The organism is Paraburkholderia sp. GW821-FHT02A12, assembly GCF_059422005.1.
The window spans coordinates 1,949,694-2,007,364 of record NZ_JBWKWA010000002.1 but is presented as its reverse complement, the minus strand read 5'-3'; the positions used below and the strand labels follow the sequence as shown (position 1 = coordinate 2,007,364).

The window sequence follows — 57,671 nt, the reverse complement described above, 5'->3', positions numbered from 1 at the left end:
TGGTTCACGGCTCGTGCGCTGGCTGCAGCGGCAAATACCGACGGTCGATGACGCGCTTCCGCCGACAATGATGGTGATTGTATTGGCCGCGATCTTCGCCTGCGGTATTGTTACTGATTGGCTGGGGATCTTTACGATTTTTGGTGGATTCGTCTTCGGCTTGCTGTTTCATCGATATCCGACCTTTGTCACTGCCTGGCAAGCACAGGTTGGGCGGTTTGTACTGGTGTTTTTCCTGCCAATATTTTTTACGTATACGGGATTGCGTACCGATATCCTGGGGCTGTCCTCGCCCACCGACTGGATATGGAGCGTGGTGATCTTTGCCGGCGCAACGATAGCGAAAATAGTGCCCGTATATTTCTCAGCAAGAATGGCTGGGTTCTCCAATTCGAAATCGGGCATCCTGGGAATTCTGATGAACACACGAGCGCTGATGGAGCTCATCGTTCTGAACGTTGGCTATTCCCTTGGGTTTATTCCACAGAACGTCTTTACGATGTTAGTGTTGATGGCGATAGGAACAACGATTCTGACCGGTCCCGTATTGCGAGTCCTGCTGAAGATCGGCGGAGTTCGCGTCGATCGCCTTCGCGAGGCGTAATGCTGCTTTTGCGCGAGGCGTTTCGCTCGTTGCACATAATCGGTGGTGAAATTCCCGTAAAGCCTGATCGCGCGGATGCCCAACCCAAGGCTCACGAACGAAGCCGTGCACGCGCGGCGCCGGCAACACGCGCGAGCGCATCCGCGCTCAAATGAGCAGCGATCTTTTCAACGTATTCGTGATGCCGCGCCTGCAACGGTGCGCCGAGTTGCTGCGCGAGCAGATAACGGATCAGCGCGATGCGCCGGTGCCGCAACACGATGCTCTGATCGAGCAACACAAGCGCGGCGTGCGCATCGCCTTGATGGCATGCGCGCTCAGTAAGACGCGCGGTGGCTAGACGGGTCGACGTCATGTCGGTCAGCGTCCGAAGAGCGCCGCGAGCGGTGCAGGAGCACACCGCTCACCGCGTGTCACGACATCAGCGGATCGGCCGCATCGAGCATGATCTTGACGAAGTAGTCCGCGAAACTGCGGCGCACGATAATGTCGAAGCTATCCGCGCCGGTGGGCAGCAGCGTCATCGACGCCTTGAAATAGTGGCTCTGCGCGCACTGTCCGTCGCCGAACTGTTTCGGATGCAGATCCAGCGGGCAGCCACGCGCCAGCACCTCGCGCGTACGCGTGCCGCTGATTTCGAGCACCGTATAGCCGCTGCCGATATCCACCGCAGACGCGAACACGCCCGCGAACATCGCCCCCAGCTTTGCCTGCAACGGCGCGGTACGGGCCGCGTCATGCGCGGTTGCCGAGCGCGCCAGCCATTCGTCGGGCCCAAGCCACAGCATGTCGTAGCCATTGCCGCGCGCGACGGTGTTCGCTTTCTCCGGCGGCCGGCAACCGATCACACCTTCCACCGCCTGCATGAACGCGGCGTCGCGCGTATCGCCGCGTACGTTCACGAGTTCGAGAAACGGCCGCTCGCTCAACCGGAACGCCGCCGACGCCACCGCCTGATGTTTCTTCAGCAGCGCATCCGCGCCCACCAGCGGCGACTCCTGCCACACCCCCGTTTGCTTGCCGACAGCGCGGCTCACGGCCGGTTGCGTACCTCTTGTTTCATTCCACATGTTGACGTGCTCCTTCGCTGTCGTAGAACACCGAACTGGTGACCTTGGCCGCAATCTGCTTGCCGCTCGCGAGCGGAATCGTGACCGTCTCGCCAATCTTGTCGAGACCGCCCTTCACCACCGCCATCGCAATCGAGCGCTTCAGGATCGGGCTGTAATAGCTCGACGTGACGTGACCGAGCATCGGCGCGGTATCGCCGTGGAACGGACCGGCGACGATCTGCGAGCCTTCGGGAATCACGAACGACGGATCGTCCGCGAGCAGCCCCACCAGTTGCTTGCGCCCCGCCTTCGCGGTGTCCGAGCGCGTGAGCGAGCGCTTGCCGAGACAATCTTTCGACTTCGCCACGAGCCCGCCCATGCCGAGGTCGTACGGCGTCATCGAGCCGTCCGTGTCCTGGCCGACGATGATGTAACCCTTCTCCGCGCGCAGCACGTGCATCGTTTCCGTGCCGTACGGCGTGATGTCGAATTCCGCGCCCGCCGCCATCAGCGCTTCCCACACCGCGCGTCCGACGTTCGCCGGCACGTTCACTTCATACGCGAGTTCGCCGGAGAAGCTGATGCGCATCACGCGCGACGCCGCACCCGCCACCGTGCCTTCGCGATAGCTCATGAACGGGAACGCCGCGTTCGCGAAGTCGATATCGCGGCAAACCTTCTGCAAGACCTTGCGGCTGTTCGGACCGACCACCGCGAAGGTCGCCCAATGGTCCGTCACCGAAGCGAGCCGCACGCGCATGTCGGGCCACTCGGTTTGCAGCCAGCGTTCGAGCCAGGTCAGCACGCGCGCCGCGCCGCCGGTGGTGGTCGTCATCATGTAGTGCTGGTCGGCGAGGCGCACCGTCACGCCGTCGTCGAAGATCATGCCGTTTTCGTCGAGCATCAGGCCATAGCGGCACTTGCCGACTTCCAGCTTGCTCCACGGATTCGTATAGACCCAGTTCAGCAGCCTGGCCGAGTCGGGACCCTGAATGTCGATCTTGCCGAGCGTCGAGGCGTCGAGAATGCCGACGCTCGTACGCACCGCGAGCGATTCGCGCGCCACTGCCGCGTGCATGTCCTCGCCCGGTTTCGGGTAATACCACGGACGCTTCCAGTTGCCGACGTCCTCGAACGCGGCGCCGTTTTCCACATGCCATTCGTGCACGGCCGTCTTGCGCACCGGATCGAGAAACTCGCCGAGCTCGCGGCCGGCGAACGTGCCGAACGTCACGGGCGTGTAGTTCGGCCGGAACGTCGTCGTGCCGGTTTCGGGAATCGTCTTGCCGAGCGCCTGGGCGAGAATCGCCATGCCGTTGATGTTGCCGAGCTTGCCTTGATCCGTGCCGAAGCCCATCGCGGTATAACGCTTCACGTGTTCGACCGATTCGAAGCCTTCACGCGCGGCGAGGAAAATATCGGCCGCCGACACGTCGTTCTGGAAGTCGACGAATTGCTTCGGACCACGCGCCGCGAGCTCGCGGCCACCGACCAGCCACAGCGGCTGCATGCGCGCCTCGGTGATTTCGGCGACGTGCACCGGATTCGGCCGCGCGACGATATAACCGGCCGCACGCGCCGCCTCGACCCCGGCGTCGACCGCAAAACGAATGCCCTGGCCGAGCGTGAAGTCGCCCGCGCACGCGCCGACGCTCGTCTCCGCCTGCATCGCCTTGCCCGGCACGAAGCACACTTTTTCGTCGTGCCAATGCGCCTTGCCGCCGGACTGCGCGAACAGGTGCAGCACCGGACTCCAGCCGCCGGACATCGCGAGCAGATCGCAGGGCAGCTCGCCCTGCTTCGCGCCGACCTGTCCGTTCGAATACGACGCCACGTCCACCGACGCAACCCGCAGCTTGCCGTGCGCCGCCGTCACGGCCACGCCGTTCATCACCTTGACGCCGTAGCGCCGCGCCAGCGCGGGCAGCGTGCCCTTCGACTCGCCCGTGCGCGGATCGACCACCGTCACCTGCGCACCGGCCGCTTTCAGGTCGAGTGCGCATTGGTAACCGTCGTCATTGTTCGTGAACACAACCGCATTGCGCCCCGGCAACACCGCGTAGCGATGCAGATACGTCGACACGGCCGAGGCCAGCATCACGCCCGGCAGATCGTTGTTGCCGAACACGATCGGCCGCTCATGCGCGCCGGTTGCGAGAATCACGCGCCTGGCGCGGATCTTCCACATCAGTTCGCGCGTGCCCTTTCTCTGCGAGACCGGCAGATGTTCCGTGAGACGCTGCGTGACCGTGACGAGGTTGTGATCCTGATAGCCGAACGCGGTGCTGCGGCACAGGATCTTCACATCGGGCATCTGCCGCAGTTCGTCTTCGATCTTGTGCACCCATTGCAGCGCCGGCTTGCCGTCGATATCCGTGCGGCACGACAGCAGCGAACCGCCGAGTTCCGGCTGATCGTCGACCAGCGTGACGCGCGCGCCCGACAACGCTGCCGCGTGCGCCGCCGCCAGCCCCGTCGGGCCGCCGCCGACCACCAGTACGTCGCAGTGCGCGAAGCATTTGTCGTAGCGGTCCGCGTCGGTCTGCTCGGGCGCTTTGCCGAGACCTGCCGCGTCGCGGATCACTTCCTCGTACTTCGGCCAGAACTTGCGCGGCCACATGAAAGTCTTGTAGTAGAAGCCCGCCGGAATGAAGCGCGCGAACTTCTGGTTGATCGCCATGCGGTCTTTCTCGATGCTCGGCTTCGCGTTCACACTGTTGGCGACGAGCCCCTGATACAGCTCCACTTCGGTGGCGCGCGCGTTCGGCACCGTGTACGCGCCGGTTTCGAGCTGCACGATCGCGTTCGGCTCTTCCACGCCCGCCGTTACGATGCCGCGCGGCCGGTGATACTTCCAGCTGCGCGCGACGAAATGCTCGCCGTTGGCGAGCAATGCGGAAGCCAGCGTGTCGCCCTGATAACCTTGATACTTGCGGCCGTTGAAGGTGAACGTCAGCGAAATCGCGCGGTTGATGCGCCCGCCGGTCGGGAGTCGGTCTTTCTGGCTCATTATGATTTCACCTCGTGTGACTTGCCCTCGTGGTTATCCAAAGCGAGCAGCGGACGATCGAAGGTCTCGTAGCCTTGGATCTCGTAGCTCACCGTGTCGCGCTGCGCCTTGAACCAGCGGCGGCAACCCTGCGTGTGCATCCATTGCTCGCGATGCACGCCGCGCGGGTTCTTGCGCATGAACAGGTAGTCGCCCCACTCCTTGTCGGTCAGCTTTTCGGTGTCGAGCGGACGGGCGATGTCCGCTTCGCCGCCGCAGGAAAATTCGGTTTCGGCGCGTGGCCCGCACCACGGGCATTCGATCAGCAACATCTGTTTCTCCTTTGTCGACCAGAGTTGGCGCTTTAGCGCTTACTCTGGTCCCATGCAATTCGTTGCGGTCGACCAGAGTTGGCGCTTTAGCTGTCGGCCGGAGTTAGCGCTTTAGCGCTTACTCCGGGCCCATGCAGAGCACTTACTCTGGTCCCATGCAATTCATTGCGGTGCATGAACGTTAGTGGGCCACAGCGGCGGCGCCGTGCTCGTCGATCAGGTGGCCGGTATAGAACCGCTCGAGCGAGAACGGCGCGTTCAGCGGATGCGGCTCGTCTTTCGCGATCGTGTGGGCGTAGGCCCAACCCGAGCCGGGCGTCGCCTTGAAGCCGCCGGTGCCCCAGCCGCAGTTGAAATACAGCCCCTTCACGTCGGTCTTGCTGATGATCGGGCAGGCATCCGGCGACACGTCGACGATTCCGCCCCACTGGCGGTTCATCCGCACCCGCGAGAACACCGGGAACATTTCGACGATCGCCTCGAGCGTGCCTTCGATGATCTGGAAGCTGCCCCGCTGCCCAAAGCCCGTGTACTGATCGACGCCCGCGCCGATCACCAGATCGCCCTTGTCGGACTGGCTGATGTACGCGTGCACCGCATTCGACATCACCACCGTGTTGACGACCGGCTTGATCGGCTCGGACACCAACGCCTGCAACGGATGGCTTTCGAGCGGCAGGCGCACGCCGGCCATGTCGGCGAGCGTCGACGTATTGCCCGCGGCCACGATCGCAACCTTCTTCGCCTTGATGAAACCCTTGGTGGTGTCCACGCCGGTCACCTGGCTGCCGTCGCGGCGAATCCCGGTGACCTGGCAGTTCTGGACGATGTCCACACCATGCTGATCCGCGCCGCGCGCGAAACCCCACGCCACCGCATCGTGCCGCGCCACCCCGCCGCGGCGCTGAATCGACGCGCCGAGCACCGGATAGCGGCTGTTCAGATTGATAGTCGGCTCGATTTCCTTGATCTGTTCCGGCGTGAGGAATTCGGCATCGACGCCGTTCAGCCGGTTCGCATTCACGCGCCGTTCAGTGTCGCGCACGTCCTGCAGCGTGTGCGCGAGGTTCATCACGCCGCGCTGGCTGAACATCACGTTGTAGTTGAGGTCCTGCGACAGACCTTCCCACAGCTTCATCGCTTTTTCGTAGAGCGCGGCCGATTCGTCCCACAGGTAATTCGAGCGCACGATGGTCGTGTTGCGCGCGGTATTGCCGCCGCCGATCCAGCCCTTCTCCAGCACGGCGATATTGCGCACGCCGTGCTCCTTCGCGAGGTAATAGGCGGTGGCGAGACCGTGCCCGCCGCCGCCGACGATCACGACGTCGTATTCACGCCTAGGCTCCGGGCTCTTCCACTGGCGCTCCCAGTTCTCGTGATACGACATCCCGTTGCGCAACAGGCTGAATATCGAATAGCGGCTCATCTTGGGTCCTTGTTGGTACTTTTGGTACTTTCGGTACTTTTGCTTCGTAGCTCTTCAGCACTCGATGACGTTCACAGCGAGGCCGCCGCGCGACGTCTCCTTGTATTTGGTCTTCATGTCCGCGCCGGTTTCGCGCATCGTCTTGATCACGTTATCGAGCGACACGTAGTGCTGGCCGTCGCCCTTCATCGCCATGCGCGCGGCATTCAGCGCCTTGATCGCGCCCATCGCATTGCGCTCGATGCAGGGAATCTGCACGAGGCCGCCGACCGGGTCGCACGTCATGCCGAGGTTGTGTTCCATGCCGATTTCGGCGGCGTTCTCGACCTGGGTCGGCGTGCCGCCCATTACTGCCGCGAGTGCCGCAGCGGCCATCGAGCACGCGACGCCCACCTCACCCTGGCAGCCCACTTCGGCGCCCGAGATCGACGCGGTTTCCTTGTAGATGATGCCGATCGCCGCCGCGGTCAGCAGGAAGGTGACGATGCCGTCGTCGTTCGACGCGTGCATGAACTTCACGTAGTAATGCAGTACCGCGGGGATCACGCCGGCTGCACCGTTGGTCGGCGCGGTGACGACGCGCCCGCCCGCCGCGTTTTCTTCGTTGACGGCCATTGCATACAGGTTGACCCAGTCGAGCATCGACAGCGGATCGCGCAGCGATTCTTCCGAATGCGAACGCAATTGCGCGCACAGGTCGGCGGCGCGGCGCTTCACGTGCATCGGCCCCGGCAGCTCGCCGCGCACCTTGCAGCCGCGCTCGACACAGGCAGACATCACACGCCAGATCGCGAGCAGGCCATCGCGCACTTCCTGTTCGGGCCGCGAAACGCATTCGTTGCGCAGCGTGATCTGCGCGATCGACAGACCGGTTTCGCGGCAAATGCGCATCAGGTCGTCGCCGGTGCGAAACGGATACGGCACGTCCGCGCCGGCGCGCAGGCCGTTCACGCGGTCGCCTTCGCGATTGACGACGAAGCCGCCGCCAATCGAGTAATACTCTTTCTCCACCAGCAACTGGCCGTTTTCGTCGAAAGCCTGGAAACGCATGCCGTTCGGATGCACGACACCCGAGCCCGGCGCGCCCGGCATCAGCTTGCGGAAGAAGCCAAGGTGCTCACGCTCGTCGAACTTGACCGGGTGTTTGCCGAGCAGCACGAGTTGCTTCGTCTCGCGGATCGCCTGAAGGCGCGGCTCGATCAGGTCCGGATCGATCAGGTCGGGCAGATTGCCTTCGAGGCCGAGCAGCACCGCTTTATCGGTGCCGTGCCCCTTGCCGGTGGCGCCGAGCGAGCCGAACAGCTCCACTTTGACGCGGCGCACGAAGCCGAGCAGGTTGGCGTCTTCGATATGCGAGGCGAAGCGGCATGCAGCGATCATCGGACCGACCGTGTGCGAACTAGACGGACCGATACCGATCTTGAACAGATCGAAGACGCTGACGTTCATGGCGTGCCTTATGCGTTGCGCTGCCGGGGATTGGCTGGGTTCAGATTCGCCCCCATTGCACCAAACGCCAATTTGGACCGATAGAATAAAAACGGCATCACCGTGGGATAGTGTCGTCAAGCGGTCCGTCCGCAAAGCGCGGCGGCGTATTTGCGATGACTTCTGACGCATTTCCGACAGGCGTTGCTGCCGCCGCTGGCGATGCTGATGCCAGAGCCGGCACGGCCCCGCTGCCGGGCGTTCATCAGGCGTTCACCAGGCGCTAACCGGGCGTAATGCGGGTGCTATGCTTGATTCAACCCTTTCCTTTACTGGCCGTATGCATGAACCCCGCTGAACCGCTTCCCCTTCAATCCATCGACGGCACCTCGAAGCAGCGCATCCGCTTCGGCATCATCCTGCTGCCGAACTTCACGCTGACGGCGTTCTCGGGTTTCGTCGACCTGCTGCGCCTGTCCGCCGACGAAGGCGATTTCAGCAAGCCCGTGCGCTGTTCATGGAGCGTCATCGGGGAAACCCTGGCGCCGGTGCGCGCGAGTTGCGGCATTCAGATCACGCCGTGGGAAACCTTCGACAACGCCGAGCCGTTCGATTACGTCGTCGTGGTCGGCGGCCTGCTGCATTCGGGGCCCGCCGCGAGCGAAGCGACGCTCGCGTTCATCCGCCGCGCCGCCGCGACCGATGCGACGCTCGTCGGCATGTGCACCGGCGTGTTCTCGCTGATGCGCGCGGGTGTGCTGGACGGCCACCGCATCTGCGTGAGCTGGTTTCATTACTGGGATTTCATCGAGCGCTTTCCGTCGGTCAATGAGGAAGCGCTGGTCGCCGACCGCCTGTTCGTGATCGACCGCAGGCGCATCACCTGCTCGGGTGGCCGCGCGTCGATCGACGTGGCTGCGGCGATCCTGCTGCGCCACTTCGAAACCGCCACGGTGCAAAAGGCGCTGCGCATCCTGCTGGTGGACGACATGCAAAAGGGCAACGCGCCGCAGCCGCATCCGCCGGGACTTGCGCCCGCCGCGCATCCGAAGGTGAAGCGCGCGATTCTGCTGATGGAACAGCACGTGGGGCGTTCGCTATCGCTCGACGAACTCGCGCGCAAGCTCGATCTGTCGCCGCGCCAGCTTGAACGCCTGTTCAAGGCGCAAACCGGTAAAGCGCCGCAAGCGTACGCGAAGCAGGTTCGCTTGCGCACCGCCGCGTGGCTGCTGACGAGCTCGGATAAAACCGTTGCGGATATCGCCTCGAGTTGCGGCTTTTCCGACGCGTCGCATCTGGGCCGCGAATTCCGCAAGCAATTCGGCTTGCCGCCCATGATGTACCGCGAGCAGCGCGGCACGGCGGAGCAAGCGCAAGACGGCGCCGGCTATGACGAGACCTTTCCGGGCCGCGCTCAGGCGATCTGAGCCCAGCCCGGCTTATCTGATCCAGGCGCCGTTCAAACGGCGCGAAAACTAAACCATCACTTCCCCGCGACGTAAGCCTTGACCGCCGGCAAACCGTCCTTGCCGTCGAACGTCTTTACGCCCGCGAGCCATTTGTCCAGCACCGCCGGATTCGTCTTCAGCCAGTCGCGCGCCGCCTTGTTCGCATCGATCTTGTTCATGATCGGCAACATCACGTGGTTCTCGATATCGGTCGTGAACTGCAGGTTCGACACGAGCTTCGCGACGTTCGGACACCGCGCCGCGTAGTCGGTCGGCGTGACCGTCAGCACTTTGGCTTCGCCGTAGTTCGGACCGAACACGTCGTCGCCGCCGGACAGATAGTCGATCTTCATCTGCACGTTCATCGGATGCGGTTCCCACCCCAGAAACACGATCGGCTTCTTCTCGCGAATCGCGCGATTCACTTCGATCAGCATGCCCGCCTCGCTCGATTCCACCAGCTTGAACTTGCCGAGGCCGAACTGGTTGCTGTCGATCATCTTCTTGATGAGCGCATTGCCGTCGTTGCCCGGTTCAATGCCGTAGATCTTGCCGTCGAGCTTGTCGTAGTTCTTAGCAATGTCGGCAAACGACTTGATGCCCCCCTGATACGCATAATCCGGCACGGCCAGCGTGTATTTCGCGCCGGTCAGGTTCGGCGTGGGCAGCACGTTGACCTGCCCGGCTTTCCTGAACGGATCGATCATCGGGTCCATGGTCGGAGACCAGTAGCCGAGAAACACGTCGATCTGCTTGCTTTTCACGCCCGCGAACGTGATCGGCACCGACGCGATCGTTTTGGTCGGCTTGTAGCCGAGCCCTTCGAGCACCGTCGACGCGAGACCGGTGGTCGCTGCGATGTCGGTCCAGCCGACGTCGGCGAACCGGACGTTCCGGCAGGTGGCAGGTTCGGCTGCATGGAGAGCCGACATTGACAGCGCGCACAGCGACGCGACCCACAGACGTTTCATGGTTTCCCCCAAGGGTAATTGATGCCGGATTGGATGTTCCAGGCAGATGAAACTAAAACGGACGAAACTAAACGGACGAAACCAGGCAGATGAAACCAGGAGTATGAGCCGGTGCCGCAGGCTTTACGCCGACAGCCGCCGCTCGACGCTCGGCGCATGGCCGAACTGCGCGCGGTATGCCTTACTGAAATGACACGGCGAATGAAAGCCGCAGACCGCCGTCACGCGAGCAATCGACGCATCGGTATTGCGCAAGAGTTCGCGCGCGCGCCGCAAGCGCAGCGTCAGGTAATAGTGCGTGGGCGACACGCTCAGGAACATCTTGAACATGCGCTGTAAATGACGCTGCGACAAATGCACGAGCCGCGCGAGTTCATCGAGCGACAACGGTTCCTCGATATTCGCTTCCATCAGCCGCACCACTTCGATGAGTTCCGCGCGCGAGAAACCGACGCGTGCGTCCACCGGAATGTGCTGATAATCGGTCGAGCCGCGAATCCGCTCGACGATGAATTGCTCGGACACCTGCGCCGCAAGCGCGCGCCCCAGCCTCATGCCGACCAGGTTGAGCATCAGATCGAGCGGCGCGGTGCCGCCCGTGCAGGTCAGGCGGTCGCGGTCGATCACGAACAACTCGTCGGCGAAACGCACATGCGGATAGCTCTTGTGCAACGGCGACATGTCTTCCCAATGCACCGTGCAGCGATAACCGTCGAGCAGGTCCGCCGCCAGCAGCGCATACGGACCCGTGCAGAGGCCGCCGAGCGGAATGCCTTTCGATGCCACGTCCCGCAGCAACGCGATGACCGTCTCGTCTACATAGTCGCGCACGTGCCAGCCCGCGCAGACGATCAGCACATCGGGCATGCCCGCTTCGGCCAGCGTCGTGGTCGGCTTGACGACGATGCCGTTGCTGGCTCGCGCCGGTTCGCCATCAGGTGTGATCACCGACCACCTGTAATGCTGCTCGCGGCCCACGTAATTCGCCATGCGCAGTACTTCGACCGCGCTCGTGAACGCGATCATCGAAAAATTCGGCAGCGTCAGAAAGCCGAAGTGCGCGAGCCCGGACAGCGGCGATTCGGGTTGAGCCTCGATGGGCGTGATCGCGTCGCGCTTCATAGGCGGCTCAGCCGTGTTGCGCCGCCGGCGCCCGGCGCACCTTCATTACGTTGCGCAGGCCCGACAGAAGCGGTGCGCGCGCCATGCCCGGCGAGCGGCCGAAACTTTCCGTGATGCGGTCGAGAATGATCGCGAGCATCACTACCGAGAGGCCGCTTTCGAACCCGAGCCCGATGTCGAGGCGCTGAATGCTCGCCAGCACGTCGTTGCCGAGACCGCCCGCGCCGACCATCGACGCGATGATCACCATCGAGAGCGCCATCATGATGGTCTGGTTCACGCCGGTCATGATCGACGGCAGCGCATTCGGAATCTGCACCTTGTAGAGCAGCTGCAAAGGCGTGCAGCCGAACGCTTGCCCTGCTTCGACGATTTCGCGGTTCACATGCTTGATGCCGAGCGACGTGAGGCGCACCGCGGGCGGCATCGCGAAGATCACGGTCGACAGAATCCCCGGCACGCGGCCGAGACCGAACAGCATCGCCGCCGGAATCAGGTAGACGAAGGCGGGCATGGTCTGCATCAGGTCGAGCACGGGCCGCACGATCATTTCGACGTAGCGGCTCTTCGCTGTCGAGATGCCGAGCGGCACGCCGAGCACGAGGCTGATCAAGGTCGACGACAGCGTCAGGCCAAGCGTGATCACCATCTGATCCCAGAAGCCGGTGCCGTAGATCAGCAGCATCGCCAGCAGTGTGAACAGCGCGAAACGCCAGCCGACCCGCCACAAGCCGATGCCGACGAAGAACGCCATCAGCGCCCACATCGGCACGGATTGCAGGCCGTGCTCGATCAGCGCGGCAAAGTTCTCGATGACCTTGCCGATGGAATCGAAGGTTTTCGCGTCGTGGTCGAGCAGGTAGTGGACGCCGTGATCGACCCAGGCGCCGAGCGGAATGATTTCAGACATGGGAACCTCGATGGCGCGTAAGGACGTTCAGCACGTTCGTCTTGTTGACCGAACCACAGTAGAAACCGTCGGCATCGACGACCGGCAGCGGCGCGCGGCTCGCCACCACGCGCTCGACCACGTCGTCGAGCGGCGTGCTGTGGCGAATGCATTCGATATGGTTGACCTGCGGCGACGCGCTGCCGGTCGCATCGCGGCAAACGAAGCCGCGGATCCGGCGTTCGCCGTCGAGCACGAAAGCGTACTCGGCGCTGCCGTTCAGCGTCGCGGCGACGCTCGACGCGTCGATGTGCGGCGCATGCATCAACGGCACGGCGTCGGTCTGCATCAGGTCGCCGGCCGTCAGATAGCGGCTGGTGTCGATGCCTTCGAAGAAGGCGCGTACGTAGTCGTCAGCAGGATTCTTGATGATTTCCTGTGGCGTGCCGATCTGCACCACCTTGCCGCCTTCCATGATCGCGATCCGCGTGCCGATGCGCATCGCCTCTTCCAGATCGTGCGACACGAACAGGATCGTGCGCCGCTGCTCGCGTTGCAGGTCGAGCAGCACGTTCTGCATTTCCTTGCGCTTGAGCGGGTCGAGTGCGGAGAACGCCTCGTCCATGATCATCAGCGACGGATTGACCGCCAGCGCCCGCGCGAGCCCCACGCGCTGCTGCATGCCGCCCGAGAGTTGCGCCGGCAGCTTCTCCGCGAACGGCGCGAGGCCGACCTGTTCGAGCACGGCCATCGCCCGCTGCTCGCGCTCCTTCTTGCCGACGCCCGCCACTTCGAGCCCGAACGCCGCGTTCGACAGCACGGTGCGCTGCGGCATCAGCGCGAACGACTGGAACACCATGCTCATGTCCTTGCGGCGCAGCGCCGTCAATTCCGAGCGCGGCACGCTTGCCACATCGCGGCCGTCGATCAGCACCTTGCCGGCTGTCGGCTCGACGAGGCGATTGATCAGGCGAATCAGTGTCGACTTGCCGGAGCCGGACAGACCCATCAGCACGAAGATCTCGCCTTCCTTGACTTCGAACGACACGTTGTGGACGCCGACGATCTGACCGGTCCGCGCGAACACTTCCTCTTTCGTCGCGCCGCCTGCCAGCATGCCGATCGCCTGTTTCGGGTTGGTGCCGAACACCTTGCACAGCCCTTCGACCACGACCTTCGGGGAATTCATTGAATGCTCTCCTATGTCGACCCGAGTTAGCGCTTTAGCGGTTACTCGGGTCCCATGCAAGATACTTGCTGTCGACCCGAGTTAGCGCTTTAGCTGTCGACCCGAGTTAGCGCTTTAGTGCTTACTCCGGGCCCATGCAGAGCACTTACTCGGGTCCTATGCAAGATACTTGCTGCGTGGCGGACGCACGTCCGCGCTGTGCATACATAGTTGCCAGAAAAAAGTACGGCTAGCCGACTATTTGCGACAACCACATGTGAAAATGCGACAGCGGAATGGCGTCCGGGCCGTCATACGGCACTCGGAGCCCTGCGGGACAAGGGTTTGCGGGAGATTGGAGCGGTCAGCCGGCGTGTCGCGCCCGTGCAAGTGGCGGCGTTGCGGTGCAAAAAGATCGCTTGTCGGGGAGCGGACCGCGAAAGACGTCAATACCGTGCCCGGAAGACATGAACCAGACGGTCGGCGCGCGAAAAGTACCAGACCGCAATGGCTGTCAATACCGGGTACATGCACCAGAGGCGCGCGAGCGCCCAAACTTCAGCGGAAATACTCATTACGCCTCCCCTTGCCGAGCACGGACGCCTGTTGGCAAAATGAAACCTTCATGAAACCTGCGCGGCCCAAAGATTCGCTACCGGTCCGGACCGAACAAGCGTCGCGAATGGTGAGCAGCCGGTGAGCAGCCGGTGAACATCTGGCGAGCAGCAAACGGTAGACCCGAGGCTTGGCACCTCCATCCTGGCCAGCAATCATTATGGCAACCTTAAGGTAACTCCGTGTTACCAATCTCGCATATCGCTTGCACCTACGAACTGCCACCCTGCCTAAACTGCGCTCCATATTCACTGTCACCGCGCTGGACACAGCACGCGATAAAAAAATGACCAAGCACCTGTTAGCGGCAGTTCTCGGCGCCGCGGCGCTCGCGGCATCCTCAGCGGCCTCCGCACACGTCGATGTCGGCATCGGTATCGGCTTGCCGGGTCCGGTGTATGTGCAGCCCGAACCAGTCTATGTCCCGCCGCCGCCGGTTGTCTATGCGCCTGCGCCCGTCGTCCAGTATGGCTACGACGATGACTGGCGTGCTCGCGAATGGCGTGAGCGCCAGGAGTGGCGCGAACGGCAATGGCATCGCCATGAGGAGCACGAACGCGAATGGCGCGAGCGCCGCGGTTGGGATGGGGATTGAGATAAACGAGGCAGCCGCGACATCCGGCCTGGATGAACACGTTGCGCGACAGGACGCCTCAGAAAAACCTCTGAGGCGTCGCAAGCGGCTACTTATTGCGCAACGAAGAGCATGCCGTGCGGGTCTTGCAGCGCCGAGGCGTTGCCAATGCCGGCGACCACAGGCGTCAGGTGGCCGGACTTCAGATCCAGTTGCATCACCTGCCCCTGCCCTGCACTGTAGGCGTCGCCTTGTTTGAAAGGCGCATCGACCCGGTAGGTCGTGTTGCTCGAGTCGGTGAAGAGCATGAACGTCTTGCCCGTAGCGCCCGGCGCCGGAACGAAGCGCGTATCGTCCACAGGGTAGATCGGACCGTCCTTATCGCTGTACAGCGTCAGAGTGAGGACACTCACGCTTTGGCTCGGACCCGGATTGCTGATGAACACCAGTTTGCCGTCTGCCTGACTGTCCAGCACGAGCCTGCCGGACGGGTCGATTGCCTCTGAATCCGGATCGGTCAATGCCAGCGTTACCGGCTGATTGAAGGTCGGGTTTGCCGCGCCGCCCACCGACGGCGTGACGTCGATGGCCTGCGCATTACCGGCCAGCACGGGCGTGACATCGAAGGTCGAACCATTTGCGTTCAGCGTAAGGGCGACAACGGTCGGGGCCACGCCAGTCGTCGTCGGCGCCGACGCACTGACGTACACGACACCGTTTAGCAGCTGCATATCGTCGTAGCCGCCGCCGTGAACGGTGGGGTTGACCGTCGCCTGATACGTCTTTTGTGCGCCGGTGGCCAGGTCGATGATCGTCAGCTCGGGATTGCCGTCTTCGTTGGCCATCGCCCAAAGCGTGTTGGTGTCGCTACGCGCCATCAGACCGTCCACGTGTCCGGGCACCGTAAACGTCTTCTGGGCATTGCCGTTCAGGTCGTACTGCACCACCTGATTCGTGATGCCGGCCACGGAGCCGTCCTTTACCTCGCCAGCGTTCTGATAGCCGATGAATACGCTGGAACCCATCATCACGATCGAATCGGGTTTTTGTGTCGCCGACGGTGCCTTTGCGAATACTGAAAGCGAGTAGCCGGACGCCGTCGCGGTGTTAGGAATCGGCGCCGGTGTCGGCGTGCTTATGCTATTACTGCTTCCGCCGCACGCCGAAAGCGCCATGACAACTGAAACCACAAAAGCAATGGAAGTCTTTTTCATTTAAAAGGTATCCTTATTAAATGCATTTCTTTTTTCGCCAAGGAAACGACATCCCTCAACTACGCTGAAACCGTAAAATCCGGCGGTTTCACTTTAGCGGAATGAAGTGTCAATCAAATGACGCAATAAAATGCAGACACACCTGAAAAAGAGCTTCTGCAGCTTCCAGATAACCGGTTGCGACCTGCCGACAGCTCGCAAGAAGCTACGCGCCCTTTGCTTAAGAGACGCTTAAGCGAACGCCTGACTTACTCAGAAATAAGCGCTTTTTTATCGGTTATTTTTGTAAATATAGGATCGCTTATTAATTACAGGCGAAATCAATGTAAGGGACCGGATAATTGAGCGACGACAGAAACGATTGACAGGCATTGTCTGAATGCAAAACGTAAAGTCTCGCCTCAATCAATGCAAAGAAAATGAAAGCGCTTTTGAAAGAAAATCCATTCCGTTCGCGATCGGTGCATGCGCGCGATACAACCGCAGCCATCCGCGCCGGCGAGGTTCAGAGCGTTGTCAGGAGATGGATACGCCCAGCAGCTTACCGACCCCGAATGTGAACGCCGCAGCGATCAAACCGATCGCCACCTGACGCAGTGCCGAGAACGCTGCGCTTCGTCCGTTAAAGAGCGACGTGAAGACGCCGATCGATGCGAGCGCAAGCATGCTGAGAACGATGCACTGGACGATTGCGTTGAACCCATTCGTCCACAGAAACGGCATGACCGGGAAAATCGCGCCGACCGAGAACAGGCAAAAGGAGACTCCCGCAGCAGACCAGGGATTGCCACCCAATTCGGCGGGATCGAGTCCGAGTTCCTCGCGCGTCAACGTGTCGAGCGCCTTGTCTTTATCACGCATCATCTGCGATGCCACGCGTTTGGCCTCGCCCGCATCGAGGCCCTTGGCGCGATAGATCAGCGCCAGTTCGTGCTCTTCGGCCTCAGGGGAGATCTCCAGTTCCTCGGCCTCTTTCGCGATCTGGGTGCTGGCTAGCTCCCGAGCATTGGTTACCGACAGCCATTCGCCCAACGCCATCGAGCACGCTCCGGCTATCAGCCCGGCCAGCCCGGTCAACAGGATGGCATTGTTGCCAGTGCCGGCGCCTGCCACGCCCATGATCAGGCAAAAGTTCGAGACCAGCCCGTCGTTCGCTCCCAGCACGGCCGCGCGCAGATCGTTACCCGACGATACGCCCTTGTGCCACGACTCCGCTGCCGCAATCCGCGCGCCTTGCGACATGTCCGGGTCGCCGCCGCCGTGAGCCAGCGTCTGAACCACGGCGGCGTGGTGATGCTCATCGGCCGACAGGCGCGCGGCGTCTGGTTGTCCGTGGTATTTGTTGCGATCCGCGTACTCGGCGGCGGCGAGCGTGGGCAAGACGAAACCCGCGCCGAAAATTCGCACCAATGCCTGCATCAGGCGGGTTTTGACAGCTTGCCCAGCCCCCTTCGGCTGGATTCCGTTGGCCTTCAGCTTGTCGGCCCACACCTGCGCGTGTTCGCGCTCGGACCTGGCGAGGTCGCTATATACCTGCTTGCGAGTGTCGTCCTTCTCCACCTTCGCAAGGGTTTCATACAGCGCGGCACTATGAAGCTCATCGGAAAGATTGGCTCTGTACCGCCTTACTTCATGTTTGGATGCCATGGCGAAGTGTCCGCATATCGAGTCGTCAATAGCAAAGCGTACTCGATTCACGCGCGGAAATCACAAAGCCCCCAAGACGCGTCTTGAGCGAGAACGTCAACGGTTCTCATCACGATTCGGGTCCGCATGATTCATCGCTTAAGACATGCTTGAGCGGGTGCCCCTGAAGCGCTGCGCACCCACTATCGCGCGGCAATTTTCGCGCTTCGAAAACACGAAGAGAACGCTGGGTTCCGCCTAAGGAGAAGTTAAGGAAAGCTGCTTATTCTGTGCGAACGCATCGACCGGATTGGCCGGCGCGGCACCCTCACACTATTGGAGAACCATCATGAAAGCACTCAAACGCATCATTCTTATTGGGTCGATCCTTGCGGTTCCGACGCTCTCGTTTGCACAGCAAACGAACACACCCATGAACGACGCAACGAAAGACTCATCGTCCGCTGCCTCGATGCACGATGCGCAGAGCAACCAGCCGGGTTCGCCCTATCAGCAGCCTTCGCGCAAGCCGTCGGCTTCTGCCGACAGCTCGGGATACGGCGGCCCTCTCGGAGGTTCGTCGCAGTGGTCGGCGGCGCGCCCGGTTGGGAAGCATTCGCCGGTATTCGACCACTGAGAACCCGTGCGTTGATGCCCTGCACTCCCGCGCTGTCCGCAAGATGCCAAACCAGCGGACAACTGACAGCGCGGGAGTCAACCGCGTCTTCATTCAGAGAGCCGCCGTGCTCACGTCGTGCTCATTGTGCAGCCGGCGCAGTCCGATATCCTCGCCGGCCCATAGCCAAAGCGAGCATGGCTGATACGGCAAGACTCGCTGCAACCACGTAAAGTCCGGCAGCGTATCCGCCCGTGACGGATTTCAGCCAGCCAATCGCAAACGGACCGACGAACCCGCCAAGATTGCCGATCGAGTTGATCATGGCGATGCCCGCGGCCGCGCCTGCGCCCGAAAGAAACGTGCTCGGCATGGCCCAAAGCGGCGCCTTCGCCGCGCTGATGCCGACGTTCACGACCACCAGCGCCAGCACCACCGCAACCGCGCTGTCGGCAAAACCCGCCCATGCGAGCCCGATACCTGCCGCAACGCACGGAATGACCACATGCCACGTGCGCTCGCCGCTGCGGTCGGAATGGCGGGCCCACAGCACCATGCCGATCACGGCCAGCACGCTCGGAATCGCGTTCAACGCACCCGTGCCGAACGCGCTAAAGCCGAACTGGCGAATAATCAGCGGCGCCCACAGACCTAACGTGTAAAGGCCTGCCGAAGTCCCGAAGTAAATCATCGACATGACCCAGACGCGCGGATCGCGCAGTGCGGCGAGCGCGCCCGCTGCGTGGCCTGCCTGCGACTCGCGCCCCAGGCGTTCTTCGCGCAAGGTTGCAATGAGCCACGCTTTCTCATCGGCGGCGAGCCACGTTGCCTTGTCGGGCGAGTCCGTGAGCGCCTTCAAAACCACCAGTCCGAGCATCACCGCCGGAATCGCTTCGATGATGAAGAGCCACTGCCAGTCCTTCAATCCGAACAAGGCAGGCATCTGCATGATGGCGCCTGAAATCGGCGAACCGATCGCGGTCGACAAAGGCGCTGCCGCCATGAATGCGGCAGCGGCGACAGCCCGCTGCCGGGCCGGGAACCACTGGCTGAGATAAAGGATGATGCCGGGGAAGAAACCGGCTTCGGCGACACCGAGCAAAAACCGCAGCGTGTAGAACGAGTTCGGCCCGACAACGAACGCGGAGGCGGCGGAAACCAGGCCCCACGTCACCATCACGCGCGCAATCCAGATGCGCGCACCGACCTTGTTCAGAATGAGATTCGAGGGCACCTCAAACAGGAAGTAACCGAGAAAGAAGATGCCGCCGCCCAGCCCGAACATGGTCGGCGAGAGGCCGAGGTCCTTGTTCATCGTCATGGCTGCAAAGCCGACATTGACGCGGTCGAGAAAGCTGACAAAGTAAAGCAGCATCACGAACGGCAAAATGCGCCAGGTCAGCTTGCGAACCACACGGGCGTGCGATTCGGCTTTCGATTCATGGGTCATGCCTGTCTCCTGGTGAATCCGCCCGTGACACGCTGGTCCGGGCGTTATGTTTTTGTATAGCGTGCGCCTTGCGTTCAGGCGGCCTGGGACTCGACGGCCGAATCCGCCGCGAGGATCGCGCACACGGCATCGGTCACCTGCGCCGTGGTGGCCTTGCCGCCGAGGTCGCCGGTGTGCAGCGCGGGGTCGGCCGTGATGCGTTCGATCGCCTCCATCAACTTGCGCGCGGCGACGCGCTCTCCGAGATGCTCGAGCATCATCACGACCGACCAGAACGTGCCGACCGGATTCGCGAGGCCCTTGCCCATGATGTCGAACGCAGAGCCGTGAATCGGCTCGAACATCGACGGATAGCGGCGCTCAGGGTCCAGGTTCGCCGTCGGCGCGATGCCGAGGCTGCCGGCGAGCGCCGCCGCGAGGTCGCTCAGGATATCCGCATGCAAATTGGTCGCCACGATGGTGTCGAGCGTCGCGGGCCGATTGACCATACGCGCGGTCGCGGCGTCGACGAGCTCCTTGTCCCATTGGACGTCGGGAAACTCTTTCGATACTTCCAGCGCGATCTCATCCCACATGACCATCGCGTGGCGCTGGGCATTGCTCTTGGTAATCACCGTCAGCAGCTTGCGTGGCCGCGACTGCGCAAGACCGAACGCGAAACGAAGAATCCGCTCGACTCCCGCTCGGGTCATCATCGAGACATCGGTGGCGACTTCGATCGGATGGCCCTGGTGCGCACGTCCGCCCACGCCGGAATATTCGCCCTCCGAATTCTCGCGGACGATGACCCAATCGAGATCCTTCGGGCCGCAGCGTTTTAGCGGCGCGTCGATACCGGGCAGGATGCGGGTCGGGCGCACATTGGCATACTGGTCGAACCCCTGACAGATCTTCAGGCGCAACCCCCACAGCGTCACGTGGTCCGGAATGTGCGGGTCGCCCGCCGAGCCGAACAGAATCGCGTCCTTGTCGCGGATGGCATCCAGACCGTCCGCCGGCATCATCACGCCGTGCTGCCGGTAGTAGTCGCCGCCCCACGTGAAATTTTCGAATTCGAACTTCAAGCCGTCGCTTCGCGCGGCGATTGCTTCGAGCACTCGCTGGCCCGCCGGCACGACTTCCTTGCCGATGCCGTCGCCGGGAATGGTTGCGATGCGATAGGTCTTCACTGGCGTCTCCATGATGTTGAACGTATGGCTGCATCGTAGAGCGAGGAAGCGGCATGAAAACGCTGCTAGACTCAAAGTATCCTTAACCTGAAGTTGACAATCGACCGTGCCAATGACTTCGTCGATACAACCGGACGACCTCGCATTTTTCTCCACGCTGGCCGCTAGTGGCAGCCTGACAGCCGCCGCGCGCGAACTCGGCTTGAGCACGGCGGCAGTGAGCAAGCATCTGGCGCAGATGGAATCACGCGCCGGCGTGTCGCTCGTCAACCGGACGACGCGGCGTATGAGCCTCACCCCGGAGGGCGAGCTGTACCTCGCGCGCGCGAGGCGCATCCTCAGCGAGATGGACGATCTTGCGCAACTGCTGGGAGGTTCGCAGGCGGCCCCGAAAGGCCTGCTGCGAGTCAACGCGACGCTCGGTTTCGGCCGCAGTCACGTGGCCCCGCTGATATCGAAGTTCGTGCGGCGCTTTCCGGAGGTGGACGTGCAGTTGCAGCTGTCTGTCGATCCGCCGCCGATCAGCGACGACGCCTTCGATGTCTGCGTGCGTTTCGGTGAACCGCCGGATGCGCGTGTGATTGCGCGCAGAGTGGCGCCGAACCGGCGGCTCCTTTGCGCCGCGCCGGCTTATTTTGCAAAGCGGCGTCCGCCGCGCAACCCGGCAGAGTTATCGCAGCACAACTGCATCGGCATTCGACAAGGCGACGACGGCTACGGGCTATGGCGGCTGACAAGCGGACGAGGTGCGACCGAAAAAACCGAGACAGTGCGCGTGCGCGGCAATCTGACCACCAACGACGGCGAAATCGCCGTGAAGTGGGCGTTGGACGGACATGGCATTCTGATGCGAGCCGAATGGGACATTGCCGAGTATCTGGCCGATGGACGCCTGATCCATGTACTGCCGGAATACCGCACGCCGGGAGCGGATATCTACGCCGTGTATCCGCAACAGTTACAGATGACCGCGCGGGTCAAGGCGTTCGTCGATATGCTGATAGAAACGCTCGGCGCGCGTTGAGCGCGGATATTTTCAGGCGGACGGCGACGCCCGGCCTGATTCCGAACCAGCGGCCGTGCGCGCCATATTCCGCACCGCGCGACCGCCGCCTTCGTTACTGACTCGCGCCGGTCCCGATCCCGGCCTTCTTCTGCGCATTCTGCAGATCGGTCGGATAGTTCGGGTCGTTCCTGCCCGGCTGATAGCCTGCGTCCTCCAGTTTCTTCAGTTCAGAGTTTTTCTTCGCGCGGGCCTGTTTGCGGGCCGCTTTGCGCTCTGCCCTGGTTGGCTTCGCGCTGCTCGCCATGCCGGGTTTGGCGACCTCGGCTGTACTGGCGCTTCCGCCTTGAGCGGCAGCGAGCGGAATGCTACCTGCGACCATGGCCGTGACTGCGAGCCCAAGCATGACTCTTTTCATGGCAAAGAACTTCATCTGATATCCCCTCTGAATAGTTGGCAAAGGTGGTGAAGCCTTTCTGCAAATCTTCTTACACAACAACGAACGCGGACAATGCATCTCACGTTCGTCGGATGGAAGCTTACAGCCAAATGAACCTTGCTGGTCTGATGGCGCAGCTCTCTTTGACTGCCGCGGCGAATTGTCAGCCATCCGCGGCGCCCTCTGCCGTAGTCCGACGCAGGGCCGCAAAGGCCGCGTAGCTACCCCGTTAGCAGCCGGCAACACTTGCCTGAGTTCTGCAATGCAGATCTTCCTGATATGCGATCACAAGCCGGAGCTGGCCTTGTTCAAATTCGCCTAGACCTTTAATTACAAGGTTTAACAGGCCGTATTCCTCCCGGATAAAAGAGCTAGGTGTTTTCCCGTCTTTGGTCTGCATTGCAGTCCAATCGCGCGATTTCCCCCGTTGACATAGAACGAACGGTCGTGCCAAATTGCGCGTGCATTCGGTGCGCAAGCACGCCAATCGACGAACTCATTGCGGCGCCCGGTGGGTCGCGCGATCAGGAGACAAACAGCAGGCCAACTGCATTCAGGAATCAACCAGCAGACGCAATATTTCGCATGCCTCATCAGCTTGCGAGGGCCTGGCATCGTCTGTTGAAACCGCAACGCGCAGCAGATCGCCAGCACCGTGCAGGACAAGCATCACTTCGCCAGTTCAATCGATTCCAATAGACAAGGAGACACGAAGCATGCCGGCAAGTCATCGCAATCGGGTTGGAGTCATGCTCGGATTAGTGGGCGCATGCGCATTGGGATCGGCCCCGAACGCCAATGCGCAAAGCAGTGTCACGCTGTACGGCATCGTCGACGGCTCGATCCTCTACACGAGCAAAACACTGAACGCGGCGACCGGCCAGAATGCCGGCCACCAGTACTCGTTTACCGACAGCGGCCTCTCCGGCTCGCGCTTCGGCATGCGCGGCGTCGAGGATCTGGGCGGCAGCATGAGAGCGATCTTCGAACTCGAAAGCGGCATCAGCATCGCCAACGGTTCGCTGAGCAACTCGAACGGTAACGAGTTCGGCCGCCAGGCGTGGGTCGGCGTGGATGGCGCATTCGGTACGGTCAAGGCCGGTTTGCAGTTCTCGCCGTTCTTCCTTGCGGTGTACGACTTCGATCCGCGCCAGATGGCGTACTTCGGCAGCGGTCTCGTCACTTACCTCAACAACGTCTATGTGACCGGCCTGTTCAACCCGAACGCGATTTCGTATACGTCGCCGGAAATCGCCGGGTTGCAAGCCAGCGCGCTGATGGCGTTCGGCGGTGCGGCCGGCAATTTCCAGGCGGGCCGCCAGTACTCGGCGAGCCTGCGCTATCACCTCGGTTCGCTGACCGTCGATGCGGCGCTCTATAGCGGCAACGCCGGCGGCAGCGCCGCATCGATCGCGATCCCGAGCGTGGTCGCGTTCGACGGCCGCGCGCTCGGTGGGAGTTACGTATTCAACAACCTGACCGTGAAGGCCTCGTATGTGCAATACAAGGTGGCGGGGTCGTTCAACGACCGCGTCTATTCCGGCGGCGCCAGCTACCGCATCACGCCTGCGCTGAACGTCGATGCCGGCGTGTGGTACACCCGCGACGCGAACAACTCGACCAACCATTCGGTGATGGCGTCGACGGGCGTGGACTATTCACTGTCGAAGGCGACGGTGGTCTATGGGCAAGTCGGCTTCGTGAACAATCACGGCGCCATGCACGCTGGGTTGTCAGTCAACAACGCGCTGAACGAAGTCACGGGCACGACGGCCGGTGTGAACCTCGGCATCCGCCATATGTTCTAGCAGGAATCGCATGACGAAGGAGCCGCTTGCGAACGCGGCGCCGACAGGTTGTGCGGATTGCCGACGCGGCTTTCATCTGTTACGCATTTTCTGTGGCACGCGCCCCCACCCGCTGACCATTCGCATAAGTGACTTCCCTAATAATCTGCAATGCAGAACGTGAGAATAGAAAACCCTATTGACGCTAAGCGAACGCTCGTGCCAAATTTCTCTCGCGCCACCGCACATCGCGTTTTGCAGTCCGCATCGATGAGCGTTTGAAACAGTCGATAACGTGTGCCCAGCCGGAGGGTGTAAAAGCGTGGATATGTTTTTGCAGCAGGTTCTCAACGGGCTGACCCTGGGCGGCATCTACAGCCTCGTCGCGCTCGGACTCACGCTCGTCTACGGCATTCTCGCAGTGCCGAATTTCGCGCACGGCGCGTTCTACATGGTGGGCGCATTCGTGTCGTTCTACCTGATGAGCCGGCTCGGCTGCAACTATTGGCTCGCAATGATCGGCTCCGGACTCGCCGTCGCCGTGCTGGCGATTCTCGCCGAGCGGCTGGTGTTCCATCCGCTGCGCAAGTCTTCCGAGTTGCATCCGATGATCGCCGCCATAGGGTTGCTGCTGTTTCTCGAAGCCGGCGCGCAGGCGATCTGGGGTGCCGACTTTCACCGGATGGCCACGCCGTATGCCGGCATCGTCGATCTCGGCGGCGTGACCGCGCCGTTGCAGCGCCTGTTGATCATCGGCAGCGCGTTCGCGTGTGTGGTGCTGCTGCAACTCTTCCTTAAATACACGGTGATCGGCTCGAGCATCATCGCGATGGCGCAGGACCGTGACGGCGCATCGCTGATGGGTATCGACGCCAACAAGGTGACGATGCTCACCTTCGGCATCTCGGGTCTGCTCGCGGCGGTGGCGGCCACGCTCTATGCGCCGATCAACCTCGTCTACCCGGCAATGGGGCAACTGGTGATTCTGAAGGCCTTCGTGATCATCATTCTCGGCGGCATGGGCAGCGTGCCGGGCGCGATCGTGGGCGGGCTGATCATCGGCATGGCGGAGAGCTTCGGCGCCTTCTACATCTCGACCGATTACAAGGACATCATCGCGTTCGTGGCGCTGGTGGTGATTCTGTCGGTTCGTCCTCAAGGCCTGTTCACCAGGGAACTGCGCGCATCATGAAATTATTCGAGGGCAAGCTGGGTTGGGCGCTGCTATGCGCACTCGGTGTCGTGTTTCCGTTTCTGGCCACCAATGACTACATGCTCACCGTGATGTCCACCGCGTACATCTTCGCGCTGGCCACCGTCGGGCTGAATCTGATCACTGGCTATACGGGCCAATACAATCTCGCGCACGGCAGCTTCATGGCGGTCGGCGCGTACACCGTCGGCATTCTGACGGTCGACCATCATGTGCCGTTCTGGATCGCGTTTGTCGCGTCGGGCGTGGTGACCGCGGTGCTCGGCGTGCTGGTCGGCCTCGTGTCGCTGCGCTTGCGCGGCCATTACTTTTCGATCTTCACGCTGTGCGTCGGCTACATCATGTTCCTCGTGATCGAGAAATGGGACAGCCTCACGCATGGGGTGGCGGACATCATCGGCATTCCCGCTCCAACCGGTTTCGGCATCGTATCGTTCGAGAATCCGCGTGCGCTCTATTACCTGGTGCTCGCCTTTCTCGTGCTCGGCGTGTGGGTCATGCATCGCATCGTCAACTCGCTGCTCGGCCGCACCTTCATGGCAATCCGCAATAGCGATGGGCTCGCGCAGTCGCTCGGCATCAACCTGATGCGCAACAAGGTGCTGGCCTTCGTACTCTCCGTGATTTACGCCGGCCTCGCGGGCGGTCTGTATGCAGGCTCCGTGCGCTTTCTCGGGCCGGATCTCGCGGGCGTGGACCATACCTTCGATATGACGATGTACATGCTGGTCGGCGGCATCGGCACGCTCGCCGGTCCTCTGCTCGGTGCGCTGGCGGTGCCGTGGCTCACGCAGTATCTGCAGTTCTTGCAGGAATACCGCTTCGTGGTGTTCGGTCCGATTCTGATCCTGCTGGTGATCTTTCTGCCTAACGGCATCGTCGGTTTGCATCAAACGCGCAAGGGACAGCGCGCGAAACGTGCCGCGCCGAAGAGCGGCATCGTCGCGCGCCGGTCGCAACCCGCGCACGGAGACCGCCATGCTTGAAATCGATTCGCTCAGCAAACGCTTCGGCGGCCTCGTCGCGGTGGACGACATCAGCACGCACATCGAAGCGGGCAAGATCAACGCGATCATCGGCCCGAACGGCGCGGGCAAGACCACCTTCTTCAATCTGATCAGCGGCATGCATCTGCCTACTTCAGGCCGCATTGTGTTCAAGGGCCAGGACGTCACGCGCATGGGCGCTGATCAGATGGCGCGCCTCGGCGTCGCTCGCACGTTTCAGTCCACCGCGCTGTTCGATCGCGCCAGCGTGCTGGACAACCTGATCGTCGGCCACCGGCTGCGCACGCGCTCTGGGCTGTGGGACGTGCTGACTCACTCGTCGCGGCTGAAGCAGGAGGAACGCATCTGCCGCGAGAAGGCGCGCGAGGCGCTGGACTTCGTCGGCTTGTCGGCGATGGCCGAACGGATGGCCGGCGACATCTCGCAGGAAGAGCGCAAACGCGCGGCGGTGGCGCTCGCGCTCGCCACCGAACCGAGCCTGATGCTGCTCGACGAACCGGCGGGCGGCGTGAATCCGGAGGAGACCGAGGGCCTCGCCGAATTGATCCGCAAGCTGGTGCAACACGGCGTGACCGTGTGCCTTGTCGAGCACAAGATGAACATGATCATGAAGCTCGCCGATCGCATCATGGTGCTGAACTACGGCAAGAAAATCGCCGAGGGCACGCCTGCGGAAATTCGCGCGAACCCGGCCGTGATCGACGCATACCTTGGGAGCGAGCATGCTGAAGTTTGACAACGTCGCGCTCGACTACGGCAGTTTTCGCGCACTGGACGGCATCGATCTGCACGCGAACGACGGCGAACTGGTGGTACTGCTCGGCGCGAACGGCGCGGGCAAAAGTTCGATTTTTCTCGCGACAAGCGGCCTGCGCCGCGCCGCGAGCGGCAGCTTGCGTTTCGGCGAACGCGAACTGCTCGGCATGACGCCCGCGCAGATCGTTCGCAGCGGCGTGATTCAATGCCCCGAGGGCCGCAAGCTGTTTCCGGGCATGTCGGTGCTGAAAAACCTCACGCTCGGCGCGTATGTGCATCGCGGCGACAAAGCCGGCAATCAGCGCAATCTCGACCAGGTGTTCGCGCTGTTTCCGCTGCTCGCCGAACGCAAGGATCATCCGGCCGGCTCGCTCAGTGGCGGCCAGCAACAGATGGTCGCGATCGGCCGCGCGATGATGGCGCGGCCCAAGGTGCTGCTGCTCGACGAACCGTCGCTCGGCCTCGCGCCGCTGGTGGTCAAGCAGGTCTTCGACGTGATTCAGCAAATCAATCGCGCGGGCACCACCGTGCTGCTGGCCGAACAGAACGCATTCGCGGCGCTGAAGATCGCGCATCGGGCCTACGTGATCGAGAACGGCCGCATCGTGCTCGAAGGCGAACCGTCGAGCCTGATGAACAACGAAGCGATCCGGCGCGCTTACGTCGGCGGATAGGCCAGGACGTTCACGGCCTGCCCGCGCGCTTGCACAAAAACCGGCCCACCTTGCGCCGGAAGATTCGATCAATCCAAAGGAGACGTGTATGACGATCAAACGCTTGTGCCGCCAGGCCGGATTGTGCGCGGCAGTCGCCACGACCGCGCTGTTGAGCGCGAGTGCCGCGATGGCGCAGCAGGTGGTGCATATCGGCTTTTCCGGCCCCTTGAGCGGCGGCGCGGCGAAGTACGGCCAGGAAGTGCTCGACGGCATGCGGATGGCGGCGGCCGACGTCAATCAGGCAGGTATCGAAGTAGCCGGCAAGAAGATCAAATTCGAAATCGTACCGCTCGACGACAAGTACAACCCGAGCGAAACGGCGATCAATGCGCGGCGTCTCGCGCAGGAACAGCAGGCTGCCGTGGTTCTTGTGCCGCATTCGGGCGGGGGCTTCGCGGTGCAGACCAGCAACGAGCAACAGAAATTGCTATTGCTGTCGTACACCAGCGTGCCGCAGATCAGCGAGCGCGGCAACAAGCTCACCGTGCGGATTCCGCCTGCGTTCACGTCATATCTGAACGCGTTCATCAAGTACGAAATGGCGGCGTACGGCAAGAAGGTCGCGCTCGCGGCCACCGATACCGACTACGGCAAGGTCTGGGTCGCCGCATTCAAGCCCGCCTGGGAAGCGGCCGGCGGCACGATCGTCGCGGACAACTCGATGTCGTATAACCGCGCCACGGATTTCTACAGCGGCGTGAGCCGCGTGCTGGCTGCCAAACCCGACGTGATGTTTATCGGCGGCCCGTCGGAGCCGACCGGCCTGATCGTGCAGCAGGCGCGCGAACTGGGCTTCAAGGGCGGCTTCATCGTGATGGATCAGGCCAAGCTCGATGAAGTGGCCAAAGTGACTGGCGGCTATGCGCCGCTGAACGGAGCGATCGGCGTGTTGCCGCTCGCCAGCGACGAAACGCCCGCGGCGAAAGCGTTCGTCGAACGCTTCCGTAAGAGCCATGGCGGGCGCGACCCGAGCCAGGAAGTGTCGCTCAACTACACCGCGGTCTACGCTACAGCCCTCGCGATGAAACTGGCCGGCAGCGTCAGCGATGCAACCGCAATCCGTAACCAGTTCGACAAGGCGGTGAAGGCGCTGCCTCAGCAGAACAATCCGCAGAGCGTGACGGGCGTCGATGAACGCGGCGGCTTCGTGATCGGCAATCCGCTCGCGGCAGTGGTTCAGGGTGGACAGTTGAAGTCGGCGGGGTTGAATTCGCTCGCGACGGCTTCGAAGTAAGGCTTCAGCGGGTCGTGACACTCAGGGGCGGCAAGACAGCCGCCCCTTTTGCATTAGCCCTTCAACGCCTTGCCTGCGAAATGTTCCATGCGTTGTCCCTTTGCTCCTTTGTCGGTGAGCGTCGCCGTTCTGGAAAATCAGCGGCGGGCCGGATAGACCTGCTCGCGCAACTCCCGTTTCAGCACCTTGCCAATCGGACTGCGCGGCAACGCGTCGATGAAGGTCAGTGCGGACAGCCGCTGCACAGTAACGCTTCAAGCCATGTCATTGCGGGGCACCTCCGCGGGTTCCGTTGCTTTCATTGCTTCCATTGGCCTCGGCGCGCGCCGCATCCTCTTCCTGCAACTTGCGCCACAATATTTTTCCGCTACCGGACTTGGGCAGCGATGTCACGAACTCGACGATACGCGGCGCCTTGTACGGCGCCATCTGCTCACGCGCCCACGCGATAATCTCCTTTTCATCGATCGTGCCTGCATGCGCTGCGTCCAGCACCACCAGCGCCTTCACGGTCTCGCCGCGCTTCTCGTCTTTCACTCCGATCACGCAAACCTCATGTATCGCCGGATGCCGGTACATGAGCGCCTCGACCTCGGCGGGCCAGACCTTGTAGCCCGACGCATTGATCATCCGTTTGAGACGGTCGGTCATGAAGAAGTAGCCGTCTTCGTCGATATGGCCGAGGTCGCCGGTTCGCAGAAAACGTTTGCCTTCGAGTTCAATGAACGCTTCCTGCGTGGCCTTCGGATCGCGCCAGTAGCCCTGCATCACCTGCGGCGCATTGACGACGATTTCGCCGGTTTCGCCTGGCGGGAGTTCCTGGAGCGTGGCCGGATCGATCACGCGCGAGTCCACGTCGAACACCGGAATGCCGAGGCACTGCGGCTTCGGACGATGCGGCGGATTGATGTGCGTGCCGGCGATCGTCTCCGACATGCCATAACCTTCGACGTAATCAAGCCCGGTCAGCGTCTTGAGTTTTCTGGCGATTGCATCAGGCATCGCCGCGCCGCCGCCGCGCGTGCCCGTCAGGCTCGACAGATCGTATTCGGAGAGCTGCGGATTCGACAGGAAATCGACCATCATCGTCGAGATCGACTGCCACGCGGTCACGCGATATTTCTGCATGCATAGCGCGGCTGCCTCGCGATCCCAGCGTGGCAGCACGACGATCGTCGCACTGGAAAAAACCGCGCTGTTCATGCCACCCTGCATGCCCGTCACATGAAAAAACGGCAGCACCGATAGATAGATTCCGTCCGCCGGGGCCGAGAACCACACGCAACCGCCGAGCAGCGTGCTCATCACGCTGCGATGCGTGTGCATGCATCCCTTCGGCTTGCCTGTCGTGCCGGACGTGTACGGCATCACGCACAGATCGTCGGGACCGGTGGTGAGTGGACCAGGCGCAATGCGCCGCTCGAGCACGTCGCGCCACGGCGTTACACCCGGTGTGTCGAACGTTTTGCGCGGGGCAGACACGAATTCAGGCACCGTAATCGGCGACGGACGCTTCAGATAGTCGCTATACGTCGCGACGATCGCATACTTGAGTCCCTGATCGGGCGCGTCGCCCATCAGCGGTTCGACCTGTGGAAACAGGCATTGCGGCGCGACGATCGTGGTCGCGCCGCTATCCTCCACGTAGTGACGCAACTCCGTCGTCAGGTTCATCGGATTGACCGGCACGACCACCGCGTTCGCGCGCAAGATCCCGTAGTACGCGAGGATCCATTGCGGACTGTTCTGCATATAGAGCAGCACACGGTCGCCGGCCTTTACGTGGCATTCCTGCTGGAGAAATCCCGCGATCCGTTCGGCTTCGTCCTTGAACTCGGCGAAGGTGACCGGCGTGTCGTAGAAAATGATGAAGGGCTTGTCGGGAAAGCGCGCCGCCGATACCTCGGCGTTATAGAAAATGTTGGTCTGCGGCAGCGTCAGATGCAGCGGCACTTGCGGCGGCCAATGCGGATGGTGGCGTTCGTTCATAGGCGTCTCCTGCTTTTACGATCTGTGCGCGCCGGGGTTGCGCGTGGTTCACGCATCATTCGCGCGCAGCGCACGCCGCGCCCTTGTTTACGTGAGCAAAGCGTGTGAGCAAAGCGCGGCCGCAGCCCTCGCGCCCTGCTCTTCAAACGGTGCGTCAGACGATGATGGCGCCGCCGTCCACCGCGAAATACTGGCCGGTGATATGGCGCGATGCCTCGCTCGCGAGGAACACGACCGGGCCCTTCAGGTCCTCTTCGCCGCCGAGCCGCTGCAAAGGCGTGCGCTTGACGATCATGTCTTCGAGCTTGTCGAGCAGCCCCACGGACATCTTTGAAGGAAAGAAACCCGGACAGATTGCGTTGACGTTGATGTTGTACTTGCCCCATTCCGCCGCCAGCGCGCGCGTGAAGTTGATCGCCGCGGCCTTCGACGTGTTGTACGCAATCGTGTTCATGCCGGGCGGCGAACCCGTCAGGCCCGCGACCGAGGCGATGTTGATGATCTTGCCGGCGCGGCGCGGGATCATGCTGCGCTTGCCGACTTCGCGGGCAAGAAAAAACGGCGCGTTGACGTTCAGGTTCATCACCTTGTGCCACGCTTCGTCGGGATAGTCCTCGGCGGGCGCACCCCATGTCGCGCCCGCGTTGTTCACGAGAATATCGATCTGGCTGTGCAGGCCGAGCACTTCATCCACCAGCCCCGGAATCCCCTCGAAACGCTGCAGATCGTTGACGACGGTCTGCACCTCGATGCCCTGGCTCTGCAAATGCGTTTTCGCCTCGGCGAGCTCGTCGGCCTTGCGCGCCGTGATCGCGACGCGGCAGCCCATCTCTCCGAGTGCCTCGGCCATTTGCAGGCCAAGTCCACGCGAACCTCCGGTGATCAGTGCAACTTTGCCGTCCAGTCGAAACAGGTCTTTCACTGACATTACGACGCTCCTCCAGATTGCCCAGGTTGTTCTGCTATGCAGACGTCTATTCCAGATTTTCTGACCATCATACGTGCCGAAATTCGGCGTGTAAATAAAAGCACGATCATTCACTTTCGATATAAACTGACACGCATCGCTTGGCTGGCGGATCATTGGGACTTACCCGGATACCGCGTTTTTCAATCGGGCCGCGCTCATGCGATGCGCGTTGTTTTGCGCAGCCGTTCCGCATAGCGGCTTCTTTTTTGGCAGGCCCTATCCCATGCCTGATGCGCTGATCATCAACTCACGCGAGTTTGTGATTGCGTGGACGTGGTTGCGGCAAGCGCTGATTGCAAGCGCGGCACTCCCTGGGGCTACGAGCGACGCCGAGTGCGACTTCTATCGCGGCAAGCTGCATGCGTGTCAGTGGTTTTTCCGTTGGGAATTGCCGCGCGTCTCACTCATGCTCGCAACGCTGCGCGGCCTCGACGACACGACGCTCACCATGTCGCCTCACTGGTTCTGATCGCAGACCCAGATCGTGGACAGCAGCAGCTCAATGCGACAGCGCGCTTTCGAGCTGCGTCACCACGTCGATCAGACGTGGCCGCACGTCTTCGAGCAGAAACTCTTTCGAGAGCTTGAACGAGGGCCCACCTACGTTGATCGCCATGACCGGCAGTTCGCCGCCGGGCTGGAACGCGCGCGCAATGCCGTTCACATCCTTCTGCCAGTCGCCGAACGAGGTTGCGACACCGAGCGTGCGGTAATCGTCGAGCGCCTTCTCGATGCCGCGCCGGGTTGTCGGCCACGCTACGTGATGGAGCTCGCGCACCTGCTCCATGAAGCTGAGCCGTTCATGCTCAGGAACCGCCGCCAGCTTTTTCAACGCCAGAGGATTTGCTGGAGTATTGTTTAAGCGCGCCGGGAGCGTCACAACGTCAATCCTCTATAAGACAGCGGGCCCCTCGCGGGCGGTGCAACGCTCGCAAGCGCGTGGTTTTTTTCATGCAACGATGCGAAATCAATTTTTCGAGGAATGGAGAAACCGTGAAAACAGTCAAACTTTTGAAAGCACTCGGCATCGCGTTGTGCGTTGCGGTAGCGTCCAGCGCTTATGCCCAGTCGAGCGATGCGATGGCGACGACCGATACGGCCGCGCCTGCTGCTAGTGCGAAAGCGACCAGGAAGATGGACCGCAAGCTGGGTCTGGACGTGCGTAAGGCGTTGGCGAAAGCGCAGGGTTTTGATGTGTCGAACGTGTTTGTCCGGGCGCGTGGCGGCGCAGTGACTTTGACTGGGACGGTGCCCGATGGGGCGCAGATTCCAAAGGCGGAAGAAGTCACCAAGAGTGTCGCCGGCGTGAAGTCGGTGAACAACAAGTTGACTATTGGGACGCCTAATGGCGGCGGGGGTTAAAAACTAGACACTCACGAGCCCCGTCAGTGGCCGGACCTCCCCGAACAGCGCTCTTGCCGAGCGCTGAGGATCCAGCCCGAAGGTCTCGCTCGTGATGCCGGCGATCAATGCATCGAGCGACAGGGTCGGCTTCAGGTCGCGCGCTTCGTAGAGGTCGCCGGGTTTAAGACCGGGCCAGTCGGCGAGCACGCGCCCTCCCGCCACCGCGCCGCCGATCACCATCGCCACCGAACCGGTGCCGTGATCAGTGCCGCCGGTGCCGTTGGCCGCGGCGGTCCTGCCGAACTCCGTCGCCACCAGCACGGTGGTCTTGCTCCACAACGGGCCCATGCCGTCGCGCAACGCGGCCAGCATCGTGTCGAGCGCTTTCAGCTGATTCGCGAGCCGCGGATTCTGCGCGCTATGCGTATCCCAGCCGCCCGTTTCGATCATCGCAATGCGCGGGCCGGCGTCGCGCGAAAGAAAGCTGGCCGCAAGCTTGCCCAGACTCGCTGGATCCTGACGCGGGCCGGCGTCGCCCGCAAGTCCACGCGCGGCCATCGCCGACTCCCACAGCGGCCGCAGTTGCGCATCCTGGTCGTACAGTTGCGAGACCCGCGCGAGCAGATCGTCCGGTGCTTGCGGCAATGCCGAGGGCGCGTACGATGTCACCTCCGCGTTGCCGCGCAGCGCCATCGGCACGGTCGGCGCGAAGGCGATCGCACGCTCGCGCGTGGCCGGCAACAACGCGAGGAGCCGGTTCAACCAGCCGTCTTTCATCTGATACGGCGACGCGCCGCCGGTCTCGAGCACGTTCTGACCGTCGAAGTGCGAGCGGTCGCGATATGGCGACGCCACCGCATGCACGAACAACGCCTGGCGATCCGCATACATCGCGGCGGTCTGCGCGAGCGCCGGGTGCAGCGCGAAGGTGCCGTCGAGCCGCGTGGCAGTGGAGGTATTGATCGCCAGCGCGCCGCGCAGTTTTGCGTAGTCCGGTTCGGCGTACGGCACGACGATGTTCAAACCATCGGCAGCGCCGCGCTGGATCACGAACACGAAACGGCGCTCGGTGGCGACATTCGCGAACGCGACATGCGGCGCTACGAAAATCGCGCCTACACCGGCAGAAGCAGCGGCAGAAGCAGCGGCGGCGGCGTAGCCCAGAAACTTGCGGCGGGAAAGCATGGCATTCATCTCCGTTGAAAATCCGGCGACACCAGAAGCAGCGCAATTGCGGTCGATGCGCTTTCGGCACGCGACACCGCGGCGGCAGTCGGCGCACTGAGCGAACCAGCCAGCAAGGTCTGGCCGAGCGCGCGTGCGTCGAGCCGGTCGCCGACGCGGGCTGCGAAGCGCTGCGCTACCTCGACCCGGCGCACCAGTGCATCGGGCGCGGCCCAGCTCGCTGCAATGTCGTCATAACCGGCGGGCGAACCCGGCCGCCACACCGGCTGGCCGAGTTGCGTCAGGATGGGCGCGGCCTGCAGGTTGCCGAGGTCTTGCCAGCCGAGCCCGCGCATCGAAGAAAGGGTCCATTCCCACGGTGTCTTGAACTTGACGGCTACCGGCGACCACGCTTGCGGCATGTCCAGCAACGCCCGGTAAACCGTGGGCAGATCGCCGCCGCTGCGCGCAAACGCGCTCGCCAGCCGCTCCGTCACGTCCGCAGGTGGATTGTCGGAGACGAAATGCCGTGCGAGTTTGCCGCCGATGTGCTGTGCGGTCGCCGGCGCGCTCGCGAGGTCGTGCAGGATCGCAAGCGCCTGCTCGTCGCCTGACTGGTCGTACCGGCGCCCCATGATGGTTCGCGCACCCGGTTCATGTAGCGCCGTGCGAAACACGAAGCTGCCGGGCGGCGCGCTGTTCGGCTGAGCGCCTTGATAAGCGGCCACGCTCCAGCCGGTCAGCGCGCGGGCGAATTCGGTGACGTCCTCCTGGCTATAACCGCTGCGCACGCCCAGCGTGTGCAGTTCCATGATTTCGCGCGCGAGATTCTCGTTCAGGCCGCGTCTGCGATCCGGATTGCGCTGCGCGGCGCGCATCGCCGCGACGCTGTCGGGGCCGACCGAGCGCGTCTGATCGAGAAACAACTGCATCGCCGGATGACGCTCGACGGCGATCAGCATGTCTTCGAAACGGCCCAGCACGTGCGGGCGGATCGCTTCCGCTTCGAATGCGCCTGCCAGCACGGCGACGCCCGGTTTTTCGGCGGACACCGCGAAGTGGTTCGCCCAGAAGTGGACCAGCCGCTCGATGAACGGCGTCTGCGTGGTGAGCGCGCTTGCCACCCGCGCATTGACCGATGATCGGTAGAGGTCCAGAACTTCGCTGCGTAACGCTTTTCTTTCGGCTTGCTGCGCGGCTTGCGCGTCGCTCTGGGAAGCAGTCTGCGCGTTGGCCGGTTGCGTGGCTGGAGCGTCACTCGCGCTTTGCCGGATCTGCTGCGCCTGCTGGTTCTGCGCCTGCTGGTTCTGCGCCTGCTGGTTCTGCGCCTGCTGGTTCTGCGCCTGCTGGTTCTGCGCCTGCTGGTTCTGCGCCTGCTGGTTCTGCGCCTGCTGGTTCTGCGCCTGCTGGTTCTGCGCCTGCTGGTTCTGCGCTTGCTGGTTCTGCGCTTGCCGGTTCTGCCGGTTCTGCACGCGCTGCTGCTCGAACTCGGCAGCAAGCGCCACCGAATCGGGTTGACTCGTCCACGCAGCGGGCCGCGGCTGATACTGCTCGAACTGCGCGAGCAGCCATCCCTTCGGATCGGCGGGCGGCGTGTCGTCGGCACGCGCGCCAAGGCCGAAGCGGTTGAGCGCAAGCGCTGCGGCGTTGACGTTCGATGTGGTGGCCATACCGTCCTCTTCGGCGTGGGATATAAGCTTTAAACGGCCACCACGATGAATTCCGTCGCGCGGCTATGGAATTTTTTTATTCGCCCGCTGGTTCGCTTGCCGGCCGGTTCGCCGGCTTGTCTGCATTCCCGGCTGCTTGCGGCTCACGCCATTGTCCCCGCAGCTTCAGGCTCTCGGCGAATTTGACGCGCTCCTCGGGCGAGAGCGTCGCCGCGAAATCCGCCACGCTGCTTTCCACCTGCGCCCGCAGCGCGCTATCGGCATCGCGCGTGCGTGCCAGCGCGGCGTCGAGCGCGGCGCGATCCAACTGCGGCGCGGCCAGCAGACGCAGCACTTCGCGGCGCCCTTCGCGCCCCTCTCGCGCAAACTGACGCCCCTCGCGCCGCGCGTTCTTCAAGCCATCGACGAAAGCCTTCTGGCGCTCGGCAGACAGCGTCCCGGCGGCGAAACGCAAGGCGCGCTGCTGCGCCAGCACCGTGCCCGTTGCGCCGTGCGCCGCGAACCATTGATAAGCACCGCCGACAATCGCGCCCAATAAAAACACATTGAGCACCAGCGAGGCCACCAGCACGAATTTCCATGACCGGCCGTTCATTCGCCGCTCCAATCGGCGGAAGAACCGCCGAAACTCGAAGTTAAATAAGACGCGTCGCGCACTTGCTCCGCGGTCCCCGTCAAGACGAAAAACGACACCGCGAACGCGCCCGCCAAGCCGCCCAACAGGCCGGCGCCCGCCACCGTCGCGCCTGACCACCAAAGCCGGCGGCGCGGTGCAGCCGGCCGCCGCACCGGCGCGCTCGCGACGATGAGCTCGTGCAATGCAGCGTCCGGCGGGTCGACCGTATCGCCGGCAAGCCACGCATCGATTCCGGCCGCTTCAGTCAATACCGCGCCGGCCTCGGTACGATGCAGCGCGACCCATGCCTCAGCCGCCGCGCGCTCCTGTTCCGGCCAGCGGCGCGGATCGGCGCCGTAGGCTTCGACGATCTGGTGAAATCTTTCGCGCGTCATGACTTGTCCTCGTTAAGGCCGCTGCCGGCCAGTTGAGCGCGCAGATTGCGGCGTGCGCGAGCCAGCAGACTTTCCAGAGCATCGACGCTGATACCCATCAGGGCGGCAGCGTCGATGTTCGACATGTCCTGGTAGTAGTTGAGCACCAACGCTTCACGCTGCCGTGCCGGCAACGCGGCCAGCGCCTCGCGAACCCGCTGATCCCTGGCGCGGGTTTCGAGTGCCGCTTCGGGCAGCGCGGCCGGGTCGACCTCGTCCGGCAACTCGGCATGCGGGTCTTCGCGCCGGCCGCGTAGCCGGTCGTAGCAGAGATTGAGCGCGACTCGATGCACCCAGGTGTCGAACCTCGCCTCGCCTTCTTTCCATCGCGACGCCTGTTTCCAGATCCGCACAAAGACTTCCTGCGCAACGTCTTCCGCTTCCATGCGGTCGCCCAGCATGCGCGTGGCGAGCGCCAGCAAGCGTGGCAATTTGCGCGCGACGAGCGAGCGCACAGCGGCCGGCTCCTGTCGACCGACCCGCGCCACCAGGTCCGCGTCGGGATCTCGCTCGCTCAAGGCGTTCGGCCCCGTGGTGCGGGCCTTTTGTCTTGCCACCGACGGTCGGCGCGCGCGAGCCATGCTGGTTCGGTGAACCGCCTTCGCGAACATGCGCTATTCACTTGCCGTCGCTCCTTTGGATGCACTCCACGTGCTCCTCCAGTACGCAGATCGTTACTGGGTGACGTCCGGCGCCTGGCTTCCAGGTCCGTAGCAATCAATATACGACGACCGCAGGGCGATAGTAGGCCGGCCGCGCCGGGACAACGACACATCCAGCGAGCGTAGCTGCCAGGAGGACAATCAGGAGCGTTTTCATGACAACCCTGTCTGGTTATGTTGTAGTGCCTGGCGTCTGGTGCCAGGCGGGCGCGGGTGCGGCGGCTATGCCGTCAGGCCCAGTGGCCTTCGACCCAGCGCCAGTTGGGACCGCGCTGCACCCAATGGCCCGGTACCCAGCGATAGCCGGCACGCACTGGCTGCCAGTGGCCGCCCACCCATACATAACGCCCATGGTCCCAGCGCCAGCGGCCCTGATCCCAGACGGAGCCGACGCGCGGCGCCGGAACGACCTCCACACGCGGTGGGGGTGGCGCTGTGGGGGCCACGATGATGGCTTGCGCCGATGCTGGGGCTGGTGCGGCTGATAGCGCCGCGGTGGCCGCAAAGGCGGCCATGAGTAGGCGGACCGGTTTGGTCAGTGACATGGTGGTTGCTCCCGCGTTGTGCCGGAGGCCGGAAAGGCTCCGTTTCTTGTTAAACGACGGAGGCGGAAAAATCCGTCGCTAGTTTTTTCTTTTCACAGAGAAATGCCGCCGCCAAGGCAACCAGACCAAGAAACCTGACGCCGTAGGCAACCCTCAACCGCGCCGCATCAGTTGCATCCGCACCGATTCGAGTTCGTGCGGTAGCCGCCGCCGCAACGCAATCCGCCATGCGTCATGGCGTTATAAGCAAAACCGCACGCCCCGCCCTTAACCGGCCGCGCCGCACTGCCCGAGCCGGTGCGGTATCCTTCCCGATTCCGCAAAACTCTATCCGTACCCCCGCCAGATGGCCGATTTCCCTTTCGACGCCGTACTCTTCGACTGCGACGGCGTGCTCGTCGACTCCGAACCCATCACCAACCGCGTGCTGACCGAGATGCTCGGCGAGCTGGGCTGGCGCCTGAGTGTCGAAAAGACGATGCGTATTTTCGTCGGCAAAGCCGTCAAGGATGAAGCACCGCTGATCGAAGCGCGCACCGGCTTCGCGATCACCACGGAGTGGCTCATGCAATTTCGAGCGCGCCGCAACGCCGCGCTCGATCGGGAACTGGTGGCGATTCCTGGCGCGGCCGCCGCAGTACACGCGCTGCACACGGCACTCGATGGACGCATCGCGGTGGCCTCGGGCGCCGACCGGATCAAAGTGGAATTGCAACTGACGAAGGCCGGCATCCTCGACTGCTTCGAAAGGCGCATCTTCAGCGGTCACGAAACGCCTCGCAGCAAGCCGTTTCCCGATGTCTATCTGGCCGCAGCCAAAGCATTGGGCGTGGACCCGAAACGCTGCGCGGTCGTGGAAGATACCGTGACGGGCGCAACCGCGGGTGTGGCGGCCGGCGCCACGGTGTTCGGATACTGCCCGCGAGAACTGGGCCACAGCAGCGCAACTGCACTGCACGGCGCCGGCGCGGTTCACGTCTTTCAGGACATGGCGGAGTTACCCGCCTTATTGACTGAATGGCGCGGCGCGCAGCACTGAAGCTGCGGGCTATCGTTACTCGAACGCGGGATCGATCGGGACGCGATAGCCCACCGCGAGCCGGTTAGTCTCGTTCGCCATCCCTACCACCGCCAGCAGTTCGCCGAACATCTCGTCGGTCATGCCGGCGCGGCGCGCCGCGGCCGTATGACTGGCGACCCACATCAAATCTGTCAGCAGCGCGCGATCGTCATCTGCACGACGGATTTCCCGCCGCCGTTGCTGCGCGAAACGCAGCGTTGCACTATTGCGCCGCGGCGCCTGAAAAAAGCCGGCGCCGCCACGCTTACGTTCACAATCTGGTCCTATCGAGCGGACGCAGCAACTGCCCGCTCGCGCTGTCTTCGATATGCCACCCGGCCGCCTTCAACGCTTCGCGCAGGCGGTCGGCCTCGCTCCAGTCTTTGCCGGCTCGGGCCTTCTCACGCTGCCCGGCCAGCAGCGCGATATCCGCGGGAATGGCAAACGTGTCCGCCTTCCAGTCCGCGAGCCGCAATCCAAGCACGGTATCGAAGCAATCGACGGTGGCCCGTTGCGTCGCCGCCGGCAGATCGCTTTTAACGAGTTCCCACAACACAGCAAGCGCGCGCGGCAAATTCAGATCCTGGTCGACCTCGGCCTTGAAGCGGGCCACGAAATGCGCATCGGGTGTGCCGCCTTCCGGCCATTGCGCGTAGATTCTACGCAAGCGATCCAAGGCGGCTTGCGCGGCGTCGAGCGCGTCCGCGTTGAAACACAAAGTACTCCGATAGTGGGCGGTCAGGCATAAATAGCGATACACCAGCGGATCGATGCCGCGGTCGATCAACGTCTGCAGGCGTACGAAGTCGCCAGCCGACTTCGACATCCTGGCGGCATCGAGCATAAGGAAATGGCCGTGCATCCAGAAGTTCGCCAGACGTGTGCCGTGGCGCGCCTGCGTCTGCGCAATTTCATTGCTGTGATGCACGGCGATATGGTCTTCGCCGCCGCAATGAATATCGAACCACACGCCAAGATATTTCGCCGACATCGCCGAGCATTCGATATGCCAACCCGGAAAGCCGCGCCCCCACGGACTGTCCCACTCCATTTGCCGCGTCGCATCGGATGGACTGAACTTCTATAGCGCGAAGTCCGTAGCGCGCAGTTTCTCGCCTACCGCAACGCGCTTGCCGGCCTGCAAGCCAGCCACATCGAGACGCGCCAGAAAACCGTAGTCGTCCTGTTTGCTCGTGTCGAAATACACACCATCGGAAGTCCGATACGTGTAGCCGTTGCGTTCGAGCTCGGCGATGAAAGCGATCTGTTCGGCGATGTGATCGGTCGCGCGGCACCAGACGGCAGGCTCCAGCAAGTTGAGCGCCCGCCAGTCGCTCATGAAGGCCGTGGTATATCGCTCGGCGATCGCCCATGCCGATTCGCCGGTGCGCCGGCTGCCCTTCTCCATTTTGTCTTCGCCTTCGTCGGCATCGGAGACGAGGTGGCCGACGTCGGTAATATTGACGACGTGCCGCACGGCGTAGCCGTTCAACGCCAGTACTCGCCGCAGCACGTCCTCGAACACATAGGTCCGAAGATTGCCGATATGCGCGTGGTCGTACACCGTCGGGCCGCAGCAATACATGCCCACGTAATCCGGATTGATCGGCGTGAAAGCGCGCATGGTGCGCGACCAGGTGTCGTACAAGGCAAGCGGCATTTGAATTCCCTTGGCGTTGAGCGCACTAAAAACGAAACGGCGAAACAAAAAAGCCACCGGTCTCATGACGGGTGGCCTCAGGGACATGAACGTGTACCGATCGACTCGCTAGACGCAAGCTCCCCTTGGCAGGCTGCAACAGCATGCGTGCATGGAATGCAAACGGGAAAGGATAGAAGCGTTCATGGAAACGATGCTAACGCGTGTTTCCGGGCGGGTCAATGCGGAGCGCCGCGTATTTTGAACGCGCGTGCCTTCGAGCGAATCGAGCGAAAAAAACCCGCCATACTTTCCCCTGACGGGGCTTTGCTTCACAACTGCTGTCGCTTAACGGGACATCATGTGCATGCTGACGTTATGCATTGCGGAGCCAATTCATCGAAAAACACCTTGAAACAAGGGCTAAAACGTCATGCCAGCCTTGTTTGCGCAGCGTTGATTCACGCGCAGGTGTGGCGCAAAAACGCCGCGACCTTGACAGGAACGCAGCGCTTGCGGTGTCGAAGTGTCGCGGTGCGATCAGCCCGGTGAGCGGGCGGCCGCGACAGCCGGCGCGGCCGCCTGCAAATGATCGCCGCCGTCGGCCGGTGCGGACTCCGAAGGATGTGCGGTGCTGCGCTCCGATTGCGCGAGCAGCGTGCCGACCGACGGATCGATCGCATCGGTGAACGGCTTGGGATCGAGGCCGATCGCCAGCACCAGCAATGCCATTGCGCCGAGCAAAACGAACTCGCGTCTGCCGAGATCCATCAGCTTCGCAACGCGGGCATTCGCAATCGCGCCGAAGATCACGCGCTTGTACATCCACAGCGTGTAGGCCGCGCTCAGAATCAGTGTCGTCGCGGCGATTGCGCCGATCCAGAAATTGAAACGGATCGCGCCCATCAGCACCATGAATTCGCCGACAAAACCCGAGGTGCCGGGCAAGCCGATATTGGCCATCGAGAACAGCATCACGAACGATGCGAACTTCGGCATGGTGTTGGCAACGCCGCCGTACTCGGCGATCGAGGCCGTTTGCGTGCGGTCGTAGAGCATGCCCGTGCACAGCAGCATCGCGCCCGACACCACGCCGTACGACAGCATCTGCACGATCGCACCGGCCTGGCCGATACGATTGAAGACGAACAGGCCGAGCGTGACGAGTCCCATGTGCGCGACCGTCGAATACGCGAGCAGGCGGCGCATATCGGTCTGCACGAGTGCCAGCAGACTCGAGTAGATCACCGCGACCAGCGACAGCGTGATCATCATCGGCGCGAAGAAGTGACTTGCCTGCGGTGCGATCGGCAACGCGAAGCGCAGCAAACCATAACCGCCAAGCTTGAGCATGCCGATCATCACGGCGGCGCCGGTCGGTCCGTCGAGGTGGACATCCGGCAGCCACGTATGCAGCGGCCACATCGGCACCTTCACACCGAACGCGGCGAGGAAACCGAGGAAGATCAGCACCTGCGGCATGGTGCCCAGATGCGTTTCACGCCATTGCGCAAGGTCGAAACTGTGCGTCTGCGTGTACAGATACAGCATCGACATCAGCATCATCAGCGAGCCGAGGAACGAGACGAAGAAGAACTTGACCGCCGCATACGAGCGGTTCGAGTGCCCCCACGTGCCGATCAGCAGGTAGAGCGGAATCAGCGTCGCTTCGAACGAAATGAAGAACAGCATGCCGTCGAGCGATGTGAAGACGCCTTGCATGAAGCCCGACAGCATCAGAAACGCGCCGAAATACTGCGCAGTGCGCTCGGTAATCGACTCCCACGAGGCGATCACGATGATGATGGTGGTGAGCGCGGTCAGCGCGACCAGCCACAGCGAAATGCCATCCACCCCCACATGCCACGCGATGTCGAACGTCGGCGACCATCTGACGTTCTCGACGAACTGCATGGCCGTCACGTCATTGCGAAAGTGGGTGACGAGCGGAATGACCGGCAGGAAACCCGCTACCGCGCCTGCGAGCGCGAGCAGTCGGGTACGGCCGCGCGCCTGATCTGATCCGGCACGCAACACCACCAGGCCGGCAACAATGGGGATCCAGATTAGAAGGCTAAGAAGCGGAGGCAATGACATGTGTTCTTTTCGATACTTGAAGTACAAAACACCACATCAATGCCTTCAAAACAGAAAGCATTGAAATGTATTTGAAGGATTTGGTTCGCTGAGGAGGTCGGGGCGGTGCTAGTCGACGTTTATTTGAGGCAAATCAGCAAGGAGTAAGAGATTACCCTTATCTAAAAAATTTTGCAGCGCATCAAGACAAAAAGATGTTTTCTGAAACGCGCCGTTGCAGAACGTGGGTCTTGCGAAAAAAGATGAAATGTGCAAACGCACAATTGGATTGCGAGGCGCGAGGTCTGTGGAAGCCCGTTATGCTCTGAAACAGGGCATTTTTCGACAATCACCTCGCGAAGTGCGCCGTCGACCCGCGTTAGCAGATAGCAAATTGAAAGCTTGAGGCCGTGGAGTGTGACTCGACTCTCGCCGCACCTCTTTTTCGGATCTGCTTCGCCTGTTAATCGCAACCCGAATATACTGCGGCGATTCAGGGCCGCTGCTCGTGCACGATGCACATGTTTCTTCGCATCGCGCGACGCCGCCCTCGCCGGCCAGACTTATCGGATACCGCATGGTGCTTCGTAATGAAGGTGTCGCTCCCGCGCTCGAGTGCCGCGCGCTGAGTAAAACGTACGGCGGCCGCGTCGTGCTTGCGCAACTCGATTTCGCCCTGGAGCCCGGTGAATTCGTCGCGATCATGGGCGACTCGGGCGTCGGCAAATCGACGTTGCTGAATCTGATTGCGGGCCTCGACCGCGCGGATAGCGGCGATGTGATGATCGACGGCAGCGCAGTTTCCCGTCTCGATGACAACGCGGCGACGCGTCTGCGCCGGCAAAAACTCGGCTTCGTGTTCCAGGCGTTTCACGTGCTGCCCCATCTGACGCTCGCGCAGAATGTGGCCCTGCCTCTGCTATTGAACGAGCTGCCCACTGCCGGCGCGCTCGATATGCTCGCAGCCGTAGGCTTGAGCGGTCGCGGCGATGACTTTCCGCGGCAACTGTCGGGCGGGGAACTGCAGCGCGTAGCTATCGCGCGGGCGCTCGTGCATCACCCCAAATTGATCCTCGCCGACGAACCCACCGGCAACCTCGACCCCGCTACCGCGCACGAGGTGCTCGCTCTGTTCCGCGCGGAATGCAAGGCAAACGGCGCGGCCACGATCATGGTCACGCATTCGGAAGCGGCCGCGGCGATTGCCGACCGTATCCTGATTCTGAGCGACGGCGGCTTGCATGCATCGGGCCGTGCCGTGCTTTCCGGTTCGCTCGCCGATTCGCACTCCACGGCGCCTTCAGCCGATGATGCGCGCTGAGCCGCGGTCACTGCTGTGCATGAGAGGCCACCGCATCCTCTCGCGCTGGCTGCTTGGCGCCGAGTGGCGCAGCCATCGCGGGCGCGCATTGGTCGCTATCGCGACAATCGCGCTCGGCGTGGCGCTCGGTTATGCCGTTCAACTCATCAACAGTGCGGCCTTCAATGAATTCTCCGCGGCAACTCGAAGCCTGTCGGGCCAGGCCGATCTGCAAGTACGCGGCGCGCAAGCAGGCTTTAACGAGTCCATCTATCCGCGCTTGTCCAACGAGCCCGGCGTGGCGCTGGCCAGTCCCGTTCTCGCGCTCGATGTCAGCGTGCCGAATCAGAACACTCCGCTGCCGGTACTCGGCATCGACATCTTCAAGGCAAGCCGTATCGCGCCCGACCTGATCGGTGTGCCGTCGCCGGATCATCCGTACGATGCGCTCGCGGCCGACACGGTGTTTCTCTCGTCAGCGGCACAGCAATGGTTGAAGGTGAAAATCGGCGACTACGTGTCGCTGCGCAACGGCACGGAGATCGTGCGCTTACGCGTAGCCGGCGGCCTTGTAAGAACGCGACCAGGCCAGCGGCTCGCGGTGATGGATATCGCCACCGCTCAATGGAAGTTCAGCAGCGTGGGCAAGCTCTCACGCATCGATCTGCAACTCGAACGCGGCGTCGATCGGGAACGCTTCAAGCGTTTTCTGCAAGCGCGGCTCGGCAGCCAGTGGGTGATTTCCGAAACGCGCGACGCCGAAAGCCGCACCGACCGTCTATCGCGTGCCTATCGAATCAATATGAACGTGCTCGCACTGGTCGCGCTCTTCACCGGCGCCTTCCTGGTGTTTTCGACACAGGCCTTAGGGGTCGTGCGGCGCCGCGCGCAGTTTGCGATGCTGCGCGTGCTCGGGCTGACACGCGGCCAATTGTTGCGCCAGATTCTGATAGAAGGCGCGCTGCTCGGCTTGCTGGGTTCGTTGCCTGGACTCGCGCTCGGCTATGTCATGGCGAGCATCGCGCTGCATTTTTTCGGCAGCGACCTGGGTGGCGGCTACTTTCCTGGCGTGCAGCCGCAAGTCGGTTTCGAACCGCTCGCCAGCATGCTGTTTCTGACGCTCGGCATCGCCGTGTCGGTACTCGGCAGCCTTGCACCTGCATTGGAAGCCGCCCGCGCGCGGCCGGCCACGGCGCTCAAGGCCGGCGCCGAAGAAGGCGCGTTGGCGCGGCTCGCTACGCCGTGGCCCGCGTTGGCGTGCCTTTTTGTTGCCGCCGTCCTCACACAGTTGCCACCCTGGTTCGACGCGCCTATCGGCGGCTATCTTGCCGTCGCCCTGTTGCTGGTGGGCGGCATCGCCTTGATGCCACGCGTCACCGCATCGATCTTCGGTGTGGCGAGCCGCGCGTTCGCCGCACGGCATCGTGCCGGCGCCGCCGGCACGCTGGCGTTGGCGCGCCTCGCGAACGCACCGGGCCACGCATCGATCGCAATGGGCGGGGTGTTGTCGAGCTTCGCACTGATCGTCGCGATGGCGATCATGGTGGCCAGTTTCCGCGTTTCCGTCGAAGACTGGTTGAGCCACCTGCTTTTCGCCGACCTGTACGTCCGCATTGCGCCAAACAGCGACACCGGCGGCTTGCGGCCCGACGAACAGACTCTGCTGGCGGCCGTACCAGGCATCAAAGCAGCTGCGTTTGCTCGCATCTCGCATCTCACGCTCGATCCCGCGCGGCCGGACGTCGCCGTGCTTGCGCGTGAAATCGATGCAGCCGATCCGGGCGCAAATCTGCAAATGACGGGAGCGGTGCTGCCTCCTTCCGCATTGCATGATGGCGAAACACCTGTTTGGGTCTCCGAAGCAATGGTCGACCTGTACGGTTACAAGCTCGGCCAACGCGTGCAGTTGCCGCTCGGCGAGCGCGGTCACGTGTTTGTGGTGGCCGGCGTATGGCGTGATTATGTGCGTCAGACCGGCGCGATCCAGATTCGGCTTGCCGACTATCGGCGCTTGACCGCCGACAATCGAGCGACCGACGTGGCCGTCACCGTTCAATCAGGAACGGGTGTCGAACACGTGATTGCGGGGTTGCGCGCGCTGCCCTTCGGTGAGTCGATGGATCTATCGCAACCGGACGAGATTCGCACGCGTACGCTGGTCATCTTCGATCGGAGTTTCGCTGTGACTTACCTTCTCGAGGCCGTCGCCATCGTGATCGGATTGTTCGGCGTGGCGGCGACGTTTTCTGCGCAATCGCTCGCGCGGGCTCGTGAGTTCGGCATGTTGCGGCACGTGGGCGTGGCCCGCACGCAGATCCTCGCGATTCTTGCGCTGGAAGGCGGGATGCTCACCGCTTGCGGCATCGCGATAGGCTTCGTTCTGGGATTCGCGATCAGTCTGATTCTCGTGTTCGTCGTCAATCCGCAGTCGTTTCACTGGAGCATGTCGCTGCACATTCCATGGACGGTGCTGGGTACGGTTGCGCTTGTGATGCTGGTGTCATCGTGCTCGACGGCGGTGATCGCGGGGCGCGGCGCGGTGTCGGTGGATGCGGTGCGCGCGGTGAAGGAGGATTGGTGATGCGGGGGCTTTCGAAGGTTTGCGCACTGCTTTGCACCGCTTTTTTGATTCACGCGTCGGCATTCGCCGCCGCGCCAGAATTCACGGCAGTCACACCGGACCATCCGATCGTCTTTCCCCAGGACAGTGGCGCACACGCGTCTTTTCGCACCGAGTGGTGGTATGCAACCGGTTGGCTCACTACACCCGATAATCGGCCGCTTGGTTTCCAGATCACTTTTTTCCGCTCGGCGACTGGCCACGATCCTGCCGATCCGAGTGCATTTGCGCCTTCGCAATTGATCATCGCGCACGCCGCGCTAAGCGATCCTGCCGTCGGGCACCTCACTCACGATCAACGCATCGCCCGTCAGGGCTTCGGACTCGCCTACGCAAAACCGGACAATACCGACGTCAAACTCGATGCATGGAAAATCGTGCGTGCTGTCGACGGCCATTACGACGTGACAGTCGATGCCAACGGTTTTTCGCTGCATCTCTCGCTGACGCCGACGCAGGCTCCCTTGGTGCAAGGCGAACGCGGGTACTCGCGCAAAGGTCCCAGGCCCGAGCAGGCGAGTTATTACTACAGCGAGCCGCAATTGCGCGTGGCCGGCAGCGTAGTCCGGCCGGCCGCGGCGAGCGCCGCAGCGAAGCACGAGACGGCCGTCACCGGCGCCGCATGGCTCGATCATGAATGGTCGAGCACCCTGCTTGACGCCGATGCGGTGGGATGGGATTGGCTCGGCGCAAACCTGACGGATGGCTCGGCTTTGATGGCGTTCAAGGTACGCGGCCGCGACGGACATGCGATATGGGCACATGCAACGCTGAGGAACCGCGACGGCCACATCACAACGTTTGACCCCAGCCAGGTCGACTTCACACCGGTCCGCGCATGGCGCTCGCCGCGTACGAACACGTCATACCCTGTATCGATGACAGTCAAAACCGGAGCACTTAGCTGGCAAGTCGATCCGCTGATGGACGATCAGGAACTTGACTCGAGGCAGTCGACCGGTGCGGTGTATTGGGAGGGTGCGGCGCGTGTGAGCCGCGAAGGTGTCGCTGTCGGACGCGCTTATCTGGAACTCACCGGCTATGCGCATGCGCTCAGACCAGGCAAGAACTGAATCGCTGTTTTCATATGCGTTTTTAAGGCGCATGAATTTAGACGCCGTAAACGCAGAAACCCCACCGTTCTGGGTGGGGTTTCTGGTGCTGCTGGGGAGCCTGACGATGACCTACTTTCACACGGGAATCCGCACTATCATCGGCGTGGAGTCGTTTCACGGTCCTGTTCGGGATGGGAAGGGGTGGGACCGACTCGCTATGGTCATCAGGCATGACTTGTTGCCGTATTGCGGGGTTTGGGGCCCTGGGCAATACCGCCAATCGGGAAGAAGTAGTGTCTGGTGAGGCTCACCAGCGGGAGTTGTGTTGTTCGAGGCACAACATCGATCTCTCAACCTGTGTGTTCTGCTACCCCATCTGGAGTTCACACGCATCCCCTTCGGGGATCGGACCAGAGTAAGGGCTTTGCATGGGCCCGGAGTAAGTGCTAAAGCACTAACTCCGGCCGACAGCTAAAGCGCTAACTCTGGTCGAGACACACCTGTTATAGGATCAAGCCTTACGGGCAATTAGTATCAGTTAGCTTAACGCATTACTGCGCTTGCACACCTGACCTATCAACGTCCTGGTCTTGAACGACCCTTCAAGGGGCTCGAAGCCCCGGGGATATCTCATCTTAAGGCGAGTTTCCCGCTTAGATGCTTTCAGCGGTTATCTCTTCCGAACATAGCTACCCGGCGATGCCACTGGCGTGACAACCGGTACACCAGAGGTTCGTCCACTCCGGTCCTCTCGTACTAGGAGCAGCCCCCTTCAAATATCCAGCGCCCACGGCAGATAGGGACCAAACTGTCTCACGACGTTTTAAACCCAGCTCACGTACCTCTTTAAATGGCGAACAGCCATACCCTTGGGACCGGCTACAGCCCCAGGATGAGATGAGCCGACATCGAGGTGCCAAACACCGCCGTCGATATGAACTCTTGGGCGGTATCAGCCTGTTATCCCCAGAGTACCTTTTATCCGTTGAGCGATGGCCCTTCCATACAGAACCACCGGATCACTATGACCTGCTTTCGCACCTGCTCGACTTGTCGGTCTCGCAGTTAAGCACGCTTATGCCATTGCACTATCAGCACGATTTCCGACCGTACCTAGCGTACCTTCGTACTCCTCCGTTACACTTTGGGAGGAGACCGCCCCAGTCAAACTGCCTACCATGCACTGTCCCCAGTCCGGATCACGGACCAAGGTTAGAACCTCAAACAGACCAGGGTGGTATTTCAAGGACGGCTCCACGCAAACTGGCGTTCACGCTTCATAGCCTCCCACCTATCCTACACAGATCGGTTCAAAGTCCAATGCAAAGCTACAGTAAAGGTTCATGGGGTCTTTCCGTCTAGCCGCGGGGAGATTGCATCATCACAAACACTTCAACTTCGCTGAGTCTCGGGAGGAGACAGTGTGGCCATCGTTACGCCATTCGTGCAGGTCGGAACTTACCCGACAAGGAATTTCGCTACCTTAGGACCGTTATAGTTACGGCCGCCGTTTACCGGGACTTCAATCAAGAGCTTGCACCCCATCATTTAATCTTCCGGCACCGGGCAGGCGTCACACCCTATACGTCCACTTTCGTGTTTGCAGAGTGCTGTGTTTTTATTAAACAGTCGCAGCCACCAGTTTATTGCAACCCCTTCACCCTTCTGGCGCAGGCCAGTCAAGCTACAGGGGCGTACCTTATCCCGAAGTTACGGTACCAATTTGCCGAGTTCCTTCTCCCGAGTTCTCTCAAGCGCCTTAGAATACTCATCTCGCCCACCTGTGTCGGTTTGCGGTACGGTCTTGTTAAACTGAAGCTTAGAGGCTTTTCTTGGAACCACTTCCAGTTGCTTCATGGCCTAAGCCACTCGTCCCATGCCCTTGAATTGCGCGCCCGGATTTGCCAAAGCGCCTTCTCCAACACAGGAACCGGGACTTCCAACACCCGGACAACCTTCCGCGATCCGTCCCCCCATCGCATTTAACAATGGTGCAGGAATATTAACCTGCTTCCCATCAGCTACGCATTTCTGCCTCGCCTTAGGGGCCGACTCACCCTACGCCGATGAACGTTGCGTAGGAAACCTTGGGCTTACGGCGAGGGGGCCTTTCACCCCCTTTATCGCTACTCATGTCAGCATTCGCACTTCCGATACCTCCAGCACACTTTCCAGTGCACCTTCGCAGGCTTACGGAACGCTCTCCTACCATGCACATTACTGTGCATCCGCAGCTTCGGTATATGGCTTAGCCCCGTTACATCTTCCGCGCAGGACGACTCGATCAGTGAGCTATTACGCTTTCTTTAAAGGATGGCTGCTTCTAAGCCAACCTCCTGACTGTTTTAGCCTTCCCACTTCGTTTCCCACTTAGCCATATTTCGGGACCTTAGCTGGCGGTCTGGGTTGTTTCCCTCTTGACACCGGACGTTAGCACCCGATGTCTGTCTCCCGTGATTGCACTCTTCGGTATTCGGAGTTTGCTATGGCGTAGTAATCCGCAATGGACCCCACAACCATGACAGTGCTCTACCCCCGAAGGTGATACACGAGGCACTACCTAAATAGTTTTCGGAGAGAACCAGCTATTTCCAGGTTTGTTTAGCCTTTCACCCCTATCCACAGCTCATCCCCTAACTTTTCAACGTTAGTGGGTTCGGACCTCCAGTACGTGTTACCGCACCTTCATCCTGGCCATGGATAGATCACCTGGTTTCGGGTCTACACCCAGCGACTGAACGCCCTGTTCGGACTCGCTTTCGCTACGCCTGCCCTAATCGGTTAAGCTTGCCACTGAATGTAAGTCGCTGACCCATTATACAAAAGGTACGCCGTCACCCTCTTTCAAAGGCTCCGACTGTTTGTATGCATGCGGTTTCAGGATCTGTTTCACTCCCCTCCCGGGGTTCTTTTCGCCTTTCCCTCACGGTACTGGTTCACTATCGGTCGATCACGAGTATTTAGCCTTGGAGGATGGTCCCCCCATCTTCAGACAGGATTTCACGTGTCCCGCCCTACTTGTCGTACACCCAGTTCTTCCTCGCTGTTTTCGTCTACAGGGCTATCACCTGCTATGGCCGCACTTTCCAGAGCGTTCGACTAACAGCAAAGATAAAGAGTACAGGCTGGTCCCATTTCGCTCGCCACTACTCTGGGAATCTCGGTTGATTTCTTTTCCTGCGGTTACTTAGATGTTTCAGTTCACCGCGTTCGCTTCTCATGGCCTATGTATTCAGCCATGGATACCTCAAAAGAGGTGGGTTTCCCCATTCGGACATCTTCGGATCAAAGCTCGTTTGCCAGCTCCCCGAAGCTTTTCGCAGGCTACCGCGTCCTTCATCGCCTGTGATCGCCAAGGCATCCACCACATGCACTTGTTCGCTTGACCCTATAACGGGTGTGTCTCACACCTCACCCACTGGGGATGAAGCGTTGCTCACAATCGCTACAGGTTGAGTATTCGTGTTGCGCCGTATTCCAAAAGCGATCTTTCGATCACCTTTTCATACATTGATACAATCACAACCCTGATTCACCTACTCAATCACCCATCTCTAAGTGATCTTTCGTGAATCTCTTTACTACTTCTTCCTGATTGTTAAAGAACGACAGCCGATATAAAGCGCCTTGCTTCATACCACTCTGACTGGCTCAATCGCCAATGCCTGTTTCACTACACCGCCAGCATCTTGCGACGCCTGCTGCAGTAAAACCGGCATTGAGGATTGGTGGAGGATGACGGGATCGAACCGACGACCCCCTGCTTGCAAAGCAGGTGCTCTCCCAGCTGAGCTAATCCCCCAGTCATACAGATAACGCAATCTGATAGTCCCGGGGTCTTCACCGGTTAGCTGCAGCCACCGCAGAAACAGTGGTGGGTCTGGATGGATTCGAACCATCGACCCCCGCCTTATCAAGACGGTGCTCTAACCGACTGAGCTACAGACCCCTGAGTCTGTCTGCGTATCTGTCTTAATTTCACAGCCGATAAGCGTGAGCGCTCAACGCGTTGACACGTTAGCTCGAGAAAGGAGGTGATCCAGCCGCACCTTCCGATACGGCTACCTTGTTACGACTTCACCCCAGTCATGAATCCTACCGTGGTGACCGTCCTCCTTGCGGTTAGACTAGCCACTTCTGGTAAAACCCACTCCCATGGTGTGACGGGCGGTGTGTACAAGACCCGGGAACGTATTCACCGCGGCATGCTGATCCGCGATTACTAGCGATTCCAGCTTCACGCACTCGAGTTGCAGAGTGCGATCCGGACTACGATCGGTTTTCTGGGATTGGCTCCACCTCGCGGCTTGGCAACCCTCTGTTCCGACCATTGTATGACGTGTGAAGCCCTACCCATAAGGGCCATGAGGACTTGACGTCATCCCCACCTTCCTCCGGTTTGTCACCGGCAGTCTCCCTAGAGTGCTCTTGCGTAGCAACTAGGGACAAGGGTTGCGCTCGTTGCGGGACTTAACCCAACATCTCACGACACGAGCTGACGACAGCCATGCAGCACCTGTGTTATGGCTCCCTTTCGGGCACCCCCACCTCTCGGCAGGGTTCCATACATGTCAAGGGTAGGTAAGGTTTTTCGCGTTGCATCGAATTAATCCACATCATCCACCGCTTGTGCGGGTCCCCGTCAATTCCTTTGAGTTTTAATCTTGCGACCGTACTCCCCAGGCGGTCAACTTCACGCGTTAGCTACGTTACCAAGTCAATGAAGACCCGACAACTAGTTGACATCGTTTAGGGCGTGGACTACCAGGGTATCTAATCCTGTTTGCTCCCCACGCTTTCGTGCATGAGCGTCAGTATTGGCCCAGGGGGCTGCCTTCGCCATCGGTATTCCTCCACATCTCTACGCATTTCACTGCTACACGTGGAATTCTACCCCCCTCTGCCATACTCTAGCCCGCCAGTCACCAATGCAGTTCCCAGGTTAAGCCCGGGGATTTCACATCGGTCTTAGCGAACCGCCTGCGCACGCTTTACGCCCAGTAATTCCGATTAACGCTTGCACCCTACGTATTACCGCGGCTGCTGGCACGTAGTTAGCCGGTGCTTATTCTTCCGGTACCGTCATCCCCCCGCCGTATTAGGGCCGAGGCTTTCTTTCCGGACAAAAGTGCTTTACAACCCGAAGGCCTTCTTCACACACGCGGCATTGCTGGATCAGGCTTGCGCCCATTGTCCAAAATTCCCCACTGCTGCCTCCCGTAGGAGTCTGGGCCGTGTCTCAGTCCCAGTGTGGCTGGTCGTCCTCTCAGACCAGCTACAGATCGTCGCCTTGGTAGGCCTTTACCCCACCAACTAGCTAATCTGCCATCGGCCGCCCCTGTAGCGGGAGGTCCGAAGATCCCCCCCTTTCCTCCGTAGAGCGTATGCGGTATTAATCCGGCTTTCGCCGGGCTATCCCCCACTACAGGACACGTTCCGATGTATTACTCACCCGTTCGCCACTCGCCACCAGGATTGCTCCCGTGCTGCCGTTCGACTTGCATGTGTAAGGCATGCCGCCAGCGTTCAATCTGAGCCAGGATCAAACTCTTCAGTTCAAACCTGTTACTGTTTTTCGGTCTCTTTCGAGACCGGTCGCTCACTCAACGTACTGACGATGATTACGCCTGTCTCTCAACAGGCAAACCTTCCTCTAATACTGTGTGAGACTTGATACTTTCGCTTGTCCCGGCAGACCCCGAAGGACCCACCGGCGCGTCGCGCATCAAGCGCCCACACTTATCGGCTGTTAATTTTTAAAGATCACTCGCTTAGAAGCTCTGCTTTCTTCGCGTCCGTCATCAAACGGGAGGCGAATTATGCGATGCAGCCCCCACCCCGTCAACCCCCTTTGTGAATTTATTTTAAAGAAGTTGAAAAACACCCGAACAGGAGAGCCTCGCTAGCAACAGAAAAATACTTAGAAAGCCGAATCAATCCAGGAGCACTCGCAAACTCCCATTCGAAACCCGGCGCGACAGCTAGCATACATTCGCGCCGCGAGCGGACATTGGCCACCCCAACCACCTTAGGCGAAGCCACAAAACCTAAAGCTCCCACCCGGTACAGCCGTAAACAAGTCATACCGCCACTTATTTAGCCGTCGATCATGGAAAACCGAGCAGAATCCCGCGCCGTGGCACCTCCACCCGACACCGCATCGCCGGAACTCACGCTAGACGCAGTGCCGGTGGGCACGCCTCTGGACTGGCCAATCGTAGACTCCGACGGCACCCTCCTCTTCGCCAGTGGCACGATCCTTGCCACAACGGACGAACGCAAATTTCTGTTTGAAAACTTCCACCCGCAACGCGGAGACTTACTGGACACAACCGCGCCCCAGGAACTCACAACCGAGCAACCAGCGGAAAAAAACAGCGAGCTAACAATAAAAGACATGCACCTGACAATAGGTGCACTGATCGGCATGCGCGTCCAAATCGGCAGCGGCGCACCGATGCATCCATCCCGCATCATCGGCTTCGCGCCAAACCACGCGCTATTCGTCACGCCGCCGCTACAGGAAGGCCGCCCACTCCCGCCAGGACTCGGCGAGAACGTAGAAATCGTCGCAATAGCGAGCCAGGCCGTCTTCCGCTTCGTCTGCACGGTAGAGGCAGTCTGCCGCGCACCATTCGACTACGTCGTGCTATCAGAGCCCGGCGTCATCCGCCGTCTGCGCGAGCGCAAGTCGATCCGCGTCCGCACCCACCTCGCGGTACGCTTTGGCATCGGCGAAACCGGGGACACCTATGAAGGCGTCGGCCTCGCGAAAGGCATCAGCGCACTGGGCATGTCGCTGACCGCGCCGTGGACTCTGGGAGCAATCGGCGAACGCCTGCGCGTATCGTTCCGGCTCAAATCAGCAGATCTCGACACGCAAATCGAAACCAGCGCCGTGATCCGCAACGTGCAGAAAGGCGGCTCGCCAGGCGAGCCGTCGACCCATGGCCTCGAACTCGATCAACTCGACGCCGCCCAGCAGATGGCAATGAAAGTCTTCGTGTTCGACCGCCAGGACGATGCGCTGTATTGGTCGAACGGCCTGAAATAAGTACCCGCGAAAGCGTGCTCTATCGTCAGCCTGGTTAGCCGATCAACTCTTCCGGCGTGACACGCGTCGCGCCCCACGCATCGGCGAGCGCCTCGCAACGGCCGAGCCGGATCGCCTCGCGCTCGAAGTCGACGAATACGACTTCGTCCGCATCAAGTGGACGCGCCGGTTGATCGCTACAGCGGCCGTCGGTCAAAATCCACAGCCAGCGCTGCTGCGCAGGCTTGCGGCGCGCGGCGCGCTCCAGCAACTGCGCAGCCTTGCCCACGCCGGACGCGAACGGCGTGCCTCCCCCACCGCCCACCGGCCGCAGCCACCGCTCATTCCACCATTGCGGCACCGCTGGACCGAACCGCAGATCCGCTCGAGTTCCACCAAAACAGACCAGCGCCGCCTCGGAGCGCGCGGCGCTTGCCCGGTCGAACAACGCGATCAACAGCCCTTTGGCGAGCGCGAGACGCTGTCCCGTCAACATTGAGCCGGAACAATCGAGGACGAAGCAATGCAGCACGCCGCCGCGCGGCGCCTCGCGAACGAAGCGCAGATGCTCGGCGCGCAGCTTCTCGCGCCGCATCGCGGCGAATGTCTGCGGCCACGCAATGCGCTTGCCTGGCATGCCTTGCATGCGGCTGCGCGAACCCGTGCCCGCACCTTGCCGCCATCGAAAACCGCTGCGCGAGTCAGCGGCGGCGCCCTTCCGATGGCTCAGCGTTTTTTTGCGCTGAGCGGGATAACGCCTTTGACCTGCGTGATGCTGGCCGGCTCGGGCGGCAGATAGCCCCAATCGCTATCGCCGGATGTGGCAGCAGCGACGCTTGCGGACGAGGCAACCTCTTGCGAAGAAGCCTCGTCGGCATCGAAAAAAGCCTGGTTCGGCGCTGCGTTATCACGCGCCTCGCGATCGTGCCGCCGATGCATCAACACCGCTTCGGCAACACGCTCGACGTGCTCTGTCGTGACCGCAACCGCCTGTTCATACGCCGCCAAAGCCCGCGCCGCGCGCAGCATCACGAGATCGGCACGTAGCCCATCCACCGCCGCGGCAATGCACAGCGCGCTGACATGCGCGTGCACTGTATCGTCGAACGCGAGTTGAGGCAGTGCCTCGCGCGCCGCGCGAATCCGTTCGACATACGCGTCCTGCTGCAGCGCATTAGCCGCGCGAAAACCCTGCGGATCCAGATCGAACGCCAGCCGCGCCTTCACGATCTGCTGGCGCACCAGCGGCTCAAAACAGTTCTGCAACTCGACCATCATCCCAAAGCGGTCGATCAGTTGCGGCCGCAACTCGCCTTCCTCCGGATTCATCGTGCCGATCAGCACGAAGCTCGCGTCGTGACTATGCGAAACCCCGTCGCGTTCGACGGTATTCACGCCGCTTGCCGCCGCATCGAGCAGCGCATCGACGAGCGCATCGGGCAGCAAATTGACTTCATCGACATACAGCACGCCGCGATGCGCTTTTGCGAGCAAACCCGGCGAAAACCGCACTGAACCATCGCGCAACACAGTTTCGATATCGAGCGTGCCGATCAGGCGATCTTCGCTGGCGCCGAGCGGCAAATTCACTAGTTGCCCTTCAGGCAACAGTTCGGCGAGCGCGCGCGCAGCGGTCGATTTCGCCGTGCCGCGCGGCCCGCTGACCAGCACACCGCCCAAACCGGGATCGATTGCGGCCAGCAATAGCGCCTGCTGCAACGGCGCCTGGCCAATCAGCGCGGCGAATGGAAAAGCGGGCCGTTGCGTGGCTGCATTCATCGTGGCTGCATTCATGTTTGCATTCCTTCGATCTGCTGCTCGCTTGCCAGCAGATGCTGTTCGACTTGCGCGCGATAGTCGCCGGGCGCTTGCCACAAACCACGCTGCATCGCTTCGAGCAAACGCTCGCAGACGGAATGCAGCGCATGCGGATTGTGCCGCTGCATGAACTCGCGCGTATCGGCGTCGTTCAGATAGGCATCGGCGACGAGCGCATATTGATGATCGGCGATCACGCGCGCGGTCGCATCGTAGCCGTACAGATAGTCGACCGTTGCAGCGATTTCGGCAGCGCCTTTATAGCCGTGGCGCTTCACACCGTCGAGCCATTTCGGATTGACCACGCGCGAACGGATCACGCGTGCAATTTCCTCATGCAGCGTGCGCACTCGCGGCGCGGCCGGATTGCTGTGGTCGGCATGATAGATATGCGGCTGATTGCCCGCGAGATGCCGGACTGCCGCCACCATGCCGCCTTGAAACTGATAGTAATCGTTCGAATCGAGCACATCGTGCTCGCGGTTGTCCTGATTCTGCAGCACCACGTCCATCGCCGCGAGACGCGTGCCGAACGCCTGGCGCGCTTCTTCGCCGGCGCTTTTCTGCGTGTACGCGTAGCCGCCCCACGCCTGATACGCGTTCGCGAGGTCGGCGTCGGTTTGCCATTGCCGCGAGTCGATCATGTCCTGCAAGCCCGCGCCATACGCGCCGGGCCGCGCGCTGAACACGCGCCAGCCGGCGCGCTTACGCGCTTCGGCCGCATCCATGCCGCGCGCGATTAGCGCATCGCGCTCACGCAGCACGCGCGCGCGGATCGGGTTCATATCCTCGGGTTCGTCGAGCTCGGCCACTGCCTGTACCGCGGCA

46 protein-coding genes, 2 tRNA genes, 3 rRNA genes and 2 pseudogenes (2 of these 53 cut by a window edge) are annotated in these 57,671 nt (G+C 61.6%); 18 read left to right on the top strand and 35 right to left on the bottom strand.

Annotated features, from left to right (window positions below; all coding sequences use genetic code 11):
- On the top strand, positions 1-604 hold the 3' end of the coding sequence (locus tag AC07WT_RS30400; RefSeq protein ID WP_494949817.1) for a cation:proton antiporter. Its footprint begins 671 nt before the window's first position; the window shows 604 of its 1,275 coding nt (coding positions 672-1,275); its start codon lies beyond the left edge, outside the window; the stop codon is at positions 602-604.
- Positions 605-695: 91 nt separating this feature from the next.
- Here the strand turns inward: AC07WT_RS30400 and AC07WT_RS30395 are convergent, their stop codons facing one another.
- From AC07WT_RS30395 to AC07WT_RS30370, 6 genes are all read right to left on the bottom strand, one after another.
- Positions 696-959 carry a hypothetical protein gene (locus tag AC07WT_RS30395; protein ID WP_494949816.1) on the bottom strand — a complete coding sequence of 88 codons (264 nt, stop codon included), beginning with the start codon at positions 957-959 and terminating at the stop codon, positions 696-698.
- Positions 960-1,017: 58 nt separating this feature from the next.
- Positions 1,018-1,674 carry a sarcosine oxidase subunit gamma gene (locus AC07WT_RS30390; protein WP_494949815.1) on the bottom strand — a complete coding sequence of 219 codons (657 nt, stop codon included), beginning with the start codon at positions 1,672-1,674 and terminating at the stop codon, positions 1,018-1,020.
- Positions 1,664-4,666 (bottom strand): sarcosine oxidase subunit alpha family protein, encoded by a 3,003-nt coding sequence (locus tag AC07WT_RS30385; protein WP_494949814.1) that lies wholly within the window; start codon positions 4,664-4,666, stop codon positions 1,664-1,666. Before AC07WT_RS30385 ends, AC07WT_RS30390 begins: the two co-directional genes overlap by 11 nt.
- Positions 4,666-4,977 (bottom strand): sarcosine oxidase subunit delta, encoded by a 312-nt coding sequence (locus AC07WT_RS30380; RefSeq protein WP_492594195.1) that lies wholly within the window; start codon positions 4,975-4,977, stop codon positions 4,666-4,668. Before AC07WT_RS30380 ends, AC07WT_RS30385 begins: the two co-directional genes overlap by 1 nt.
- Before the next feature lie 181 nt (positions 4,978-5,158).
- Positions 5,159-6,403, bottom strand: a complete 1,245-nt coding sequence (locus tag AC07WT_RS30375; RefSeq protein ID WP_341319277.1) for a sarcosine oxidase subunit beta family protein — start codon at positions 6,401-6,403, stop codon at positions 5,159-5,161.
- Between the two features lie 54 nt (positions 6,404-6,457).
- The gene (locus AC07WT_RS30370) at positions 6,458-7,852 is read right to left on the bottom strand and encodes an L-serine ammonia-lyase (protein WP_494949813.1); all 1,395 of its coding nucleotides are present in this window, start codon (positions 7,850-7,852) and stop codon (positions 6,458-6,460) included.
- A gap of 323 nt (positions 7,853-8,175) precedes the next feature.
- On the opposite strand from AC07WT_RS30370, the gene AC07WT_RS30365 reads away from it, so the two are divergent.
- Complete coding sequence (locus AC07WT_RS30365; RefSeq protein ID WP_492594198.1) at positions 8,176-9,258, top strand: GlxA family transcriptional regulator; 1,083 nt, start codon at positions 8,176-8,178, stop codon at positions 9,256-9,258.
- A 56-nt stretch (positions 9,259-9,314) separates the two neighbouring features.
- Here AC07WT_RS30365 and AC07WT_RS30360 read toward each other — a convergent pair whose 3' ends face one another.
- From AC07WT_RS30360 to AC07WT_RS30345, 4 genes are all read right to left on the bottom strand, one after another.
- Positions 9,315-10,250: a choline ABC transporter substrate-binding protein gene (locus AC07WT_RS30360; protein WP_494949812.1), complete on the bottom strand. Its 936-nt coding sequence runs from the start codon at positions 10,248-10,250 to the stop codon at positions 9,315-9,317.
- Between the two features lie 123 nt (positions 10,251-10,373).
- Positions 10,374-11,372 carry a GlxA family transcriptional regulator gene (locus tag AC07WT_RS30355; protein ID WP_492594200.1) on the bottom strand — a complete coding sequence of 333 codons (999 nt, stop codon included), beginning with the start codon at positions 11,370-11,372 and terminating at the stop codon, positions 10,374-10,376.
- 7 nt (positions 11,373-11,379) lie between these two features.
- The gene (gene choW / locus AC07WT_RS30350) at positions 11,380-12,282 is read right to left on the bottom strand and encodes a choline ABC transporter permease subunit (RefSeq protein ID WP_492594201.1); all 903 of its coding nucleotides are present in this window, start codon (positions 12,280-12,282) and stop codon (positions 11,380-11,382) included.
- Positions 12,275-13,450 carry a quaternary amine ABC transporter ATP-binding protein gene (locus AC07WT_RS30345; protein ID WP_494949811.1) on the bottom strand — a complete coding sequence of 392 codons (1,176 nt, stop codon included), beginning with the start codon at positions 13,448-13,450 and terminating at the stop codon, positions 12,275-12,277. The genes choW and AC07WT_RS30345 overlap by 8 nt, the downstream gene beginning before the upstream one ends.
- Positions 13,451-14,330: 880 nt before the next feature.
- Between AC07WT_RS30345 and AC07WT_RS30340 the strand changes: the two genes are divergently transcribed.
- The gene (locus AC07WT_RS30340) at positions 14,331-14,639 is read left to right on the top strand and encodes a hypothetical protein (RefSeq protein ID WP_492594203.1); all 309 of its coding nucleotides are present in this window, start codon (positions 14,331-14,333) and stop codon (positions 14,637-14,639) included.
- 92 nt (positions 14,640-14,731) lie between these two features.
- Here AC07WT_RS30340 and AC07WT_RS30335 read toward each other — a convergent pair whose 3' ends face one another.
- Positions 14,732-15,832, bottom strand: a complete 1,101-nt coding sequence (locus tag AC07WT_RS30335; protein WP_494949810.1) for a hypothetical protein — start codon at positions 15,830-15,832, stop codon at positions 14,732-14,734.
- Positions 15,833-16,348: 516 nt separating this feature from the next.
- Positions 16,349-17,479 (bottom strand): VIT1/CCC1 transporter family protein, encoded by a 1,131-nt coding sequence (locus AC07WT_RS30330; protein ID WP_494949809.1) that lies wholly within the window; start codon positions 17,477-17,479, stop codon positions 16,349-16,351.
- Between the two features lie 328 nt (positions 17,480-17,807).
- On the opposite strand from AC07WT_RS30330, the gene AC07WT_RS30325 reads away from it, so the two are divergent.
- Positions 17,808-18,095: a hypothetical protein gene (locus AC07WT_RS30325; protein WP_492594206.1), complete on the top strand. Its 288-nt coding sequence runs from the start codon at positions 17,808-17,810 to the stop codon at positions 18,093-18,095.
- 121 nt (positions 18,096-18,216) lie between these two features.
- Here the strand turns inward: AC07WT_RS30325 and AC07WT_RS30320 are convergent, their stop codons facing one another.
- Positions 18,217-19,524, bottom strand: coding sequence for an MFS transporter (locus AC07WT_RS30320; RefSeq protein WP_494949808.1), 1,308 nt, complete (start codon positions 19,522-19,524; stop codon positions 18,217-18,219).
- A gap of 74 nt (positions 19,525-19,598) precedes the next feature.
- On the bottom strand, positions 19,599-20,693 hold the full coding sequence (locus tag AC07WT_RS30315; protein WP_494949807.1) for a tartrate dehydrogenase: 1,095 nt from the start codon (positions 20,691-20,693) through the stop codon (positions 19,599-19,601).
- Between the two features lie 112 nt (positions 20,694-20,805).
- On the opposite strand from AC07WT_RS30315, the gene AC07WT_RS30310 reads away from it, so the two are divergent.
- The gene (locus AC07WT_RS30310; RefSeq protein ID WP_494949806.1) at positions 20,806-21,717 is read left to right on the top strand and encodes a LysR family transcriptional regulator; all 912 of its coding nucleotides are present in this window, start codon (positions 20,806-20,808) and stop codon (positions 21,715-21,717) included.
- 94 nt (positions 21,718-21,811) lie between these two features.
- Here AC07WT_RS30310 and AC07WT_RS30305 read toward each other — a convergent pair whose 3' ends face one another.
- Entirely contained in the window at positions 21,812-22,129 is a 318-nt protein-coding gene (locus AC07WT_RS30305) for a hypothetical protein (protein ID WP_494951081.1), read from the bottom strand.
- A gap of 722 nt (positions 22,130-22,851) precedes the next feature.
- Between AC07WT_RS30305 and AC07WT_RS30300 the strand changes: the two genes are divergently transcribed.
- The 6 genes from AC07WT_RS30300 (at position 22,852) to AC07WT_RS30275 (ending at position 28,848) form a co-directional block, all read left to right on the top strand.
- Positions 22,852-23,943 (top strand): porin, encoded by a 1,092-nt coding sequence (locus tag AC07WT_RS30300; protein ID WP_494949805.1) that lies wholly within the window; start codon positions 22,852-22,854, stop codon positions 23,941-23,943.
- Positions 23,944-24,250: 307 nt separating this feature from the next.
- Positions 24,251-25,114 (top strand): branched-chain amino acid ABC transporter permease, encoded by an 864-nt coding sequence (locus tag AC07WT_RS30295; protein WP_494951080.1) that lies wholly within the window; start codon positions 24,251-24,253, stop codon positions 25,112-25,114.
- Positions 25,111-26,121: a branched-chain amino acid ABC transporter permease gene (locus tag AC07WT_RS30290; RefSeq protein ID WP_492596092.1), complete on the top strand. Its 1,011-nt coding sequence runs from the start codon at positions 25,111-25,113 to the stop codon at positions 26,119-26,121. The genes AC07WT_RS30295 and AC07WT_RS30290 overlap by 4 nt, the downstream gene beginning before the upstream one ends.
- A complete protein-coding gene (locus AC07WT_RS30285) occupies positions 26,114-26,878 on the top strand; it encodes an ABC transporter ATP-binding protein (RefSeq protein ID WP_494949804.1) in 765 nt (254 codons plus the stop codon). The genes AC07WT_RS30290 and AC07WT_RS30285 overlap by 8 nt, the downstream gene beginning before the upstream one ends.
- On the top strand, positions 26,865-27,572 hold the full coding sequence (locus tag AC07WT_RS30280) for an ABC transporter ATP-binding protein (protein WP_492596094.1): 708 nt from the start codon (positions 26,865-26,867) through the stop codon (positions 27,570-27,572). Before AC07WT_RS30285 ends, AC07WT_RS30280 begins: the two co-directional genes overlap by 14 nt.
- Before the next feature lie 88 nt (positions 27,573-27,660).
- The gene (locus AC07WT_RS30275) at positions 27,661-28,848 is read left to right on the top strand and encodes an ABC transporter substrate-binding protein (RefSeq protein WP_492596095.1); all 1,188 of its coding nucleotides are present in this window, start codon (positions 27,661-27,663) and stop codon (positions 28,846-28,848) included.
- 264 nt (positions 28,849-29,112) lie between these two features.
- On the opposite strand, the gene AC07WT_RS30270 is transcribed toward AC07WT_RS30275, so the two are convergent.
- Complete coding sequence (locus AC07WT_RS30270) at positions 29,113-30,837, bottom strand: long-chain fatty acid--CoA ligase (RefSeq protein WP_494949803.1); 1,725 nt, start codon at positions 30,835-30,837, stop codon at positions 29,113-29,115.
- 154 nt (positions 30,838-30,991) lie between these two features.
- Positions 30,992-31,765: an SDR family oxidoreductase gene (locus AC07WT_RS30265; protein WP_494949802.1), complete on the bottom strand. Its 774-nt coding sequence runs from the start codon at positions 31,763-31,765 to the stop codon at positions 30,992-30,994.
- Positions 31,766-32,030: 265 nt separating this feature from the next.
- On the opposite strand from AC07WT_RS30265, the gene AC07WT_RS30260 reads away from it, so the two are divergent.
- A complete protein-coding gene (locus AC07WT_RS30260; protein WP_494949801.1) occupies positions 32,031-32,276 on the top strand; it encodes an acyl-CoA dehydrogenase C-terminal domain-containing protein in 246 nt (81 codons plus the stop codon).
- 30 nt (positions 32,277-32,306) lie between these two features.
- Here the strand turns inward: AC07WT_RS30260 and AC07WT_RS30255 are convergent, their stop codons facing one another.
- On the bottom strand, positions 32,307-32,639 hold the full coding sequence (locus tag AC07WT_RS30255) for an IclR family transcriptional regulator (RefSeq protein WP_494949800.1): 333 nt from the start codon (positions 32,637-32,639) through the stop codon (positions 32,307-32,309).
- 161 nt (positions 32,640-32,800) lie between these two features.
- Between AC07WT_RS30255 and AC07WT_RS30250 the strand changes: the two genes are divergently transcribed.
- Entirely contained in the window at positions 32,801-33,169 is a 369-nt protein-coding gene (locus AC07WT_RS30250) for a BON domain-containing protein (protein ID WP_492596100.1), read from the top strand.
- A 3-nt stretch (positions 33,170-33,172) separates the two neighbouring features.
- Here AC07WT_RS30250 and AC07WT_RS30245 read toward each other — a convergent pair whose 3' ends face one another.
- From AC07WT_RS30245 to AC07WT_RS30220, 6 genes are all read right to left on the bottom strand, one after another.
- Positions 33,173-34,336, bottom strand: coding sequence for a DUF1501 domain-containing protein (locus tag AC07WT_RS30245; protein ID WP_494949799.1), 1,164 nt, complete (start codon positions 34,334-34,336; stop codon positions 33,173-33,175).
- A 5-nt stretch (positions 34,337-34,341) separates the two neighbouring features.
- Entirely contained in the window at positions 34,342-35,985 is a 1,644-nt protein-coding gene (locus tag AC07WT_RS30240; RefSeq protein WP_494949798.1) for a DUF1800 domain-containing protein, read from the bottom strand.
- 76 nt (positions 35,986-36,061) lie between these two features.
- On the bottom strand, positions 36,062-36,580 hold the full coding sequence (locus AC07WT_RS30235; protein ID WP_494949797.1) for a periplasmic heavy metal sensor: 519 nt from the start codon (positions 36,578-36,580) through the stop codon (positions 36,062-36,064).
- Positions 36,577-36,996: a hypothetical protein gene (locus AC07WT_RS30230; RefSeq protein WP_494949796.1), complete on the bottom strand. Its 420-nt coding sequence runs from the start codon at positions 36,994-36,996 to the stop codon at positions 36,577-36,579. Before AC07WT_RS30230 ends, AC07WT_RS30235 begins: the two co-directional genes overlap by 4 nt.
- A complete protein-coding gene (locus tag AC07WT_RS30225) occupies positions 36,993-37,616 on the bottom strand; it encodes an RNA polymerase sigma factor (protein WP_494949795.1) in 624 nt (207 codons plus the stop codon). The genes AC07WT_RS30230 and AC07WT_RS30225 overlap by 4 nt, the downstream gene beginning before the upstream one ends.
- Positions 37,617-37,927: 311 nt before the next feature.
- Positions 37,928-38,242, bottom strand: a complete 315-nt coding sequence (locus AC07WT_RS30220; protein WP_494949794.1) for a YXWGXW repeat-containing protein — start codon at positions 38,240-38,242, stop codon at positions 37,928-37,930.
- Positions 38,243-38,588: 346 nt separating this feature from the next.
- Between AC07WT_RS30220 and AC07WT_RS30215 the strand changes: the two genes are divergently transcribed.
- A complete protein-coding gene (locus AC07WT_RS30215) occupies positions 38,589-39,281 on the top strand; it encodes an HAD family hydrolase (RefSeq protein WP_494949793.1) in 693 nt (230 codons plus the stop codon).
- A gap of 15 nt (positions 39,282-39,296) precedes the next feature.
- Here the strand turns inward: AC07WT_RS30215 and AC07WT_RS30210 are convergent.
- From AC07WT_RS30210 to AC07WT_RS30200, 3 genes and pseudogenes are all read right to left on the bottom strand, one after another.
- Positions 39,297-39,440 (bottom strand): annotated as a pseudogene (locus AC07WT_RS30210) (carboxymuconolactone decarboxylase family protein); the annotation flags it as partial.
- Between the two features lie 133 nt (positions 39,441-39,573).
- Positions 39,574-40,962, bottom strand: a pseudogene (gene cysS / locus AC07WT_RS30205) (cysteine--tRNA ligase).
- Between the two features lie 519 nt (positions 40,963-41,481).
- Positions 41,482-43,038, bottom strand: a complete 1,557-nt coding sequence (locus AC07WT_RS30200) for a complex I subunit 4 family protein (protein ID WP_494949792.1) — start codon at positions 43,036-43,038, stop codon at positions 41,482-41,484.
- Between the two features lie 556 nt (positions 43,039-43,594).
- Between AC07WT_RS30200 and AC07WT_RS30195 the strand changes: the two genes are divergently transcribed.
- From AC07WT_RS30195 to AC07WT_RS30185, 3 genes are read left to right on the top strand one after another with little or no spacing between them, the layout of a single operon-like run.
- Complete coding sequence (locus AC07WT_RS30195; protein WP_492596109.1) at positions 43,595-44,338, top strand: ABC transporter ATP-binding protein; 744 nt, start codon at positions 43,595-43,597, stop codon at positions 44,336-44,338.
- A 19-nt stretch (positions 44,339-44,357) separates the two neighbouring features.
- Complete coding sequence (locus tag AC07WT_RS30190; protein ID WP_494949791.1) at positions 44,358-46,898, top strand: FtsX-like permease family protein; 2,541 nt, start codon at positions 44,358-44,360, stop codon at positions 46,896-46,898.
- Positions 46,898-48,010, top strand: coding sequence for a lipocalin-like domain-containing protein (locus AC07WT_RS30185; RefSeq protein ID WP_494949790.1), 1,113 nt, complete (start codon positions 46,898-46,900; stop codon positions 48,008-48,010). The genes AC07WT_RS30190 and AC07WT_RS30185 overlap by 1 nt, the downstream gene beginning before the upstream one ends.
- Before the next feature lie 98 nt (positions 48,011-48,108).
- On the opposite strand, the gene rrf is transcribed toward AC07WT_RS30185, so the two are convergent.
- The 5 genes from rrf to AC07WT_RS30160 form a co-directional block, all read right to left on the bottom strand.
- Positions 48,109-48,221: ribosomal RNA gene (gene rrf, locus AC07WT_RS30180) — 5S ribosomal RNA — on the bottom strand.
- Between the two features lie 278 nt (positions 48,222-48,499).
- Positions 48,500-51,380 (bottom strand): 23S ribosomal RNA (locus tag AC07WT_RS30175).
- Positions 51,381-51,718: 338 nt separating this feature from the next.
- Positions 51,719-51,794, bottom strand: a tRNA-Ala gene (locus AC07WT_RS30170).
- A 70-nt stretch (positions 51,795-51,864) separates the two neighbouring features.
- Positions 51,865-51,941, bottom strand: a tRNA-Ile gene (locus AC07WT_RS30165).
- Between the two features lie 78 nt (positions 51,942-52,019).
- A 16S ribosomal RNA gene (locus AC07WT_RS30160) occupies positions 52,020-53,550 on the bottom strand.
- The 16S, 23S and 5S rRNA genes sit together here with 2 tRNA genes alongside, the layout of an rRNA operon.
- 551 nt (positions 53,551-54,101) lie before the next feature.
- Between AC07WT_RS30160 and AC07WT_RS30155 the strand changes: the two genes are divergently transcribed.
- Complete coding sequence (locus tag AC07WT_RS30155) at positions 54,102-55,046, top strand: flagellar brake protein (RefSeq protein WP_494949789.1); 945 nt, start codon at positions 54,102-54,104, stop codon at positions 55,044-55,046.
- Positions 55,047-55,080: 34 nt separating this feature from the next.
- On the opposite strand, the gene AC07WT_RS30150 is transcribed toward AC07WT_RS30155, so the two are convergent.
- From AC07WT_RS30150 to cobN, 3 genes are all read right to left on the bottom strand, one after another.
- A complete protein-coding gene (locus AC07WT_RS30150) occupies positions 55,081-55,671 on the bottom strand; it encodes a vWA domain-containing protein (RefSeq protein WP_494949788.1) in 591 nt (196 codons plus the stop codon).
- Between the two features lie 80 nt (positions 55,672-55,751).
- Positions 55,752-56,819, bottom strand: coding sequence for a magnesium chelatase ATPase subunit I (locus AC07WT_RS30145; RefSeq protein WP_494949787.1), 1,068 nt, complete (start codon positions 56,817-56,819; stop codon positions 55,752-55,754).
- Positions 56,816-57,671: the 3' portion of a cobaltochelatase subunit CobN gene (cobN, locus tag AC07WT_RS30140; RefSeq protein WP_494949786.1), read on the bottom strand. It continues 2,945 nt past the right edge of the window; 856 of the gene's 3,801 nt are visible here — the last part of the coding sequence; its start codon lies beyond the right edge, outside the window; it ends in the stop codon at positions 56,816-56,818. Before cobN ends, AC07WT_RS30145 begins: the two co-directional genes overlap by 4 nt.

Excerpts from the sequence above, each read along its gene's own strand:
- AC07WT_RS30395 (WP_494949816.1), bottom strand. The coding sequence starts at position 959 with ATGACGTCGACCCGTCTAGCCACCGCGCGTCTTACTGAGCGCGCATGC.
- AC07WT_RS30390 (WP_494949815.1), bottom strand. The coding sequence starts at position 1,674 with ATGTGGAATGAAACAAGAGGTACGCAACCGGCCGTGAGCCGCGCTGTC.
- AC07WT_RS30385 (WP_494949814.1), bottom strand. The coding sequence starts at position 4,666 with ATGAGCCAGAAAGACCGACTCCCGACCGGCGGGCGCATCAACCGCGCG.
- AC07WT_RS30380 (WP_492594195.1), bottom strand. The coding sequence starts at position 4,977 with ATGTTGCTGATCGAATGCCCGTGGTGCGGGCCACGCGCCGAAACCGAA.
- AC07WT_RS30375 (WP_341319277.1), bottom strand. The coding sequence starts at position 6,403 with ATGAGCCGCTATTCGATATTCAGCCTGTTGCGCAACGGGATGTCGTAT.
- AC07WT_RS30370 (WP_494949813.1), bottom strand. The coding sequence starts at position 7,852 with ATGAACGTCAGCGTCTTCGATCTGTTCAAGATCGGTATCGGTCCGTCT.
- AC07WT_RS30365 (WP_492594198.1), top strand. The coding sequence starts at position 8,176 with ATGAACCCCGCTGAACCGCTTCCCCTTCAATCCATCGACGGCACCTCG.
- AC07WT_RS30360 (WP_494949812.1), bottom strand. The coding sequence starts at position 10,250 with ATGAAACGTCTGTGGGTCGCGTCGCTGTGCGCGCTGTCAATGTCGGCT.
- AC07WT_RS30355 (WP_492594200.1), bottom strand. The coding sequence starts at position 11,372 with ATGAAGCGCGACGCGATCACGCCCATCGAGGCTCAACCCGAATCGCCG.
- choW (WP_492594201.1), bottom strand. The coding sequence starts at position 12,282 with ATGTCTGAAATCATTCCGCTCGGCGCCTGGGTCGATCACGGCGTCCAC.
- AC07WT_RS30345 (WP_494949811.1), bottom strand. The coding sequence starts at position 13,450 with ATGAATTCCCCGAAGGTCGTGGTCGAAGGGCTGTGCAAGGTGTTCGGC.
- AC07WT_RS30340 (WP_492594203.1), top strand. The coding sequence starts at position 14,331 with ATGACCAAGCACCTGTTAGCGGCAGTTCTCGGCGCCGCGGCGCTCGCG.
- AC07WT_RS30335 (WP_494949810.1), bottom strand. The coding sequence starts at position 15,832 with ATGAAAAAGACTTCCATTGCTTTTGTGGTTTCAGTTGTCATGGCGCTT.
- AC07WT_RS30330 (WP_494949809.1), bottom strand. The coding sequence starts at position 17,479 with ATGGCATCCAAACATGAAGTAAGGCGGTACAGAGCCAATCTTTCCGAT.
- AC07WT_RS30325 (WP_492594206.1), top strand. The coding sequence starts at position 17,808 with ATGAAAGCACTCAAACGCATCATTCTTATTGGGTCGATCCTTGCGGTT.
- AC07WT_RS30320 (WP_494949808.1), bottom strand. The coding sequence starts at position 19,524 with ATGACCCATGAATCGAAAGCCGAATCGCACGCCCGTGTGGTTCGCAAG.
- AC07WT_RS30310 (WP_494949806.1), top strand. The coding sequence starts at position 20,806 with ATGACTTCGTCGATACAACCGGACGACCTCGCATTTTTCTCCACGCTG.
- AC07WT_RS30305 (WP_494951081.1), bottom strand. The coding sequence starts at position 22,129 with ATGAAGTTCTTTGCCATGAAAAGAGTCATGCTTGGGCTCGCAGTCACG.
- AC07WT_RS30300 (WP_494949805.1), top strand. The coding sequence starts at position 22,852 with ATGCCGGCAAGTCATCGCAATCGGGTTGGAGTCATGCTCGGATTAGTG.
- AC07WT_RS30295 (WP_494951080.1), top strand. The coding sequence starts at position 24,251 with ATGTTTTTGCAGCAGGTTCTCAACGGGCTGACCCTGGGCGGCATCTAC.
- AC07WT_RS30290 (WP_492596092.1), top strand. The coding sequence starts at position 25,111 with ATGAAATTATTCGAGGGCAAGCTGGGTTGGGCGCTGCTATGCGCACTC.
- AC07WT_RS30285 (WP_494949804.1), top strand. The coding sequence starts at position 26,114 with ATGCTTGAAATCGATTCGCTCAGCAAACGCTTCGGCGGCCTCGTCGCG.
- AC07WT_RS30280 (WP_492596094.1), top strand. The coding sequence starts at position 26,865 with ATGCTGAAGTTTGACAACGTCGCGCTCGACTACGGCAGTTTTCGCGCA.
- AC07WT_RS30275 (WP_492596095.1), top strand. The coding sequence starts at position 27,661 with ATGACGATCAAACGCTTGTGCCGCCAGGCCGGATTGTGCGCGGCAGTC.
- AC07WT_RS30270 (WP_494949803.1), bottom strand. The coding sequence starts at position 30,837 with ATGAACGAACGCCACCATCCGCATTGGCCGCCGCAAGTGCCGCTGCAT.
- AC07WT_RS30265 (WP_494949802.1), bottom strand. The coding sequence starts at position 31,765 with ATGTCAGTGAAAGACCTGTTTCGACTGGACGGCAAAGTTGCACTGATC.
- AC07WT_RS30260 (WP_494949801.1), top strand. The coding sequence starts at position 32,031 with ATGCCTGATGCGCTGATCATCAACTCACGCGAGTTTGTGATTGCGTGG.
- AC07WT_RS30245 (WP_494949799.1), bottom strand. The coding sequence starts at position 34,336 with ATGCTTTCCCGCCGCAAGTTTCTGGGCTACGCCGCCGCCGCTGCTTCT.
- AC07WT_RS30240 (WP_494949798.1), bottom strand. The coding sequence starts at position 35,985 with ATGGCCACCACATCGAACGTCAACGCCGCAGCGCTTGCGCTCAACCGC.
- AC07WT_RS30235 (WP_494949797.1), bottom strand. The coding sequence starts at position 36,580 with ATGAACGGCCGGTCATGGAAATTCGTGCTGGTGGCCTCGCTGGTGCTC.
- AC07WT_RS30230 (WP_494949796.1), bottom strand. The coding sequence starts at position 36,996 with ATGACGCGCGAAAGATTTCACCAGATCGTCGAAGCCTACGGCGCCGAT.
- AC07WT_RS30225 (WP_494949795.1), bottom strand. The coding sequence starts at position 37,616 with ATGGCTCGCGCGCGCCGACCGTCGGTGGCAAGACAAAAGGCCCGCACC.
- AC07WT_RS30220 (WP_494949794.1), bottom strand. The coding sequence starts at position 38,242 with ATGTCACTGACCAAACCGGTCCGCCTACTCATGGCCGCCTTTGCGGCC.
- AC07WT_RS30215 (WP_494949793.1), top strand. The coding sequence starts at position 38,589 with ATGGCCGATTTCCCTTTCGACGCCGTACTCTTCGACTGCGACGGCGTG.
- AC07WT_RS30200 (WP_494949792.1), bottom strand. The coding sequence starts at position 43,038 with ATGTCATTGCCTCCGCTTCTTAGCCTTCTAATCTGGATCCCCATTGTT.
- AC07WT_RS30195 (WP_492596109.1), top strand. The coding sequence starts at position 43,595 with ATGGTGCTTCGTAATGAAGGTGTCGCTCCCGCGCTCGAGTGCCGCGCG.
- AC07WT_RS30190 (WP_494949791.1), top strand. The coding sequence starts at position 44,358 with ATGAGAGGCCACCGCATCCTCTCGCGCTGGCTGCTTGGCGCCGAGTGG.
- AC07WT_RS30185 (WP_494949790.1), top strand. The coding sequence starts at position 46,898 with ATGCGGGGGCTTTCGAAGGTTTGCGCACTGCTTTGCACCGCTTTTTTG.
- AC07WT_RS30155 (WP_494949789.1), top strand. The coding sequence starts at position 54,102 with ATGGAAAACCGAGCAGAATCCCGCGCCGTGGCACCTCCACCCGACACC.
- AC07WT_RS30150 (WP_494949788.1), bottom strand. The coding sequence starts at position 55,671 with ATGCAAGGCATGCCAGGCAAGCGCATTGCGTGGCCGCAGACATTCGCC.
- AC07WT_RS30145 (WP_494949787.1), bottom strand. The coding sequence starts at position 56,819 with ATGAATGCAGCCACGATGAATGCAGCCACGCAACGGCCCGCTTTTCCA.